The sequence below is a fragment of the Alishewanella sp. BS5-314 genome (assembly GCF_025377695.1).
Lineage (GTDB): Bacteria > Pseudomonadota > Gammaproteobacteria > Enterobacterales > Alteromonadaceae > Alishewanella > Alishewanella aestuarii.
This window is the reverse complement of the sequence record NZ_JACEHJ010000002.1, coordinates 654044-710602: the sequence shown is the minus strand read 5'-3', so window position 1 is coordinate 710602 and position 56559 is coordinate 654044. Positions and strand designations below refer to the sequence as shown.

Here is a 56559-nt window from a genome sequence, read left to right as displayed (position 1 = left end):
TAGCCGGGCTTTTTACCGTAATTAAGGTTTGTGATTTACGCAGTGCTATTGCGCGATACGGCGGTCGTTGCTGCACCTCTTTCGCGATCCAGGTGCCTCCTGCTTCCGGCTCCCGGCTGGAGCCGACAAAGACCGCGATATTCTGCCGCATCGCCGGTAGCAAGGTTGCCGGATGCAGCACCTTGGCGCCAAAGGTCGCCATTTCAGCCGCCTCATCAAAACTGATTTCCGGGATACAACGGGCTTCTGCAGTTAGGCGCGGATCCGTTGTAAAGATGCCAACCACATCGGTCCAGATCTGTACCGTGACTGCCTGCAAGGCTTCGGCCAGCAATGCAGCGCTATAATCAGAGCCGCCACGGCCCAGGGTCGTCGTTTGTTCAAACTCGTCGGCACCAATAAAGCCCTGAGTCACGATCCGCTGCTCCTGTAACAACGGAGCCAGATGCACCGCGGCTAAGTCAGCCAGAGCGTCGATTTGCGGCTCCGCCTTACCAAAGCGGCTATCGGTGCGCATCACCCGGCGCACGTCAAAACACAGCGCTGCCTCACCGCGTTCGGTGAGAACCTGAGCAAACAGTACCGAACTTAAGCGTTCACCAAAAGACTGGATTAAGTCTTTGTGGGCACTGCTATAAACTGCGCCACCGTTTTCAATCAGGGCTTTTAACTCACCCAATAGCAGCTCAATCTGAGCGGCAACGGCGTGCGGCTGCTGCAGGCGGTTTAATACTTTGAGCGTGATCTGTTCAATACCGGCGTAAGCATCATAGCGCTGCTGTACCTCGGTAGTCTTGGTTATATCCACCAGCAGGTTGGTCACGCCAGAGCTGGCACTGACTACCACGACACGGATATGCTCGTTGGCAAGAATAATATCAGCACAGCGCGACATCGCTTCGAAATCAGCTACGCTGGTACCACCAAATTTGGCAATAATGAGTTTGGACACGGGGGTCTCTCCTTAACAAAACAGATAAGCAGAGCATGGCATTTGCTAACAAGCAAAACGAGAAATGAAACAGACCGTTGCTGTAACTAACAAAGGCCAGAAGCTCTCCACCAAAACATCAGGTGACAGTCCTAAGGATTCAGCCTTAGCAACCGGGTGCACAACCACTATCTGTTGCTTACCCTCGGCGCTAAACCCCCTCTTCTATGCTACGAGTGATAGTGCTCTGACATAGAATACCTGGCTAGCGCGCCTCTTCTGGTCTATCGAATACGATTGACGGTGCGTACTTTAACGCGTTCTGCAACTAAAAGCAAACAGCCTTTTAGCCATCTAAACGTAAAGATGCCTTTTATTTTGAGCGCCGTCAAGTGTAGTCAGTAAATAATTTGTATCCTGACGCCAGCAGGGTTAACTACAGGCGATAAAACAAGCAAAAAAGGTTAGCACCCTTACCTTTGTCTTTAGCAAGGGCCTGGCTCAACCTAGGCATACTGCTTTTGGATCTGTTGCAAACGCGCTAAAAAGCGCTCCATTTGCTGCTCATCTGTCGCGTCGGCGTGCCATTTATTATGAAAACCCAGCGTCAGCTGCACTACGCCGTCCGAGAAATAGGCTTCATAGCCGTCAAAGCCCTGGCTGACACTGATGCCATCCAACACAAAGCCGGCACCATGCACCGTTTGCTGGGGCTGGCCATACTTTTCAATCTTGGCATAAAGGTTAAGTAAAAACTTTCCATCTATCTCATTTTGCATGGTCATGGTCCTGAGTCAGTCGTTGCGGTTTGAACCCAATACGCATCCGCGGTATAGTTTGGCCTGTATTATAAGGAGAATAACATGAAAAAAACCTTACTCGTGGTTGCCCTGACCACGACCTTTGGTGCACAGGCCCAGATCGTGCAACCAGCGCCGCTGGTGTCAATTCCCACCCATGATGCCTTTTTTGATAATTTAAAAGCGCTGTGTGGTAAAGCCTTTGCCGGCAAACTGGCCGTCGACAATCCGCCAGCGCCGGGTTTTGAAGGTGCACTGATTATGCATGTGCGCCGCTGTACCGACACTGAATTACAGATCCCTTTTCACGTTGGCGATAACCACTCCCGCACCTGGATTATCACCAAAACCGGTTCTGGCTTGTCATTAAAGCATGATCACCGTAATAAAGATGGTTCGCACGATGACCAAACCATGTATGGCGGCCATACCGTCGATGCCGGCTGGCCAACAGCACAATCCTTTCCGGCCGACCAGTACTCAAAAGAGTTATTCGCCGCCCGTGGCATCCCACAGTCCATTGGTAACACCTGGCAGATGTTTATCCACCCGCAGCAATTCAGTTACCGCTTAGTGCGCGAAGGCCGCGAATTTCGGGTAGACTTTGACCTGACCAAGCCGGTTGCACTGCCGCCAACGCCCTGGGGCTATGCCGACTAAGTTACCCGGCGCTGGTTAACGCCAGCGCTTTTTAACATCACACAACACCAAGGAAAAACCGATGTTGAACCTGAAACACCCTGCACTGCTGCTTGCTGTATCTGCAGCTGTTGCGCTGTCGGCCTGTGGCAAACCGGCAGAGCCGCCAACTAAGGCCGTGCAACCTACCGTCGCGGAGCTGGTCGATACCGACTTTAACCCCAAGCTGGCGGAATATATTAAAACCCTGTCTGATGATAAATTCCAGGGCCGGGCGCCCGCTACCAAGGGCGAAGAGCTCACCGTCGCTTATCTGGAAGAAAACTTTAAGCGGATCGGCTTAAAGGGTATCGATGCTGACAGCTACAAGCAGCCGGTATCCCTGGTACAGATCGATCCGAAACAGGTTTCTGCCATGACCTTAAGCGGTGGTGGTGAAGCTCTGCCTGCCAGCCTGGCCTACCGGGACGATATGTTTGCCTGGACCACCCGGGTAACGGAAAATATCAGTGTTACTGACAGTGAGATGGTATTTGTCGGTTACGGTATAGTGGCGCCGGAATATAACTGGAACGATTACGAAGGCCTGGATGTCGCCGGCAAAACCGTAGTGATGTTTGTCAACGATCCGGGCTTTGCCACCCAGAACCCTGAGCTGTTTAATGGCAACGCCATGACCTACTACGGCCGCTGGACCTATAAATTTGAAGAAGCGGCCCGTCAGGGTGCGGCGATGGCGTTAATTATCCATGAAACTGACGCCGCCAGCTATGGCTGGGGCGTCGTCGCCCACGGCTCACCAGTAAAATTTGATTTAATCAAAGAAAACAAAAATATGGACCGTGCCAAGATTGAGGGTTGGGTAACCACCGAAACGGCGCAAAAACTGTTTGCCAATATTGGCAGCGATATTGAGACCTTGCGTAAACAGGCGTTGTCTGGCGAATTTAAACCTGTGCCGTTAAACGTTAAGGCGTCAATCAGTGTTGAAAATAATCTGCGCGAGCTGCAGTCCAGCAACGTGATTGGCTATATCGAAGGCAGCAAATATCCGGATGAGTACATTCTGTATATGGCGCATTGGGATCACCTGGGCATGGACTTCTCCAACCCGACCAATAAGGTATTTAATGGCGCCCAGGATAATGCCAGTGGCACCGGTGCAGTCATTGCGCTGGCTGAGTACTTTGCCCAGCAACCGCAACCTGAGCGTTCCGTGGTCTTTATGTTGGTGACAGCAGAAGAGCGTGGTTTACTCGGCTCGGCCTGGTATGCCGAAAACCCGGTATTCCTACTGGAGAAAACTGTCGCCGCCATTAATATGGATGTGATGAATGTGTACGGCCCAATGAAAGATATGGTGGTGGTTGGTATGGGCAATACCGATCTAGAGGAAATCCTGGTTAAATATACCGAACAGCAAGGCCGCTATGCGGTAAAAGAGCCCAATCCGGAAGCCGGTATTGCTTACCGCTCTGATCACTTTAGCCTGTCGAAAAAAGGCGTGCCTATTCTGTATGCCAAAGGCGGTAATGATCATTACCAGCATGGCGCTGAGTGGGGCGCAAAACAGCGGGCCGAGTTTAACAGCTGTTGTTACCATAAAGTCACTGACGAATGGGACGACAACTGGGATCTGCGCGGTGCACAGCAGGACCTGTTCCTGTATTTCCGGGTCGGTCATGAACTGGCAAACAGCCGGCACTGGCCAAACTGGTATCAGGGCAATGAGTTCCGCGCCATCCGTGACGCCTCATCGGCTGCCCGGCAATAACACCTTTATCCAGCAGGCAAAGCAGCGCAAGCTGCTTTGCTATCAGTTCAGAGCAGATTCAGTTAGCATTACCTAAAGTCTAAAGACGCCTCTGTCAGGGAGTTACTATGCGTCGTCTGCTAAAATCCGTTTTGTTGTTGCTGTTAGGGTTACCGCTGCTGGCGGTACTGGCGTTCGCCTATCTGCAATGGCAACTGGATAAAGCCGGCGTCCGTGATCTGTCTTTCCAGCTCCAGAAGGTATCGCTGCATCAGCTGCATCTGTCTGAACTTAGCTTTCGACTGGACGCCCCCCAGGCCGCGACACTTCAGCTGAAGGATGTGCAGCTCAGCTGGTCCTGGCCAGCTTTTTTCCGGGTGCAGGCTGAAAGTGTCTATATCGCCGAAGCCCGCTTACAGCTGTTTGCCCCGGCTAGCCCCGCAACACCGCCTGAACACCCGTTTAGTCTGAATACAGATTGGCGGCTACCGGCTTGGTTACCAAAGCAGATCACGCTGCCAGATATCCAACTGCTGCTACCCTGCCCGGCGCTACAATGTGAAGTCAGTGCAGCCGCATCGCTCAGTAATACGGACAACGAACAGTATTTGCTGCAGGTACAGGCCAGCTCACCAGAGCTCGCTCAGGCGCTGCGGCTCGATGTGCAGTATCAACAGCAAGACAACCAGCAAGCACTGCAGGCTACACTGCTGTATCCCGAGGTACTGGCCCTTAGTCTGAAACAACAACTCGATAGCGCACGTCAGGCGAACACTGAACTGGCATTGGCCATCTCGCCACTGCCAACCGAGCTACAACACTGGCTGGCCAGCTGGCAACTGTTACCTCCGGCAGAATGGTTGGCCGAGTTTACCCAGCCACTGCAATTTTTTGTGAACGCAAACTGGCAGTTACCACAACAGCTGCAGCGCAATAGCGGAATACCGCTGCAAGATGCACAGGTCAACGCCCTGTTAAGAGCGCCAAGTGCCTTTGCCCTGCCATTTGGCACAGTCCAGGGTGAGGCCGGGCTTGCGCTGGCTATTACGCAGGGGGAAATCGAGAATTGGCAGCTCACTGGCGATCTCCAGATGAGTCACTATCTGCCACCGGCGCTGCAGGCTGCCCTGCCAGAAGCGGCTGCACCGCTGTATATCAGGCTAAACACCTCAGGCGACTCCGCCAGCCTGGCGTCACTTCCGCTGCAATTGACGCTAAGCTCTGCTGCACCGCTGGCACTTGATGCGCAGCTTACCGCAGAGCTTAGTTTAAGTCCTGAGCTTAAATTAAGTGTACCGGAGGCGGAGCTGGCTGTGGCACTGGCACAATTCACGCCCTCGGCTGAGCTAAAGTTAGCCGGCACAGCGCTTAAAGGACGCTTCAGTCTGCTATGGCAAACCGATAACTGGCAGCTTCGCAACCTGACACCTCTCAGTCTGCACAGTCAGCTGGATTACGCCGATATCCAAAGCCAGCTTGAGCTTAGTGCCAGTGAACTCAACCTGAGTCAGCATGGCAACAACACGCCGCTTAATCTGAACAGTCAGCTTAGCGTAAAGCTGGGACAACTCGTTCATCCCTTATTACAGCGACAGGACTGGCAGTGGGAAAGCACGCTCAGTGGTAACAGCAATAATCTGGCGCTTAACGGCAAGCTGGAAAATAGCGCCGGCTTAAGTGCTCAACTGCAAGCACAGGCTGCTTTTATTAGCGACGCGCCGCAACTGCAGCTGCACTGGCAGTTAACCGATATTTTTTTACTGGCCGGCAATCCATTAGCAGCGACGCTGAAAGATTGGCCTGAGCTATTAAGCCTGCAGCGCGGCCGGATCCTGGCGTCCGGCGAGCTGGCGGTCACAGCGCAACGACCGCGGTTGCAGCTGCAAGCAGAATTACGCGAGCTAGCCGGGCTTTACGATCGTACCCTGTTTAATGGTCTAACCGCCCGTTTAACCGCGCAAAGCGACGCGGACTCGCTACAGCTGCACTTACCGCAGCTGAGAATTGCGCAATTAAATCATGGTATTGAGCTCGGACCGCTGCTGGCCGCAGCCGACTATCAGGCAAGTTTGACGGCACCTGGCGCCGGCACGCTCAGCCTGCAACAGTTTGAAACCGATTTTTTACTCGGCAAAGTCCAAATCCGTCCGCAGCAGTTTCAGTTGGCGGCAGACGAGCAACAGGTGGTGCTGCAACTGAATCAGCTCGATCTGACGGAACTGCTGCGCCAACACCCAAGCACTGAAGTAAAAGCCCGCGGTAAAATCAGCGGTGAAATTCCGCTACGCTGGCAGCAACAGCAATTTGAAGTTGCCGCAGGCGTGTTGGCGGCCGAGCAACCCGGTGGCTGGCTGCAATACAAAAATCCAGCGGCAGCCGCCAGCAACAACCCCGGCATGAAGCTGGTTTTCGAAGCACTGGATGATTTTCATTTCAGTGAGTTACAATCTGAGGTCAGTTACAGTGGTAGCGGCCGGCTTCAGCTGGCGTTAAAACTTCAGGGCTATAATCCAGCAGTACAGCAAGGTCGCGCTATCAACCTGAATATCACCCTGGAAGAGGATTTACCAGCGATGCTGGCCAGCCTGCAGCTGGCAAGTAAACTTAATGATACCCTGACTAAAAGAGTGCAACAGTATATTCAACAACAACAGGCAGCCCGCAAGGCGGCAGGAGACAAACCATGAAGAGGCAAGCGCTGCCAGCGCTGATACTACTGGGACTGGCCACAGCCTGCACCCCAAGAGTTGAGGTTGCACTGGCCAATGAACCGATCAACATCAACCTGAATGTAAAAATTCAGCATGAGATTTTTATCAAGGTCGACAAGCAACTAGATGAGTTGTTTAGCGATGCCAGTGGCCTATTTTAAGGAAACCTGAAGATGCAAATGCATAAGTTAATAACGAGAGCGTTGCAACACAGCCGGTTACTCTTCCTCAGCCTGCTGCTGGCCTTTAGCTTGCCAGTACTGGCGATGAATTTGCAACAGGCGATGGCGGCACTGCCTAATGCTAAGGCGCAGGGCCTGGTTGGCGAGCAACCGAATGGCTATCTGGGCGTGGTACAGGCTGGCACTGATACAGAGCTGCTGGTCAAGCTGATTAACGATGCCCGCCGCGCTGAGTATAACCGGCTGGCCCGTGAAAATAATATTGCGGTCAGTGATGTCGAAGCGATGGCCGGTCAAAAAGCGATAGAGCGCACCGTGCGTGGTCACTTTATACTGCTGGATGGCAACTGGATCCAAAAACGCTGATTTTTGCGCCAGATCAAACTCCCGGCAGAAAAATGCTGCCGGGCATTCGACTTTAGTCGCATATTTGCCCTGCCGCTTATGCTGTACCATGCTTAGTTGGTCTTAAACCCACTAAGAGGTAGTAGCATGAATGCTATTTTCTTGATGTTAATGGGCCTGGGTGCCATGGCACTTGGCTATTTCGTCTATTCAAAATTTATCTGCGAAAAAATATTTAAAGTCGATCCGAATTTCCGTACGCCAGCGCATGAAATGCAGGATGGCGTGGACTATGTACCCACCAATAAATATATCCTGTGGGGTCACCATTTTACCTCTGTTGCCGGTGCAGCGCCTATTATCGGCCCGGCTATTGCCGTGATCTGGGGTTGGGTGCCTGCATTCCTGTGGGTGGTATTTGGTACTATCTTCTTCGCCGGTGTGCATGATGCCGGAGCTATCTGGGCCAGTAGCCGCAATAAAGCTAAGTCGATTGGCGCTTTAACCGGCGATATCGTTGGCAACCGTGCCCGCAGTATTTTTATGATTGTGATCTTCCTGGTGCTGCTGATGGTCAACGCGGTATTTGCCGTCGTAATCGCCAACCAGCTGATCAATTTCCCCAGCGCTACGGTGCCGGTTTGGGGTGCGATAGTGGTCGCGCTGATTATCGGCCAGCTGATTTACCGTAAATTAATTGGCCTGCTGATGGTGACAATCATCGGTGTCGTCGCACTCTATGCCATGATTTATGCCGGTCCGATGTTCCCGTTGGCCTTACCCACCGAAGTGATGTTTGGCCTGAATGACCGTCAAAGCTGGATTATCCTGTTATTTGTTTATGCCGCCATTGCCTCGCTGTTACCGGTTTGGGCCCTGCTGCAGCCGCGGGATTATATTAACGGTATTCAACTCTTTATCGGTCTTGGCCTACTGTATGCGGCGGTGATCTTTGCCAGCCCGGATATTGTCGCGCCGGCCTTTAACACCGAGGTACCGGAAGGTACGCCGTCCCTGATCCCACTGCTGTTTGTCACCATTGCCTGTGGTGCTATTTCCGGTTTCCATGGTCTGGTCTCCAGCGGCACCACGTCCAAGCAACTGGATAAAGAGCCGGATGTGCGCTTCGTCGGTTACTTCGGCGCTATTGGTGAGGGTTCATTAGCTCTGGCTGCCATTATTGCCGCGACTGCTGGTTTCGCGACCCTGGCGGATTGGCAGGCAATTTATCACAGCTTCGGTCAGGGTGGCGTTGGCGCCTTTATCCGTGGCGGCGCAAATATTCTACAGGACGGTATCGGTTTAGACATGGTGCTGGCGCAAACGCTGTTGACGGTAATGGTCGTGCTGTTTGCCGGTACCACTATGGATACCGGTCTGCGGCTACAGCGCTATATCTTCCAGGAATGGGGTAGCATTTACAATATCAGTTGGATGCAAAAAGCCGCCCCTGCCACCCTGTTGGCTGTGGGTAGCTGTTTACTGCTGGCCTTTGGTGCCGGTGGCGATGGTTCAGGTGGCATGCTGATTTGGCCTTTATTCGGTACAACTAACCAGTTACTGGCCGGTCTGACCCTGTTGGTGATTACTGTGATGCTGGTCAAGCTGGGACGTCCGATGTGGTACACGCTAGCGCCACTGATGTTTCTGCTTACCATGACCACCCTGGGCTTATTAATCCAGTTAAAAGCCTTCTATGATAAGGGCGACTGGTTCCTGTTTACATTGGATATTATTATCCTGGTGGCCGCGATATTGGTGATCCTGGAGTCAGGTTCAACCCTGACTAAACAGATCAAAGCCAACAAAGCCGCGAAAGCATGAAACTGGATTTAAAGCTGGACAACCTTAAGGCCTGGTTCCGCCAGGCCAACTTCTACGTCGAGGAGGTTTACAATGCCCCCTACCGCTCGGCGATCGCCCGGGTGCAGCGGGAGCAGGATGACCTCTTTATGCTGCTGATCTTCTCTGAAATGATGGGTGTGCCCAACCCAGCCAGTTATTACACGCTGGAGCTGCAACCTTTGTTATTGGAGCGCTTCCATGACTGGCATCTGCGGATGGGTATGGAACACTCGCCACTGGATAATTTTAAATGCTGTTAACCGATAAAAAAGTCCTGCTGGTCGGCGGTAAAGGTGGGGTTGGCAAAACCACGGTATCCTCTGCGCTGGCCGTATTGGCCAGTGAACGTGGCAAAAAGGTATTGTTGGTCTCGACCGATCCGGCGCATAGCCTGGCCGATGCCTTCGGCCGCGAGCCTTTTGGTGACCACATCACCCGCCTGGCTCCTAATTTGGATGGCCTGGAACTGGACCCGGATCGGGAAGTCGAGCAACATCTGGCGAAAGTGACTGCGCAGTTAAAGCGCTTTACCCGGCCAGAGATGTTTAGCGAGATTGAGCGACAGATGCGGCTTACCCGTCAATCGCCCGGCGCACAGGAAGCGGCAATGCTGGAGCGGATTGCGCATACTATTGAGCTTGGTCTGACCGACTATGATTTAGTGATCTTTGATACAGCCCCAACCGGCCACACACTCAGATTACTTAGCTTACCCGAAGCCATGGCAGCCTGGACTCAGGGTTTGCTGAATGCCAATCAGCGCTCCGCCAAGCTGGGCGAAGTGCTGGGGCATCTGACACCGAAAGGCGGGCGCGATATTACCAATCCACTGGCCGATCCGGCTGAACATGCCACGGCCGGCATGGATGAACGTAATAAAGCCATTACCGAAACCTTATTAAGCCGGCAACGTCTGTTACAACGCACCCGCGAATTGCTGCTGGATAAGCAACGTAGTGCATTACTCTTCGTATTAACGCCGGAAAAATTGCCTATTCTGGAGACTAGCCGCGCAGTAAAAACGCTGTTGGATGAAAAATTACCGCTGGCAGGTCTGGTGGTGAACCGCATCCTGCCAGCGCATGCTGATGGTGAGTTTCTGGCGCAGCGTCGTTTACAGGAACAGCAGCATCTGGCGCAAATCGAGCAACAATTTAGTCAGTTACGCCGTTATAAAGTGCCGTTACAAGCCACCGATATTCAGGGTATTGACGCCTTAAGCCGCATGGCCACCCTACTGGCAGCTGCTGGGCTTTGACTATAATTCAGGCCCATAACACACTTAATACCAGCAGGCTGATAAAACCAAGCAGCGCCATACTGTTATAGATGGTAATTGTCAGAACATATTTCAGCAGGGTTTTGGCCCAGCCCTGCTGATAGTAGATCTTTTGGAACAAAAACAAATACAGCGGGATCCAGCACAGTAACAACCAGATCAGCTTGTTACAGATTGTCGTTAACAAGGCCCAGCTGCTATAGTCAGCGGCCAGTTGTAACAAGACTATTGCCGCCAGCATATGCAAAATAAAGCTATGGCTGTGTAAGGCGACAATCAGGTGCTCCATATAAAAGCGACCGGAACGCCAGTAAAGCAGCTTTAGCATTAACGCAAACAACGGCAAGAACAACAGCATCATCTGCGGTGCTAATGAAAAAAACTTATTAATCGCCAGCTTAGGCTGATTGGCCAGTTGTTGCATCTTTTCGTTATAGGCTTGCTGTTGCGCTAACGTCAGAAACGGCAGACGGAATAGTTCCAAATCATGGTCTTCCTGCCAAACACCCTGCTCTACCAGCTGTTGTTTAACGTCAGTCATCACCTGTTGTTGCTGAGCCACACTCTGTGCATCTTGCGGCTGGTTTACCACCACACTGTTGGAAAATAACGATGAAAACAGCAGAAAGGTCAGCACTGATGTAAATAAATACAGCCGCAGCGGTGGCACATAGGGTACCCGGTGGCCATTTAAATAACGCTTACTCAGATAGCCGGGCCAGAACCACAGTGGCAATAAGGTTCGCCACAACCGGCTATCCCAGTTACTGAACTCACCAAAAAACTCAGTAAGTACCCCGCTCAAATTGCGGATATAACTCTTTTTTTCCTGGCCACAGTGGTGGCAAAACGCCCCCAGCAAAGGTTGCGCGCAGTTATCACAACGTCCTTGTTCCGGCATAATTTCAGCAACATTAATGAAAAATTGAACAGCAGCTTAGCGTAAATCACTTTTAGATCACAAGCTTCCGCGACTTTATCGCAATTAGCACACCGTTCAGCGTGTTTGGCGTTAAACTTTTCTTGCGTATAATTTCAGCATTCCTTAAAATGCGCCCCAACGAAAGGCACGGCATCCGAAAGGGTGTGCACGCAAAGCTGCGGATCTAAGGGGAAACCTACGATAGCCGGGCTGCCATGACCGAAACTGGTCTGATATGCTGCGACTCCAGATGTCGATTGTGTCTTTCGCTGGTATTAAAACTATACTTAAGCCTGATCGTAAGGTACAACCTAGGAGTTTGTTATGAAATGTAAACTGTTAACCCTTGCTGCTGCCATTGCTGCTACAGCTTTCGTCAGTTCTCCTGTTGCCGCAAACGATCAACTGGCACAGTCAATTTGTTCTTATGTTGCCGCTGATAACCGCAACGCCCTGCGTAAAACCCTGTCTGATAACCGTTTACGTCTGAGCAACGTTTACTCAGGTATTCAGTGCGACGGTTTAACCTTAGTTCGTTTCGCGATTAAAAGCGGTGCTAACGATACCGCCGACTTTATTATCAAGCAGTTACCTGGTAGTCAGGTTGCAGCCTCAGGCGATATCGAATGGGCGCAAAGTAATGGCTTTGGTAGCTCACCGGTAATCGAGTCTCTGCAAGCCCGTGCTGGCGGCTAAGTCTGGCATCTTGCTTAAATAACGGCACCTTGGGTGCCGTTTTTATTTCTGTCCCTCCAGACGATACTTTTGCCGCATCACCCACCCCGCTACCTTAACTTTATGATCGCTTTATGCCACTCTGCTATTCTCGTTAACAGAATAATAAGATTAAGGATCAGCCATGCTTTATTTTAAGCCCAGCCTGCTGGCACTCGCCCTGGCCAGTTTACCGTTACAGGCCGACACCCCGGCCACCGAGTGGCAGGTTAATGCGCCGCAGGGAGAATTTAGCCAGGTTGATATTCAGGTCCAGCAAGGTAGCTGGATGAATGTCAGTGTAAGCCCGGATGGTAAAACCATCGTTTTTGATTTGCTGGGTGACATCTATAGCATGCCGATCAGCGGCGGAGCCGCGACTGCCCTGACCAATGATATCGCCTGGAATATGCAGCCGGTATTTAGTCCGGATGGCAAATATATTGCCTTTACCTCTGATCGCGATGGCGGCGACAATATTTGGATTATGCGCCCCGATGGCAGCGAACCCAGAGCCGTCACCAAAGAAAGCTTTCGTCTGTTAAATAGTCCAGCCTGGAGTCCGGACGGTCAGTTTATTGTCGCCCGTAAGCACTTTACTGCCAGCCGCTCCCTGGGAGCCGGTGAAGTCTGGCAATACCATATCAGTGGTGGCAACGGTGTGATGCTGACAGAGCGGCCGAACGATCAGAAAGATCTTGGCGAACCGGCGTTTTCACCTGATGGCCAATATATCTATTTTTCGCAGGACGATACGCCGGGTAAAACCTTTCATTACAGTCAGGATTCAGAAAGCGGTATCTATGCTATTAAGCGCTTTGAGCGCGCAACCGGCAATATTGAGGTATTACTGGCCGGTGCTGGTGGTGCCATTCGTCCGACCCCATCTCCGGACGGTAAATATCTGGCCTATATCCGGCGGGTCGATTTCCAAAGTACCTTGTTTTTATATGATTTAACCAGTGGCGAGCATATTAAACTGTACGATGGTCTGGACCGTGATATGCAGGAAACCTGGGCTATTCACGGCGTTTACCCTACCCTAAGCTGGACACCCGATAATCAGCAGTTAGTGTTCTGGGCCGGTGGCGAGATTAAAACGCTGCGACTCAGCGATAAAAGCGTCAGCACTATTCCGTTTAGTGTCAATACCAGTAAACAGATCCAAACCGCGCTCAGAGTGAAACAGGATCTGGATCAGTCACAGTTTGATACTAAGATGTTGCGCTTTGTTCAGGTTTCACCGGATGGTAAACAAGCCGTCTTTACTGCTCTGGGCCATTTGTATATCACCGAACTTAACAATCCCAGACCGCGGCGTTTGACCCGGCAAACTACCGATTTTGAATTCTATCCGCAGTTCTCGCGCGATGGTCGTGAGCTGGTCTATGTCAGTTGGAATGATCAGACACAGGGTGCAGTCAATATTCTGAATTTACGCAATAACCGGGTGACCAAACTGACTACAGAGCCTGGTAAATTTATTGAACCTACCTTTAGTCCGGATGGGCGCACCGTGGTATACCGTAAAATTGGTGCCGGCAGCCTGCTGCCAAAACAATGGTCAATGAATACCGGTCTGTATAAAGTCAGTAGCCGTGGCGGCGAAGCTGAGCTGATTGCCCGCAATGGCCGCGCTCCGATGTTTGGCGCCGGTAATGACAAGGTCTATGCGATGGACTTTGGCAGCGCCCCCAGACTGATCAGTATTGATTTGACCAAACATACGCAACAAACCCTGTACAGTGTCAAGTTTGGTACCGAATTTAAGCTGTCGCCGGATGGTAAATATCTGGCTTTTGCCGATCGCTTTAAAGTCTTTGTCACCCCCTTTGTCGAACGCGGCCGGCCAATTGAAATTGCCGCCAACGATAAGCAATTTCCGGTTAAACAGCTGTCGGTGCGTGCCGGCGAGTACATTAGCTGGGCCGGTGATAGCAGCAGCCTGTACTGGAGCCTGGGGCCGGAGCTTTACCAGCAACAGGTCAGTGGCTTGTTCGATCTGTCTGCAGCGAAAAGCCCGGAGCCAAAAATCACCCAGTTAGGCTTTTCGGCGCCCGTTGACATCCCACGCGGTACCGTTGCCTTTGTCGGTGGTCAGGTTATCACCATGCAGGGTGACAAGGTATTACAGGATGCGGTGGTGCTGGTCAGCGATAACAAGATCAGCGCTGTCGGCAGCCGCGACGAGATCGCTATTCCCAAAGACGCCAGGGTGTTTGATATTAGCGGTAAAACCCTGATGCCCGGCCTGTTCGATGCCCACGCGCATGGCAGTCAGGGCGTGCAACAAATTACCCCGCAGCAAAACTGGCAAAACTATGCGGCTCTGACGTTCGGGGTGACCAGTATTCACGATCCGTCGAATGATACCCGCGAAATCTTTAGTGCCAGCGAGCTGCAGCGTAGTGGTCAGATTGTCGGACCACGGATTTTCTCCACCGGCACCATCCTCTACGGGGCCGAAGGTGCTGGCTATACTTCGCATATCGATAGTCTGGACGATGCCAGGTTTCACTTAACCCGGTTACATAAAGTGGGCGCCTTTAGCGTCAAGAGCTATAACCAGCCGCGGCGCAACCAACGGCAGCAGGTGATCCAGGCCGCGCGCGAGCTGAATATGATGGTCGTGCCGGAGGGCGGCTCTCTGATGCAGCATAACCTGACGATGATCGTGGATGGTCACACCACCATTGAACATGCGCTGCCGGCAGCCAGAGTGTATCAGGATATCAAGCAGCTGTGGCAGGCCAGCGGCACCGCCTATACCCCCACGCTGAACGTGGCCTATGGTGGCATCTGGGGTGAAAACTACTGGTATGACAAAACCGAGGTATGGAAACATCCCCGCCTGAGCCGCTATGTACCCATGGATCAATTAGCGCCCCGCAGTATGCGCCGGCCCACCGCTCCCGAGCATCACTACAATCACTTTAATGTGGTAAAAACAGCGAATGAGCTGAAGGAGGTTGGTGTTGTCGCGAATATCGGCGCCCATGGTCAGCGCGAAGGTCTGGGAGCGCACTGGGAGATTTGGATGTTTGCCCAGGGCGGCATGACCGCACTGGAAGCGCTGCGTACCGCCACCCTGAACCCGGCGATCACCTTTGGTATGGACCATCAGCTGGGCAGTATTGAAGTGGGTAAACTGGCTGATTTGATTGTGATTAATGGCGATCCGTTGCAGGATATCCGGGTCAGCGATCAGGTGATTTATACGATGGTCAATGGCCGGCTGTTCGACGCCGAAACTATGCATGAGATAGGCCTGCGTGAGCGGCAACGCCAACCGTTCTACTTTGAAGCGCGTTAATCAGGTTGACCGTGAGATAGCCGGTGGCAGCAATGCCGCCGGCGACCTTATTCTGGCCGCTGAGCCAGGCGCATCCCGAGATAACAACAGCAACAGCCGCCGATAACAGTCAGCAGCAGATAGCTGCCGGCTGCGCCGTAACTGGCGGCACTATATAGCTGCAACAGCTCGAAACTAAACAAGGAAAACGTGGTAAAACCACCACAAAAGCCGGTCAGCCAGAATTGTTGCTGCCAGGCTGGCATCGGATAACGACCACCGGGCTGACTGACGATCGCTAACCAGCCAATTAGCAAGGAGCCCAGCAAATTAACCATTAAGGTTGCAAAGGGCCATACTGTTACCCCGACCCAGGCGCCAAGACTAAGGCGACAGGCCGAACCCAAACCGGCTCCCAAGGCGACCGCCGCAGTATCTTTCAGCTTTACCATAACTGCCGCCCGCACCAGCTACCAAATAGCAACAGCAACAGGCCACCGCCGACGCTAATGCCAGGATAAAGCAGCGCCTGGCGCAAAGCACGGCTGCGCCATAAGATCACAGTTTGTAAACTTAACGAAGAGACAGTGGTAAAACTGCCCAGGGCCGCTAATGCCAGGATCTGCCATTGCGCCTGACTCAGCTGCTGCAGATCCTTACCGGCCCATAACAGGCCAAGCAGAAAGGCGCCACTCAGATTTACCACTAGGGTTGGCAGCGGGAACGGCTTGGTCCAATAAGCCGCAAGCAGATTGGATAATAAAAAGCGGCAAACGCCGCCTACAGCAGCGGCCAGCAGCATCGCCAGATACAGCACCGGCAACTCCTTTAAAAAAAACCTATCTTGACCAGCGCCAGCGCTAACGTCAAGTTTAGTCTGTGTTTTGTACCGGCGTTAATAGCAACACCAGTTGATTGCGCTGCCCTTCGGCGTCGAGACTATCATAAGGCAGCACCAAATCGGCTTTGCCATCAGCATTCAGATCAAACACTCTGACCCGACTGGCATCGCGCGGCAAGGTTAACTGCACCTTGTCGCTGTTGCGGCTAAACAGGCGGCTGCGGTCCGGCGCAAAAAAGCGCAGCTCGGTGCCGGCTTCCCCCATCACCAGATGTTTACGGCCATCACCAGTCAGATCCATCAGCTCGAATAGCGGCATATCAAAACGCAGGTTACTGATACTGACCTCAATTTTTGCCTGTTGCCGGAAGTTGGCTTTCGCAGGATAACGCCTGTCCGCAGATAACAGATAGAAATCCACATCCAGATTAGCGCTGCCACGCAATAACACCCGCACAATGGTGCCGACACCAATCTTGGTGGTTGGAATATAAAAATCTTTACGGCCATCGCCGTTAAAATCGGCAATTACCACTTCGGTCGGCACCGAATCAACCGCAATTTCGGTGTCCGGCGCCGCACTGAAACTGAGCCCCTGCTCGGTCGCGCTGGCAAAATACACCAAAAAACGCGCACTGCGCTCCAGTGCATCAGCAATTTGCTCGACCCGCAGCACCAGGTCCGGCAAGCCATCGCCGTCGAGATCTGTGATCTCCTCCAAACTGACAATCCGCTGCCCGCTATAGCTACGTCCGGCATCTGAGCGCTGGTCGGCTTGTTGCTCAGTTGATAACTCCAGCGGCCAACCCGGTTGCCAGGGCTCGGTACTAAAGCTACCGTCTGCCTGCTGCAAAAAAACCAGCACCTGCCCGCCCTGCACAAAAAGAAGATCCGTCATGCCGTCCAGGTTAACATCCAAGGTATAAAAGCGCCGGCCACTGTAGTCGGCGCGGTTATTATTCCAGGTTTGCACCCTGGCACTAACAGGTAACGCAAAGTGGCGGAAACTGCCGTCCGCTTGCTGCCGGTACAGGTGATAAAACTGAAAATCCGGCAGTAAAATATCACTCAGGCCAGAGCCAAGATCGACAGTAAACTGCCGTTCGCGTAACCGCACGGCATCAACCACCCGAAACATTGACTCGCTCTGTAACAGCTTGCGCCAGTTAAAGCGGCCGTCCTGCTGCTCCAGCTGCAAAATGCCATCGGTCGTCAGCAACAACAGTTGCTCATGCTGATAGCCAGCCAGTTTGCCGCGGCTAAAATACTGTGCCTGCGGCGGTACTTCGATACTACGGGTCTGATAAGAGTTTAAATCGACCTGAGTCAGCCAGCGCTCATATTGGCTAAAACCAGAAACCCACAGCTGATGCTGTCCCGGCAGATGCACCAGGCTGCCGTTAGCCGGATGCCCCAAAGGCACGGTAATTTTTTCCAGCGGAAAGGCCAACAAGGATGGCGCGACCAACAACAATGGCAGCACCAGATAGCGTGCCCAACGCAAACTCTGCTTCAACATACGGGATTCCCTGATTAACTCTATTCCAGTACGGCTTTCGTCAGAAAAAAGTTTGAAAAAGTTCAGTGCCTTAACAAAATAAAGCCCCGCATTGCGGGGCTTAGTTACGAAAAGCAGCGCTGATAAGGCGCCAGCGTTATTCGCCTAAACGCGCCTTGATAATATTAACCAGCGGGTTGTCAGCAAAGCCATTCGCGGTTGCCCAGGCCTCATAGTTGGCATCAGCCAACACCTTTGCCGGCATTTGTTTGACAATAAAGGTACCTGTATCCAGTGCATCGCGGCGGATCGCCAATTGTAACAAACTTTCGTTATTGCAACGCACACCACTGTAGATATTACGCAGGTTTAACTTATTATCTGACAATACCTTGCGTACCTGATTACGATTATCTTCGGCTACAAAGCCACAAAGTGAAGCGGAAATTGCATCATTGGCCAGAGCGCTGGTGCTGCACAGTAACGCTGCGGCGATAAGCATTTTTTTCATATTATGTCCTGTTGGGTTATGACACCAAGTTGAATATAACGCCATTATAGGTTATTGCCAGTATCGGCGGCATAATTATCCCTGACATTTGAGCTAAGTGATTGAATAATAGTCAAAGCTGTTTCAATAATCTGGCCGGATTACCGCCAACAACAGCTCGGGCCGGTACGTCTTTTACCACTACTGCACCGGCGGCAATCACCGCCCCCTCACCAATACTAACGCCGGGACAAAGGATGGCGCCACCACCAATCCAGACATCATTAGCAATCTGTACCGGCAGCGCCTGCTCCACACCACTGCGCCTGGTTGCAGCATCGAGCGGATGATTAACGGTATAGATCTGCACCGCAGGGCCAACAAACACATGATGGCCAAAGGTGACTGGCGCAACATCGAGGATAGTGCAGTTAAAATTCAGAAAAACATGATCGCCAAAAGAAATATGTTTGCCGTAATCGCAGTAAAATGGCGGCTCAATAAACACCTGCTCGCCGAGTGTCGCAAATAACGCCTGCTGTAAACAACGGCGAACATTATGTTGCTCGGGTTGGGTTTTATTAAACTGCTGCGTCAACTTACGCGCCTCTAGCCGCAGCTCGCGCAAGTTTTTATCAAGCGGATCATACCAGGCACCGCTTAGCATTTTTTGATATTCAGTCATCTTGGATTAGCTCAGATTCATCGGAGGCATCGGCTAATGGTACCTCAGAACAGCACTATGCTGCGGAAGTTTTAACTGTTAGCAAAGGCTACTACTACTATCAGGATAGCGCGAGGGTGAAAAAAAGCCCCGGCACAAGGACCGGGGCAAAGTTCAGCTTTGGTTGAAATATTCGCTTAGCGGGCGTTGGTACTTTCGAAGATCTTATCCGCCGATGCCGCCACAAAACCGGTATACAGCAAGCCATTCGCCAAGGGGTAACGACGGGCAAACTCATAGAAACAGCTTGGAATGGTCGCCTCGGTATCGCTGAACTTAACGGTAACTAAATCCGCCAGCGTCGACGACTGTTCCAGATACACCTGTGGCGTACCTTTGATCTCGCCACCTGACGTGTTCAGCAGGAAGCCGGCAGCTTTCAGCGCCTGATTCACCTGCTCAAGGCTATCGAAATTCTGCAGATCATTGACGCTTACCGTAAAGTGATTAGCGCGATAACCCCAGGCGGCAACCCAGGCGGCATATTCACTTTCTGCCAGCAATTGTTCATAGGTTGCCTGGCTGACTTGCCAGTGAGTACCTGAGTACAGGAAATTATCTGCCGTGACCGCTTGCTCAGGGATCTGCGCCACTAACTGCTCGATGGTGGCTTTTAGCTCAGCTGAGCATTTTTCCAGCAGCAATTCAGAGATAAATACCTTGGGTAAGGTGCGATCGGCGTGCTCAAAATGCTTGGCGTAGAGTTTCTTTGCTTCAAAGTGGTATTCACCACACTCTTCATAACCCAGTGCCAGAAAGTGGGCTGCCAGCTTGTCTAAAGAAACCTTAGGCAGGTTAAAGGTGCGCAGTGCGATATGATCGTTAATCACGTCGTCTTGCTGCGAAGAACCCAGTAGTTGGTGCACTTTTTTGGCCGACGGGGTAACGCTCAGGTAGTCTTGCCATAAGTTATCGAATAACGCTTTTACATCAGTATGCATAGCAACTCCGCTTCGGGTTCAGTAGTTCAATATAATCAGCTGTCGTAGTGTAATGTACTGGCCGCGTTTAACGCTGATCCAGATTAATAAAACGGGCGAAATCGCCGCTTTCCAACTGCAAGACCTCAGCCATAGCCGGGCTTAGCAGCAAGAGTTGTTGCTCCGGGCAGTAATGCGCATCTTTACCAAAGCTGGCCCGGAAATGCCGCACCGCGGTATTGGCAATTGCCAGAGTCGACTCACCCTGCACCTCTTGCACCTTAACCGTGACTTTGCGGCTTTGCGCCACAGAGCGGATATCGGTTAGCTGAGCTTCTACAGTGGGGCCGGCGTCGAATAAATCAACATAGCCGCGATGACGGAAGCCCTCGGCTTCCAGCATTTTTAACGCAGGCTTGGTATTTTCATGCACCAAACCGATCACCTGCTGTGCTTGTTGCGGTAATAGATCAACATAGATCGGGTGCCGTGGCATCAGCTCAGCAATAAAGGACTTTTTCCCCACGCCAATCAACTTATCAGCGGTGGGAAAATCGATGGTTAAAAACAACTTTTGTAACCAGTTCCAGAACGGCGGTATACCGTTTTCATCGGCCGCACCCCGCATTTCAGCAATCACCTTGCTGGCAAAACGTGTCGGATGCTCTGCCATAAACAGAAAACGTACTTTCGATAAAAAGCGACCGGCATGGTTACGACGATAGCTTTCGCGCAGGAACAAGGTACAAATTTCTGACGCGCCGGTGTAATCATTACATAGCGTTAAGGTTTTCAGCTGGTTAAGGACGTTTAGTTCAGCGCTATGATGAATAATGGTATTTTGCTGGAAGTGATAAAGCGGCGTATGTAAGCCAACTGCCGCTTCGATGCCGGTAGTACCTACGATATCACCGCTACTGGTGTCTTCCAGCACAAACAAATAGCCCTGATCGCCCGGCTGATTAACCTGTGCCGCAAAGCTATGTTCAGCATGGGCAATTTTTTGCCCCAGCCGCTCATCATGATCAGGTAATGAGGTAAAACCCGGGCCGGACTCAATGGCAATGCGTTTTAACGCGGGAAAATCGGCAGCGGTAATAGGCCTGATCACTAACATTTAAAGGCGCCCTGAGAATAGCAACGGTCAATGCCGTCCGGATGTCGGCTATTATAGTTGGCAAAAAAATCAGATTGCAGTGGCATTTTTTGCAATTTAATCGATAATAAATGCATTCTGATAAGATATTTTGACATTATGCTAAATAAAGAAGATGAAAAACTGCTAGCACTGTTACAGCGCGATGCCCGGGCCAGTATTTCGGATCTGGCGCGTGCGCTGCAGCTATCCCGCACCACAGTACAAAACCGGCTACAGAAGCTGCAGGATAACGGCATCATTAAAGGCTTTACCGTTGAATTGGGGGAAAGTTACCTCAGCAACCTGGTATCGGCGCACGTCAGCATTAAGGTCAAACAAAAACTCACCGCCCGTACTAATGTCGAGCTACGGCAAATGCCACAAATTGCCGCCCTTTATGCGATCAGCGGCGAGTATGACTTGATTGCCATAGTCCAGGCGCAAACAACGGAGCAGCTTAGTCACCTGCTGGATGATATTGGTAATCTGGAAGGTGTGGAACGCACCACCTCCTCGGTGATCCTGGAAACTAAGTTCCACCGCTAATCAGGCACTTATCCACAGCACTTTTCTATCCACAGCACTCCGGCACCGGTCTGACCAGCTGTTTTAGTGTTTTTGATCAAGACGTTGTAACCTAAGGTACGCTATGCTGCGGTTGTAGCAGCGCTTCAGCCAGTTATGACAAAGGATCCTGATGACGATAGACTTGACGATAACGCTGGTTTTACTGGCCGCCGCCATGCTGGGCTTTACTGTCAATAAACCGCGTAGTGATGTTATTGCTTTACTGCTGATGCTGTTGTTTCCGCTCACCGGAGTCCTGACCTTATCGCAAAGTCTGGCCGGTTTTAGCGAGCCGGCCGTGCTTTTGATCGCGCTATTGTTCGTCATTGGTGAGGCCCTGGTGCGAACCGGTGTGGTTTATCGCCTTGGAGATTACCTGGTAAAACACGCCGGCAACAGTGAAAACCGGTTGCTGGTGCTATTAATGTTAGCCGTTGCCACTCTGAGTGCAGTAATGAGTTCAACCGGTGTAGTGGCGATTTTTATTCCGGTGGTACTGAGTATTGCCGCTAAGCTCAAGCTATCCCCCGCACCGCTATTAATGCCATTAGCATTTTCAGCCCTGATAGGCGGCATGCTGACGCTGGTAGCAACCCCACCCAATATGGTTGTGAACGCTGAATTACAGCGCGCCGGTGAGGCCGGATTCAGCTTTTTTGCTTTCGCGCCAATAGGCCTGATCGTTTTAATTCTGGGCATTGGCTATATGCTGTTAGCCAAAAGATTTCTAAGTCCCGCAGTGGGTCAAAACACCGGACAAGATAGTATCTCATTGAGTGGTTTGGCCGAACAGTACCGGCTGACCAGCCGCGAGTTCCGGCTACAGGTGCAGCCTCATTCGCCGCTGGTTAATCAACCTCTGAATACCCTTGGCTTACGCTCCGAGTACGGGATCAATGTGGTCGCAGTCGAACGTCCGGCGCGGTTACGCAGTTTATTATTGGTCGCCAACTCACAAACAGTAATACAAGCCGGTGATGTGCTGCTGGTCGATCTGGCCGCTGCCAGTGCCAGCGTACTTGAAGCCTCGGCCATTCTGGGGCTCAGCCCACAGCCATTGCACCACTCCTACTATAGCTTGCATGCACACCAGTTAGGTCTGGTCGAAGTCGCCTTGCCACCGGATTCGGCATTGGCCGGTAAAAGCATTCAACAAATCGGTTTTCGCAGCCGCTACCGGCTGAATATTGTCGGTATTAAACGCAAAGGCGAAGCCCTGCTAAATGTGTTACCTGATGAGGTACTGCAACAACAAGATACGCTGTTACTAGCTGGCAGTTGGTCAGAGATCCGCCGTTTACAGCAGCATAGACGCGATCTGTTGCTGCTAAGCTTACCAGCAGAGAGTAATGAAGCAACACCCGCCGCGGACAGAGCGCCCTACGCCATCGGCTCGGTATTGCTGATGATCGCGCTGATGGTGTCCGGTATAGTGCCAACGGTGTTAGCGGCATTGATCACCGCGTTAGTACTTGGCGCCTGCCGCTGTATTGACCTGAATAATGCCTACAAGGCAGTGCATTGGCCAAGTTTATTACTGATTGTTGGGATGTTGCCATTTGCTCAGGCACTGCAGCAAACCGGCGGCATTGATCTCGCTGTAAGCGGGGTATTACAACTAGCCGGCAATCAGGCCCCTCTGTTAATGCTGGCCTGCGTATTTATCATTACCATGTTATTTAGCCTGGTGATATCCAATACGGCGACAGCCGTACTGATGGCGCCGGTCGCGCTGAGTCTGGCCAGTGCCCTCAATGCCTCACCCTATCCTTTTGCGATGATGGTGGCATTAGGCGCATCGACCGCCTTTATGACCCCCATTGCTTCACCAGTCAATCTGCTGGTGATGGGCCCCGGCCAGTACCGCTTTATCGACTTTTTGAAAATTGGCAGCCCCTTTACCTTATTGGTACTGATGGTCAGTCTGATACTGGTACCGCTGTTTTTTCCACTTTAAGCGCTATGCTGCTCTGGATCTGGTTATAGCCTGATGCTATGCCTTATAACAAATTAGCTTAATGAAATGCCTTGTCGCAAAAAATTGGCATATTAAACTGGCTGCAGTTTCTTATTTTGGAGAATTGCAGATGCGTAAGTTGATCATTGTTGCCGGCTTACTGGCGTCCAGCCTGTCGGTGGCGTCAGCCAAAGAATTATTAAATAGTAGTTACGATATTTCCCGCGAATTATTTGCCGAAATTAACCCGCTGTTTGTTGCACACTGGCAGGCAAAAACCGGCGAGACCCTGACCATCAACCAATCGCATGGCGGCTCTTCCCGGCAGGCGCAGGCCATTATTCAGGGCTTACGTGCTGATGTGGTGACCTTTAATCAAAGTTCGGATATTGATGTGCTGCATCAACGCGGCAACCTGCTACCTGCCAACTGGCGCGAGCGGTTACCCAATAATGCCTCCCCTTACTACTCCACCATGGCATTTTTAGTACGCAAAGGTAACCCGAAAAACATTCAGGACTGGGCCGATCTGACCCAGGGCGACGTGAGCCTGGTATTCCCTAACCCGAAAACCTCAGGTAACGCCCGTTATACGTATCTGGCAGCCTATGGTGCGGCTAAGCAGCGCCTTGGTGATGACGCAGCGCGTAACTGGATGGTCGATTTCCTGCGCCGTGTCGTCGTATTTGATACCGGCGGTCGTGGCGCTACCACCTCCTTTATCGAGCGCCAACTGGGTGATGTATTGATTACCTTTGAATCGGAAGTGAACAATATTATCGCCCAGTACCCGGACCTGGAGTTACAACGGGTGGTTCCGGCAACGAATGTGCTGGCCGAGTTTCCGGTTGCCTGGGTAGATCGCAACGTCACACGTAACGGCACCGCCGAACAAGCCAAAGCCTATCTGGAATTTCTGTACACCGCAGAAGCGCAGCAGCTGCTGGCTAACTTCTTCTACCGTGTCCATCATCCGGAGGTGATCGCTGCAAATGCTGATAAGTTTCCGCAGACCAACCTTTTTACCGTAGAGCAAGTATTTGGCGATTGGGATAAAGTGCATACTGACCACTTTGCCAACAACGCTGAGCTGGATAAGTTACTGGCAGAAGGACGCCGTAATCGATGAGTTTGCCGGCTTTTCAGGCCCTGCGTAGCAAAAGTGTACTGCCCGGCTTTACCATCAGCCTGGGCAGTAGCTTGTTTTTTATTGGCCTGGTGATTCTGCTGCCGCTTACCGGTCTGGTGATGCAGGTAGCAGAGCTCAGCCTGGCCGATTACTGGGCCATTATCAGTGATCCCCGGGTAGTGGCTTCTTACAAGGTCACACTGTCCGCCGCCCTGGTCGCCAGTATTTTTAACCTGTTCTTTGGCCTGCTGATGGCCTGGATCCTAACCCGCTATCGTTTTCCGGGCCGCTTGTTGCTAGACGGCCTGATGGACCTGCCGTTTGCCCTGCCTACCGCAGTTGCCGGCCTGACGCTGGCGGCACTCTATGCCACCCAGGGTTGGTTTGGTCAATATCTGGCACTGTGGGACATTAAAGTTTCCTATACCTGGCTTGGTATAGTAGTGGCGATGATTTTCACCAGTGTGCCCTTTGTGGTGCGCACCGTGCAGCCGGTACTGGAAGAATTTGGTCCGGAATACGAAGAGGCGTCGGCTACCCTGGGTGCCAACCCGTTACAAACCTTTTGGCGGGTGATCATGCCGGAGATCAAACCGGCGTTACTAATGGGGACTGCCCTGTCTTTTACCCGTAGCCTGGGGGAATTTGGCGCGGTGATTTTTATCGCCGGTAACCTGCCCTGGCAAACCGAGGTCACCTCACTGATGATCTTTATCCGGCTGCAGGAGTTTGATTATGCCGCCGCTGCCGCCATTGCCAGCGTGGTATTGCTGGCATCGCTGGTGCTGCTGTTTGTGATTAACGGCATCCAGCAGCGCTATCAGCATATCAGTGGAGCTTTGAAATGACGTCTAAGCTTGGTGCTTCACCATTATTACGCAGGGCGCTGATCGGTACAGGCGTAGGCTTCAGTGTGCTGTTATTGCTAACGCCACTGCTATTAATCTTTATTGCTGCCTTTTCGGCCGGCATAGGTGGCGTGATCAGCAATTTACGCGATGCGGATATGCTGCATGCCATTGGCCTGACGTTACTGGTTGCCGGTCTGACCGTGCCGATCAATCTGGTATTTGGTACCCTGATTGCCTGGTGCGTCACCCGCTTTACCTTCCCCGGACGTCGGCTGCTGCTGACGCTGATTGATATCCCGTTCGCCGTCTCGCCGGTGGTGGCGGGCTTGCTTTACCTGTTGTTATACGGCAGCAACGGACCTTTTGCGACCTGGCTGGATGCCGCTGATGTACAGTTAATGTTTGCCTGGCCGGGCCTGGTGATGGTTACGGTCTTTGTGTCCTGCCCCTTTGTGGTAAAAGAACTGGTACCACTGATGTCGACCCTCGGCACCGAGCAGGAAGAAGCGGCAGTGTTACTGGGCGCCAGCGGTTGGCAGGTATTCTGGCATATTACCTTTCCCAATATCCGCTGGGCCTTGCTGTATGGGGTGATTCTGACAAACGCCCGGGCGGTTGGCGAGTTTGGTGCGGTGTCGGTGGTATCCGGCACGATTCGCGGCCAAACTAATACCCTGCCATTGCATATCGAACTACTGCAGCAGGACTACAATGCCACCGGCGCCTTTATCGCTGCCGCTCTGCTCACCCTGATGGCGATTGCCACTTTAATCGTCAAAGCTATTCTGCAATGGCGGCTCCAGCGCGATCATTAATGCCCAAGCTGGTCAGACCGGTACCGGAGTGCTGTGGATAAATGCCAGACTGGTTAAATCTGTACCGGAGTACTGTGGAAATCTGTACCGGAGTGCTGTGGATAACTAGCGATACAGGGTTACGGTGGCGGGTCTGGTCCGCTGCCATAAGTCTGGTTGCGCCTGCAGGTGCATAATCACCGCCTGTGCTGCCGTTTTGCAATCCACTTCGGGTTCACCGCACGGCAACTGCGCCAACCCCTGATACACCGGGGTAAAGGCTGGCTGGCCACGGCTATCCAGGCTGGCCGTGACCCGCTCGACCACAAAAGCTTTCGGCTGACCGTTCAGCAAAATAATATCGCGTCTGTCTGTCTGCTTCGCCTGGGCTTGCTGTAATTGCTGCCAGCCATCATTGCCGTTGGCCAGATAATTGGTCGTTACCAGCCGGTACTCGCGCTGTGGATCCAATGCCTGCCAGCTTTGGTCCTGCCAAACCTCCACCGCTACGCTGGCGCTGTAATCATCCTCCTGCCGGGCCACATAGCGCAGGCCACTGCCATAGGGAAATTTACCGGCATGGGCGCCAGGCGGTAGCGTGGCACTGATGGTTTGCTGCAACAGCGCTAACAAATCCGCCCCGGAGACAGTTAGCACGCTCAGCGGTGTATCAAAGGGTAATACTTCAAGCCGGATATGCCCTTCATAAATAGTACCGGCCTCAAGATGACTACGGATATTGCCCGCGCCAATTAAACTAAGCTGCACCGGCCCGGCAACCAGAGCCTGCACCGCCGGGGTATTGACATAGTTCAGCATGGCATCGGCAATATGCCCGGCGAGCTCAGAGCCATGCTGGTCGCTGCCACCTGTGCCCGGTAAGCGCACATGGGCAATGCTGCGTTCAGTACGGCTGATAGCCGTGCCATAGGCTTGTTGTACCGCCGGTAAATAAACCGTATCCAATACTTCGCGCAGCAGCGGATCTTCATCGACTATAGCCGTATTGGCCAGCTGCTGTACCTGCTGTAAGGTGCGGCTTAACGCCGGTCCCGTGAGTTTTGCGTCAGCACGGCGCAAGGCGGAAGGGTAATAATCACGCCCGGCCAACAGGGTATTTTGTCCCTGACAAGCGGTAATCTGGCCCGCCAGGTTAAAACTTACGGTCAGAGCGCCAATCGCCTGTGCATACTGCCCAGCCTGCACCACACAGGTTACGCCCTGGCCATCCGGATTGGGCACCTGTTGGGCATAAGGTGGTTGCTGCCCCAGATACCAGTGCCGGAAATCCCCCAATAATGAATGCGAATGGCCACCGACAATCACATCAATTCCATTGACCCAGGTAGCCAGATTCAGATCGCGCTGATGCCCTAAATGCGTTAGCGCGATAATATGCGGCACCCCCAGCGCCGTCAGATGATCGACGGTTTGCTGTGCCGCGGTAATTTCGGCGCTAAATTCCAGGGCGCCGGTATCCGGTACCATGGTACGCATATCTTCCAGTGCCACACCAAAGATCGCCAGCAAGCGCGCCCCTTCAGCCTGCCCGACCGCAGCGATTGGCTGCCAGCGCTCGCCCTGCTGCCGGTAGAGCTGATACGGTTTAAGGTTAGTCACTCCGGCCAGTAAGGGTTCGGCCCGGGTATCGACATTCGCTGCCAACAGCGGAAAATTAATTTCACTGGCAAATTGCGCCAGCTTAGGCAGACCAATATCAAATTCATGATTGCCCAGTGCCATCGCATCCAGCTGCATCCGGTTTAAAATATCGATATTGATCTGATGCTCAAACAGCTCGAAATAGGCACTGCCTTTAAAGGCATCGCCACCGTGCAAAAATAATGAGGGGGTGCCCGCCGCCTGCGCTTGTTGCTGTAACTGCCTGGCTTTCGTCAGTAACCGCGGATGGCCGCCAATAAAGGTGTAAAGCGCCTCACCCGGCGCCAATTCGACCTTGGCCGGCGAGGGATCAAATTGCGAGTGGGTATCATTAATATGGATAATCGCCAGCTGCCAGTCAGCGTCAGTGCTACCTGCAACATTGATGGCTGCATCATGGACGGCAGTATCTGGGCCGGCAGGTCGGGTGCAGGCAGTTAGTCCAACAATTAATAATAAGCCAAACGTGAGGCGAGCAGTCAACATAGCACTACCTTTAGCAGAACAGCGGGAAGATAACCGCCCGGGCAACTGCCGGGCAGGTGTCATGCGGATTATTGTAACACAGCGGCTAACTGCTCACCGATAGCCTTGATTTGTGCCATATCACCCTGCTCGGCGCCATGCGCTTTTAGCGTACTGAGGTGTGCCGGGATTAAATGAAAATGCAGGTGTGGTACGGTTTGGCCGGCTTCAGAGCCATTAAGTTGCATCAGCACCACACCTTTGGCAGCTAACACCTGCTGTTGTGCCGCCATCACCTTCTGCACCGCCGCTAACAGTGGCTGAGCATATTCCAGCGGTAAGTCTGCCAGCGTTACCGCTGCGTACTTGGGTATCACCAGCGCATGACCGGTTGCCTGCGGCATAATATCCATAAAGGCCAGGCTGTGGTCATCTTCGTAGATCTTAAAACACGGCAAGTCGCCGCGCAGAATTTTGGCAAACACATTATCCGGGTTATAGCTCATCTCGGGCTCCATCAGCAGAAGGGATCTCGCGTAAACGGAAATTATGCCAGCAAGTCCGCTAAAGAGCAGCAATTAGTTATCTTCTGCTCTTTAGCACGTTATGCCGCTAATAACCCCAGATAACGGGCGTGAAAGCGCAAATGCTGTTCAATAAAGCTGGCAATAAAATAATAGCTGTGGTCATAGCCTGGCTGCAGCCGGATCTCAGCCTGCGCCCCGCTTTGCTTTGCTGCGGCAAGCAGGGTTTCCGTGCGTAGCTGCTCAGGATAAAACTGATCTGCCAGTCCCTGATCCACCAAAATAGGCAGATCACTGCCCTGCTGTGCCAGTAACAGAGCCGCATCATATTGCTGCCAACGGTTAGGATCCGCACCCAGATAGCCAGTCAGCGCCTTGATCCCCCAAGGGCAGGCGCTGGAATGACAGATCGGTGAAAAGGCAGAAATGCTGCGATAGCGACTGCTGTTGCGCAGGCCGATCACCAAGGCACCATGGCCGCCCATCGAATGACCACTGATTGCCCGCTGTGACGTCAGTGGCAGCTCCGCTTCCAGCAAAGCCGGCAATTCCTGCACAATATAGTCATACATCTGATAATGCTTAGCGTATGGCTCCTCGGTGGCGTTGACATAAAAGCCGGCACCCAGCCCAAAGTCATAGCTACCTTGTGGATCATCCGCTACCCCTTCTCCACGTGGGCTGGTATCCGGGATCACCAGCGCCAGACCAAGCTCGGCCGCGATACGCTGGGCTCCGGCCTTACTGGCAAAGTTTTCATCGGTGCAGGTTAACCCCGATAACCAGTACAGCGCCGGTACGCGCTGACTGGCCGCCTGCGGCGGCAGATACACTGAGAACTGCATCTCGCAATGCAGTACCGCCGACTGATGTTTAAAGCGCAGTTGACGACCGTCAAAACAACGCTGTTCACTGATCTGATTCAGACTCATCTTTGCCCCAATTGACTATCAGAAGTGAATAACAGTACGGATCGACTTACCTTCATGCATCAGATCGAAGGCTTTGTTAATGTCCTCAAGCGGCATGGTATGGGTAATAAAGGTATCCAATTCAAACTCACCATTCAGATAGCGGTCAACATAGCCCGGTAGCTCACTACGGCCTTTCACGCCACCAAAGGCCGTACCGCGCCAGACACGGCCGGTAACCAGCTGAAATGGCCGGGTTGAAATTTCCTGACCCGCACCGGCGACACCGATAATAATCGACTCGCCCCAGCCCTTATGACAACACTCCAGCGCCGAACGCATCACATTAACATTACCGATGCACTCAAAGGAGAAATCGACGCCGCCATCTGTCATCTCGACAATCACTTCCTGGATTGGCTTGTCATATTTCTTCGGGTTCACTACATCGGTGGCACCGAGTTTTTTCGCGATATCAAATTTATCTTCGTTAATATCGATGGCAATAATGCGGCCGGCTTTGGCCATCACCGAAGCAATCACCGCCGATAAGCCGATGCCGCCCAGCCCAAAGATCGCCACCGTATCACCCGGCTTGACCTTAGCAGTATTAAATACCGCGCCCATGCCGGTGGTAACACCACAGCCGAGTAAACAGACTTTCTCTAACGGGGCTTCTTTATTAATTTTTGCCAGCGAAATTTCCGGCAATACGGTGTACTCTGAGAAGGTCGAGGTGCCCATATAGTGATAAATCGGCTTGCCGTCTTTCGAGAAACGGCTGGTGCCATCCGGCATCAGGCCCTTGCCCTGCGTGGCACGGATCGCCTGGCAGAGGTTGGTTTTACCCGATAAACAGAACTTACATTTGCCACATTCCGGGGTATACAGCGGGATCACATGGTCGCCAACAGCAACCGAGGTCACGCCCTCGCCAACCGCCTCGACAATACCGCCGCCCTCATGGCCCAGGATCACCGGAAAAATACCTTCCGGATCCTCACCCGACAACGTAAAGGCATCGGTATGGCAGACACCACTGGCAACGATCCGCACCAGCACCTCGCCTTTTTGTGGCGGCATTAAATCCACTTCTTCAATCGACAAAGGTTGGCCTGGGCCCCAGGCCACAGCTGCGCGGGTTTTGATCATTTGCATCGTTAAGTCCTTGGTGTGTTTACGCGAAAGCAATACTGACACTATAGCGCAGTTAGGATTTTTTCCATATACGGCAGAATAACGCTAAAATACAAAGCAGTTTTGCATAAACGTAATAATCAAGATGAGTGAATGGCAAGGGATCAGTGAATTCGTGGCGGTGGCGGAACAGCAAAGCTTTACTAAGGCAGCACGCCAACTTGGCCTGTCGGTGGCCCAGGTTAGCCGCAATATAGCCGCGCTGGAGCAACAACTGGCGTTAAAACTGCTATACCGCTCTACCCGCAGCGTCAGCCTGACGGCAGAAGGCTTGCTGTATTTACAACATTGCCGGCATTTAGTCAGCAGTCTGGCCGAAGCCAACCGCGCCATGGCCAATCTTACGGCGTCGCCACGCGGCCTGCTAAAGGTAACGGCCCCCGTGTTCTACGGAGAAACCCGACTCTCCCCGCTACTCCATCGCTTTTTACAGCGTTACCCTGAACTTGAACTGGAACTGGTGCTCACCAACGATAAGCTTGATCTGGTGCAAGGCGGCTTTGATCTGGCGCTACGGCTCGGGCAGTTAACCGACTCCAGTCTGATTGCGCGGCGACTGGCCAGCCGGCGCCAGTATCTGGTTGCTGCGCCAGCCTATCTGGCCGCCCAGGGCACGCCAGAGTCGTTAGCAGAGCTGGATCAGCATCAGTGCCTGATAGGTACCGTCAATATCTGGCGCTTTGCCGAACAACAGAAAGCCGTATCGTATCGTCCGCGCGGCCGGCTGCAGTGTAATAGTGGTTTAGCATTAAAAGATGCCGCCCTCTGTGGCCTCGGGCTGGCGCAGCTACCGGATTACTATATCAGTGACGAGCTGGCAAATGGCAGCCTGGTTGAAGTGTTAGGGGCCTACCGCCAGCCGGATGACGGCATCTGGGCGCTGTATCCGCAAAACCGCCATCTGTCGGCCAAGGTACGGCAGTTGGTCGATTATCTGGCTGTTGCGCTAAGCACTTAAACTCCGGCAACTGGCAACGAGCAACTACTCAGAAAAAGTGTAAAAAATTATGTCGATCGCTGCTATTTGCCCTCCTGCAGCGTAAGATGGTCTGACACAGTAAATTAGGGATAATCCGATGTATATGACCAATATTGAAACCGTGCCTGGCAAAACCATTCTTGATTGTTATGGCGTAGTGTCTGGCAGTACGGTGCGTGCCAAGCATGTTGGCCGCGATATTATGGCTGGTATTAAAAATGTGTTTGGTGGCGAGCTGCGCGGCTATACTGAGCTTCTAAACGAGTCACGTGATGAAGCGATCAAGCGCATGCAGGCGCAAGCCGCAGAGCTGGGTGCCAATGCGATCATCAATGTGCGGTTTTCTACCTCCTCCATCGCCGCTGGCGCAGCTGAAATTTACGTTTACGGCACTGCAGTGCGGGTTGGCTGACGATGCTACCATTACTGACTTTTCTGACACTACTGCTGCTCGGCTATCTGTCCGGTCAGTGGCTGGAGCGGCGCCATTACCGCAGTATTATTGAGCGGGAACAGCAGCTACAAAACCTGCCACACAGCAACAGTCGTGACTTGCTGCTGCCGATGCAAGACATTACGCGGGTCGAATTGCTTGCCGGCAGTGTGGTGATTTCAATTGACTACTTTAAGCGCGTTGTTGCCATCCTGCGCAGCCTAGTTGGCGGCCCGGTGGCCAGCTATGAAACCCTGATTGATCGTGCCAGACGGGAAGCCATACTGCGTTTAAAACAACAATGTCCGGATGCCTGTCAACTGATTAATATCCGGATTGAAACCTCGGCTATCCATAATGCCGCTGGCAATGGTATAGGTTCGGTTGAGCTCCTGGCCTATGGCACTGCCATCTATGGTCGCGTCCAAACAGCCACTACCGCCGCCACCGCATCGGTATTAGCTGCGTCGCAGCAATCGATAACACATTAAGGCTGCCAGATGGCCTATCAGCCGCGCCTGCCCAAAACCAATGTTAACGTCAGCCGCCAGCGCCCGCTGGCTGATTTGCTGCTGATCGGCTCCGCCCTGACACTGTTGCTGCTATTACTCTACTGGTTACTGGGCCTGGCGGTAGATAAAGCCATTTCCCAGCTTGATCCCAAGCTGGAATATCAATGGTTTGGGCAATGGCAGCAACACAGTGCATCATCGCCCGTGCAGCAGCAATTACAGCAACTAAGCGATCAGCTACAGCAATGCACTGCCCTGGCCTATCCGGTACGCGTCAGTTATCTTGACCAGCCACTGATTAATGCCGGTGTTTTACCAGGTGGCAGCATGTTGGTATATCGGGGCTTACTGACGCAACTGCACACCGAGAATGCCCTGGCCTTTGTGCTGGCCCATGAGCTGGCACATCTGGAACAACGCGATCATTTACGGGGCCTGGGCCGCGGCCTGGTGCTGGCCGTGCTAAGCGCTACCCTTACCGGTAATGCGAATGCCGGCCAGATCTTTCTACCCGCCACTGAACTTGGCATGGCGCGCCACTCGCAGCAGCGGGAACTGGCCGCCGATGCCAGGGCGCTGGCGATTTTACATTGTCATTATGGTCATATCGGCGGCGCAGAGCGTTTTTTTCAAACACTGGCGGCCAGCGACAACAGCCAGCTACCGGACTGGTTTGCCAGCCACCCGGCGCTGCAGAAACGGCTCACCGCGTTACAGACCGAACAGCAGCGCCACGGCTACCCGGTACAAGCTGAACAGCCGCTGCCAGAGGTGTTACAACAACGCAGTGTAGTAGAGAATGCCGCAGAGAATTCAGCAGAGCCGGCACAACAAAAGGCAAAAAAGCCGCAATAAGATGCGAAAAACTGATCTGGCTTAATCACTGCACCCTGCCGTGCGGTTATGCTTGCAACACTGAGCAAAGCTATATCGCTTGCAGCCGCTGATATGCGCTGTGCTTTGCTGTTTTTTGTTAGTTGTGCAGTTTTATTTTGGATTTTATTTGGGCGTGTTGACGTTTGCTGCTTAGATTTTGTTCGCACTGGCGGCGCTTTGATCGCGAAACGAGGAGCGCAGTTTAGTTATTCTAAATAAGTGACGAGTGACAAAGAGCAAAGCGTCGCCAGCGCGAACCCTTCGGGCAGCGTTTGGCTGGCGTTTCTACTGCGTTATCGCTTGTTCATGTAGAATAACTACACATCACAAGCTCTGCCTTGTATAAACACCAGCCAAACGGCTGCAAAATCAAGCAGCAAACGTTAACACGCCCTAAGCCAATAAGGATAGAATATGCCACGCCTGACGCCCGTTAAGATTGCTATTGTCGTTAGCCTGCTGTTTCTGCTGTGGTTGGCGCTGGGGAATCACTACCGTAGTCAATCCGAAGCCCCGCCAATCACAACGGAGCAGCAGGCGACAGGCTTTAGCGTACAAACCCGGCTCTCGCAAGCTAAAGACTATCCGGCACAGCTGCAGCTACAAGGCCAGCTTGCCGCCTGGCATCAGCTGGAGGTCAAAGCCCAAATCAGCGGCAAGGTTGAGCGCATTCTGGTTGAGCAAGGCGCAGCAGTCAGCCGCGGCAGCACGCTATTACAACTGAGTGATGAGGGCCGGCACAGCCGGCTGCAGCAAGCTAAGGCGCTGTTGGCGCTACGCCAGAGCGAACTGCAAAGCGCGACAGCGTTAAAGCAACGACAATTTGTCTCTGAAACCGAACTTGCACGGTTAACCAACGAATTACGCCTGGCCGAAACCGCTCTCACCGATGCCCAACTGGCGGTACAACATCAAAGCCCGGTTGCACCCTTTGACGGCGTACTGGGACGACGTCTGATCGAGCCCGGCGCGCTGGTACAGCCTGGCCAAAGTCTGTTTCAGCTGTTAGATATCGTAAAATTGCGCGCCAGCGCCCAGGTACCGCAACAGCAAGTCAGCGAACTGGCTCTGGGACAAGCCGTCATTATCACCTTATTGGATGGCCGCCAGCTATCAGGCGAGCTCAGCTTTATCAGCCCGGCAGCTGATGTCGCCACCCGCAGCTATTATATCGAGGCCAGCATCGCTAATCCCGAACAGCTGCCTTTGGCCGGTGCCAGTGCCACCTTGCAGATCAGCCTCTCGGCGCGCCAGGCGCATGCACTGTCCCCGGCGCTGTTAAAACTGGATCCGCAAGGCCGGCTTGGCGTCTATACGGTAGAGCAAAGTCGTGTCGCCTTTTATCCGGTGCAGCTGCTAAGTGCCGACAATCAGTTGGCCTGGGTCAGTGGCCTGGCAACAGAGGTTGAGTTGATCACGCTGGGCGCCGGCTTTGTCGAGGTTGGGCAACAGGTCAGTGTGGTGCGCGAGGCCACGCCATGAGAAGCCTGATCGCTGCCGCTATTCAACGCAGCCGTGCCAGCCTGATGCTGCTACTGTTTTTATTTATTGCCGGTATCAGTGCCTATCTTGTGATCCCGAAAGAAGCCAACCCCGATGTCGCCATCCCAATGATGTATGTGTCGATGTCACTGGACGGCATCAGTCCGGAAGACGGTGAGCGGTTGCTGGTCCGGCCGATGGAGCACGAGTTGCGCTCACTGGAGGGCATTAAGAAAATGACCTCGGTCGCCAGTGAGGGCCATGCCTCGGTGATGCTGGAGTTTGATGCCGGCTTTAATGCCGATAAGGCGCTGGCCGATGTCCGGGTGAAAGTGGACGCTGCGCGCGCTAAACTGCCAGCCGAAGCAAAGGAACCCACCGTTAACGAGATTAACGTGGCGCTGTTTCCGGTATTATCCATAGGTCTGTCCGGCCCGGTTCCGGAGTCGGTGCTGGTAGGGATCGCCCGGCGCTTAAAGGAACAAATTGAAGCCATCCCGGAAATTCTGGAGGTAGATATTGGTGGCGATCGGGAAGATGTGCTGGAGATCATCGTCGATCCGCAAGTGTTGCAAAGCTATGGCCTGGATTATCAGCAGCTGTTTCGTTTGGTATCGAATAATAACCGTCTGGTTGCCGCCGGCAGTTTAGACACCGGTGCCGGCCGGATGGCCATTAAAGTGCCGGGTATTATCGAAGATCTGAATGATGTGCTGTCGATCCCGATCAAAGTCAGTGGCGATACTGTGCTCACCTTTGCCGATGTCGCTACCGTTAATGCAGGCTTTAAAGATCCGCTTAGTTTCGCCCGCATTAATGGTCAGCCGGCCCTGGTACTGGAAGTGAAAAAGCGCAGTGGCGCGAATATTATCTCAGCCATTGAGCAAACCAAGGCCTTGCTGGCACAGGCAGAGCGCCAGTTTCCGCCCGGAATGCAGATTGATTACATTATGGATCAGTCAAAAGACGTCAAAGAGATGTTATCTGACTTATTGAATAATGTGCTGACCGCGGTGGTGCTGGTGTTAATTTTGATCCTCGCCACCATGGGCATGCGCTCGGCGCTACTGGTTGGCATTACCATCCCGGGTGCATTTTTTGCCGGGATCCTGCTGATTTGGCTGCTCGGCTTTACGATGAATATTATCGTGCTGTTCTCGCTGATCCTGGTAGCCGGCATGCTGGTGGATGGCGCCATCGTAGTCAGTGAGCTGGCTGATCGCCATATTCAGGACGGCCAGACACCAAAAGACGCCTGGCTTAATGCCGCCGATCGGATGAGCTGGCCCATTATTGCGTCTACCTTTACCACGCTGGCCGTGTTTGTACCGCTGCTATTCTGGCCCGGTATTGTCGGCCAGTTTATGTTGTATTTACCCGCGACCGTGATCCTCTGTTTGCTGGCGTCACTGGCCATGGCATTGGTATTTTTACCGGTAATGGGCGCCGCCAGCCATAAAGCGCCCCAGCGCGCGCCCGCGCCAAACCGCGCCAGCCGCTATACCCTGCTCTATCGCCGCATCCTCGGCCGCTTGATCCAACGCCCGTTGTTAACACTCTGCGCAGCCTTAAGCGGCGTGGTGCTGATCTATCTGGCCTATGGCAAATTTAACCACGGCCTGGAGTTTTTCCCCTCCGTCGAGCCGGAGTCGGCACAGGTATGGGTGCGGGCCCGCGGCGATCTGTCAATTTATGAAAAAGATGTCATCCTGCGTCAGGTCGAACAACGCTTACTCGGCATGCCGGAAGTCAAAGCCCTCTATGCCCGCAGTCTGGCTGCTGCCAGTGGCGAGCTGACCGCGGATGTGATTGGTACTATCCAGTTTCAGTTTATCGACTGGCACCAGCGCCGCCGCGCTGCGGTGATCCTGGATGAGATGCGCGAGCGCACCGCTGACCTGCCCGGCCTGGTCCTGGCATTTCGCCAGCAACAGGAAGGCCCGGCCGGTGGCAAGCCGATAGAGCTGCAAGTTAGTGCCGAAGACAGCAGCCAGATTGACGCTGCTGTCAACCAGATCCTGGCCCGGATGCAGCAACTTGGTGGCTTTATCGATATTGAAGATGACCGCAGTTTACCTGGTATTGAATGGCGGCTAACCGTTGATCGTGCCGAAGCCGCCCGTTTTGGCGCCGATGTGCTGACAGTAGGTAATGCGATCCAACTGGTCAGCAACGGCCTGCTGCTGGCGAAGTTTCGCCCGGAGTATGCCAGTGATGAAGTGGATATTCGGGTGCGCTTTCCGGCAAACTGGCGCTCGTTAGCCCAGCTTGAGCGTTTAACCGTAGAAACACCGCGCGGTCAGGTACCACTCACCAACTTCGTTAGCTTAGAACCCGGCGAGAAAACCAGTGTGATCCGACGGATTGACAGTAACCGCGCCGTCACCATTAAAAGCGATCTGGCTGACGGCTATCAGGTGGCCGAGCGGCTATCGGCGCTGCGTGCCAGTGATTTATCTCTGCCTGAGGGGGTTATGATCAAAACTGCCGGTGAAGATGCCGATCAGCAGGAAGCGATGAACTTTTTAATCAGCGCCTTCTTTATTGCAATATTTTTAATGCTGATGATTTTACTGGTGCAATTTAATAGCTGGTATCAAACGCTGCTGATCCTGTCGGCTATCGTGCTCTCCACGGCGGGTGTCTTGCTGGGATTACTGATTAATGCCCAGCCCTTTGGTATCGTCATGGTGGGGATGGGGATTATCGGGCTGGCCGGTATCGTGGTAAATAATAATATCGTATTGATTGATACCTATAACCAACTGCGGCAACAAGGGCTAAACAGTATCGAGGCCGCGCTGGAAACAGGCACCTTGCGCTTACGCCCGGTATTACTAACCTCAGTTACCACTGTGCTGGGTTTAATGCCGATGGTGCTGGCGGTCAATGTTAATTTGCTGGAGCCAAGTTTGGGCTTTGGTGCGCCCTCCACCATGTGGTGGACGCAATTATCCAGTGCCATCGCCGGCGGTTTAACCTTTGCCACCTTACTGACGCTGTTTTTAACCCCTGCGTTACTGGTACTGGGCGATAAGGTTTTAAAACGGCAGTATTAAGTTTATTGGGGCTGAAAACCTTTGGGGCAGCGCCGAGGCCGCCCCTATAACAGCGTTAGCGGCGAACCAGTACCCGAAGGCCCACCACTGGCAGCAGATCGTCGCCGCGACACTGGGTGCGGGCATTGAGTTGCTCTGCAGCACAGCGCCCTTCGCCGTTTTCCAGGCAGAATTCAAAGCGGGTTTGTAATTTTACCGGCTCAGTCAATAAGCCGGCTGGCAATTGCTGCCATTGCCACTTTAGGATCGCCGCCTTGGCTTCACGGGCAAAAAAGCGACTACTAAAATCACGGCTGACAATATCGTGCAGCTGATAATCCGGTGTGACTACATATTCAATGGTGGCACAGCCTTCACCACCGGCTTTCGCCTCCTCTATCGGATATAACGGTTCGACGCGCGGTAAGGCACTAAAAGGGCCTGTAGCATGCGGTTGGCTGCTAACTGGCAGACTGGCAAAACGGCTATCCGGGCTGGGTGTGGTTTGGCAAGCGCTAAGCGTTATCGCTGCACAAAGCAGCAAGCAAAGTTGTTTCATCTTTATTCCTTTAAGGACGGGAGAGTTGTAGTAAAAAATCAAAACGAATTAAGACCTTATCTTAAAGCCTTAAAAGATTCAACCTGAAATTAACCTCACCGTTACCAACATAAAAAAGCCCCGCAATGCGGGGCCTGTTCTGCAGCCGTGATCAGGTCTGTTAACGCAGCGACAGTAACATACTGCTTGGCTGCTCCAGATATTGCTTCCACAGATTGGTAAAGCGGGCAATGGTGCCACCATCAATAATACGGTGATCACCAGACCAGCTCACCTGCATCAGCTGCCGCGCTACAACCTGGCCGTTGGCAGCAAAACGTGGTAAGGCTTGTACCTTACCCAGCGCCACGATCGCCACTTCCGGCTTATTGATAATGGGTGTTGCGACAGTACCACCAATAGCACCGATATTACTGATGGTAATGGTGCCGCCTTTCAGATCGGCCGGACTGACCCGTCCTTCGCGCGCGGCATCGGTTAAGCGGGTCAGCTCGGCAGCAATTTCCAGAATGGACTTTTGCTCACAGCCTTTGACATTAGGTACCAACAAGCCAATTTTCGAGTCCACCGCGACCCCAATATTATGGGCGCTAAAATAGGTCAGTTCAGTACAGTCGGCATTCGGCTGACTGTTCATCACCGGGAACTCGTTAATCGCCAGCGACAACGCCTTCATAAAGAACGGCATCATCGTCAGCTTCACCCCCTGTTTGGCATACTGATCTTTAAGTTGTAGCCGCAGCGCGATCAGATCGGTTAAGTCAATTTCTTCGCAGTACGTAAAGTGCGGAATGCTTGATACGGACTCGGCCATTTGCCGTGCCATCGCCGCTTTAATGCCACGAATAGGTTCAACCCGGTTCTCAGCACTGCTAACGACAGCTGTGCTCGCTGCGGCGACCGGTTTAGCGGCCGGCGTACTAACAGCGGCAACAGGAGTGCCTTGGGCAAAGGCGCGCACATCCTCTTTATAAACCCGGCCTTTATCGCCCGAGCCTGGCACCAGTTGTAAATCAACACCCAGCTCACGGGCCAGACGGCGCACGGCCGGGCTGGCTAAGGCTTTGCTGCCTTTCGCCGCTGCACTATGACTGACAGCAGGTCTTGCGGCAGTAGTGACGGTAGCGCTGTTTACTGAGCTAACTGCTGGCGCGGCTACCTGGGCTGCCGCAACAGTCGCCGTTGCTTCACCCTGGCGGCGAATCGCAAACAGCGGTGCATGCACCTTGGCAATATCGCCCTTGGCATAGTACAGCTTACTGACCACACCGGCATATTTGGCCGGGATTTGCACCAGCGCTTTGTCGGTCATCACATCACAGACCGGCTGATCTTCTGCGATGGTATCGCCTTCCGCAACCAGCCAGTCAACGATTTCACACTCTACAATACCTTCACCGATATCCGGCAGGATAAAGTCTTCAGTAATTTCGCTATTCGCACTGACTGCAGCGACCGGCGCAGCGACAGCTGTGGTGTTGCTGGTAGTAGCTTGCGGGGCTGCAGCGCCGCCAGCCACTTCCATCTCAAATAATGGCGCATGTACCTTAGCAATATCGCCTTTGGCGTAATACAGCTTGCTGACCACGCCATCATACACCGCCGGAATTTGCACCAGCGCTTTGTCGGTCATCACATCACAAACCGGCTGATCTTCTTTAATCACATCGCCTTCTTTGACCAACCACTCGACGATTTCGCACTCGACGATACCTTCACCGATATCCGGCAGAATAAAATCCTGTTTCATCGAAAACTCCTTAGAAATTAACCGAGCGCATAATGGCTTCGAAAGTTTTCAGATGATCGGCCACATATTCTTTTTCCAGTGCCAACGGGTACGGTGTATCTAAACCACAAACCCGCTCGATCGGGCTTTCCAGATGAAGGAAACACATTTTCTGAATCGTGGCGGCAATTTCACCGGCGAAGCCACCGGTTAACGGCGCTTCATGGTTAATCACCAGACGACCGGTTTTCTTCACTGATGCCGCAACGGTATCGGCATCCCAAGGCAGAATACTGCGCAGGTCAATCACTTCGCACGATACGCCCTGCTCAGCCGCCATTTCTACCGCCTTTTGCACGATTTCCATCTGTGCGCCCCAGGCTAGCACAGTCACATCCTTACCCTGTTGCAGCACTTCAGCCTTACCGATGGGCAGCTCGTAATACTCTTCCGGCACTTCGCCAACAGAGGCTCGGTACAGTTTCTTCGGTTCAAAGAAAATCACCGGATCCGGACAGGCAATAGACGCCAGCAGCAAACCTTTGGCCTGATAGGGGTCACGCGGTACTACGATTTTCAGGCCCGGCGTATGGGCAAAATAGGCTTCTGGGCTCTGGCTGTGGTAATGACCACCGGCAATACCGCCACCATAAGGGGTGCGGAATACTAAGCCACCGACATTAAATTCATTACCCGAGCGGTAACGGAACTTGGCTGTTTCGTTGACGATCTGGTCAAAAGCCGGGAAGATATAGTCAGCGAACTGGATCTCAGCCACCGGCTTCATCCCCTGCGCCGCCATACCATTGGCAAAGCCGGCAATGCCCTGCTCAGTCAGCGGCGTATTAAAGCAGCGGGCCTTGCCATATTTTTCCTGCAGCTTGCTGGTGGCACGAAACACGCCGCCGAAATGGCCGACGTCTTCACCAAAGCAGACTACGCCATCGTCTTTGGCCATCGCCAGATCCAGCGCATTATTAATGGCCTGTAACATATTCATTTTTGCCATTAGTCGAGTCTCCCGGCAGTAATAGGATAAGCATCCGGATATTTGCGGATATGTGCTTTTAGTTCATCCAGTTGTTGTTGCAAAGCCGGGATAGGCTCAGCGTAGACATCAGAGATCAGGTGTTCAATACCAGGCTTGGCGACTTTCTCTGCCACCTTTAACGCGTCCAGGATATCGGCTCGCAGCTGCTCAGTTTTGGCATTATCGGCAGCTTCATCCAGCCAGCCTTGCTTTAGCAACCAGGCTTTAAAGCGGGCGATCGGATCGTTTTTACGCCACAGCGCTTCTTCTTCTTTGGAGCGGTAACCGCTCGGGTCATCTGATGAGGAGTGTGCCCCTAAGCGGTAAGCCATCGACTCCAGTAATACCGGCTCGTTGTGCTTCAGCGCATAGTCACGGGCCATTTTAGTGGCCTGATACACCGCCAGAATATCAGCACCGTCCACGCGAATGGCTTTCATACCATAACCGACAGCGCGGCAGGCAATGCCGTCACCGACAAACTGCTCATTGGCCGGCGTCGAAATGGCATAGCCGTTATTGCGGCAGAAAAACAGCACCGGCGCCTTATGCACCGCGGCCATATTTAAACCGGCATGGAAGTCGCCCTCAGAGGCGGCGCCTTCACCGAAGTAGCACAGCGTCAGCGCATCCAGGCCGCGCAGCTTCTGGGCATAGGCATAACCCGAGGCCTGCGGAATTTGCGTGCCCAGTGGCGACGAAATGGTCATATAGTTAATGGCGTTTGAGCCATAGTGCACCGGCATTTGCCGGCCTTTACCCAGATCTTTCTCATTCGAGAACAACTGGTTCATAAATTGTTCCAGCGTAAAACCGCGATAGCGCAAGGCGCCCTGCTCCCGGTATTGCGCCATAATCATATCTTGATCGCTCAGTGCGGCAGCACTGCCGACCGTGGTCGCTTCTTCCCCTAAACACTGCATGTAGAAGCTGATCCGGCCCTGGCGCTGTGCGGCCAGCATCCGCTCATCCAACACCCGGATAAACACCATGGTGTCGTACATCTTTAATGCGGTGTCTTTATCTAACTCTGGCGCTGTTGCCCCGTCATACAGACTGCCATCGTCTTGCAGGATCCTTAAGGTAGGTATTTTTAACGCATCACTGGCAGTGAACTCCGCGCGGTGCACCGTGGTAATGGTGGCGTTATTTGGATTAGTCATAAGGAGTCTCTTGGTTGTTTTTTATAGATTATAGTCGCGTCCGACACGTCGTGGCGCAGGTATCACACCGCAGACATTCCGGTTTTAACTTAAATTTTTGCGCCGAACTTTACCTTTACGTAAACTGCATTGCAACCGCCGGCGGGCATAAAAAAACCTGAGCAGCAACCAAGCTGTCAGGTTATATTTACTCAGTGTCTGCTTTTCGCCACTAAATCAGCTGGCCGCTGACATCTTTGGGTACCACCATCAGCATCGCCCGTTGCCCGATCGCCACCTTAGCATTGGGGAAGATAATGGCCTCACCTTCACGTTCGACCCGGTATTCCAAATCGCCATCCGTTGCCAGCAAGGATCCCAGCGGATAACTGGTAAAGTTTTCCACATCATCGGCAAAATGCAGTTTAAAATCCTGGGTTTGCTTATTAATACTGCGATACACCTCGTACAGCTGAAAATCGGCTTGCCTGAACTCGCTAAACGGCGGCAAGGTCCCGCTAACCAGCGCCCGTAACGTCTGCTCGGCTTTGGCAAAGCGCCGCATATCATTTTCACCAAAGGGACGCACCTTACCCAGCTCAACGGTAAAGGCATCGGCACCATGGCTATTAGAGGCATAATAACTAAAGGTACTGGCCGGGGTTTGCATCAGCAATACCGTGCTGACTTCACAGGCTGCCAGTAACTGAAATTGAGCTTTTTTCCAGGGTTTACCGTGCAGGAATGGACAAACAGCAAATTTTTCAAAGCGCGAGCCGCGAATAGCGGTATGCAGATCATAGAGCGCGCGCTCGCGGCCCTCACCGCCCAGCTGATAAAAGCGGCTGACATAATTTTCTAATGCCTGCGCCCGGCGCCGCTCGGCATTAATCAGCCCTGCGCCCTTGCTATGATGGCCGGAGAACAAGCGGTTTAAGTTCTCTTCAATCTCCCGCGTGCCGTTATTGATCGCCGCCGGATTACCAAATAATACCAGTAACCGCTCGCTCAGCTGTAGCTTACCAAGCAACACATCCCGCACCAGTGCGGCGCAGATTTCAATCGGTGCCGTTTCATTACCATGAATGCCGCAACTGAGTACGATATCCTGCTGTCCACTTTGCTCAGGTTCAAAATAAATGACGCCGGTATCCCAGATTTCAACCTGAGTACCATTGTCGAGGCTAAAGTGCGCCGGCGATAACCCATCGGGGTTTGCCAGGGTTAGTGCTAAAAAATCACCATCTTGTTTAAGTTGTTGTGCTGGCATATGACTTCTCTGTTAACTGCTGTACGGCAAACTACGCAGCCGGATGTTACCCTGTAAGCCGCAGCACGCCAAGTCGCATCGTGCTGAATATTCGCTGTTGGCTAAGGCTGAGCGCTGGGTACCTGATATTCGGGTCGCGCTAACTGGCGCTGGTTAAACTGCTGATAAGCCTCAGACTGCTCACCCGCCCATAAGTTTAATACCTCGATAAATTCCGGATCCTGACGCACCTGCGGCATTACGCCGTTAATCATCTGAACCACCTGCTGCCCCCAGTCACTGCGGGCACAGCCGATCGCGCCGGGAATATGGTCTTGTTGTTGCTCCAGAATTGGCAAACTGCTCAAGGCGCCTTGCTGAGTGCGGTTAAAGTAATTGGCGACAATAGGATAATCGAGGGTGTAGTCCAGCCGGTCAGCCTGGATCATCTGCAAAATAGCAATCACGCCACCGGTGCCAGGCCGGGCCAGAAAAGGCGGGTACTGATCCAGCAAAGGTTGTAATTCGGCGTAGCGGCGACCCGCCGGGTAGCCCAGACGATACTGCCGTTGCTGCAACAAGCGCTCAAAGGCGACCGGGCTGCCGAAACGGCTGCTGAGTTCAAGTGCCATGCCAGGCTTGCTCAGTAAGCGATAAGGCTCGTAGATATGAGTGGGTAGCGTAAAATTGGCCAGTTGGTCGTGGGCACCGCGGAAAATCATACAGGGAAAACACAGATTGATCTGATCACCGAGTGCCTGTGCGATCCGCGGCTGTGGCATCACCCAAACGGAGGCCTCCACTCCCGGTAAAGCGCGATGCACCGCCGCAATCAACGCATCGCAAATGCCTTTATTCTGATAAGGACCCGCCACAATATGGAAAGGTGGCGCATCATTGATCGCCCACTGAATACGGCTGGGTGCCGCTGCCAGGCTCGCGCCAGCCAGCAACAACAGCATGCTGATCACAATACCACGCACCATATTGCAGCCCGGGAAAAAGGTTGAAAATCAGCATATAACATCTGCTGCAATAAAAAAAGGCAGCCAGAAACGCTGCCTTTTTACAAAGTCTGATTTGTAGCCGGTGGTCAGCTGTTCACGCCACCGGCTCAAACCTTTGCAGGAACTAGTTTTTAATCCGGCACGGCTTTAACTGCCACACCCGCTCCACATAGTCTTCAATGGAACGATCTGAGGTAAACTTACCGACTGAAGCGGTATTCAGAATGGCCTTTTCTGCCCACAGCGCCTTATCGCGGTACCAGGTATCCACTTTTTGCTGCGCCGCCAGGTAGGATTCAAAGTCGGCCAGCACCAGATAAGGGTCACCGCCTTCCAGTAAACTGCGTTTAATCGCCACCAGTTCGCCCGGTTTACCTGGCGTAAAATAATCGGTTTCCAGCCAGTCCAGAATGGCTTTCAGCTCCGGATTATTATGGTAATAATCGTAACTGTTATAGCCGCTCTCATATAAGGCTTTCACTTCATCAACTGTTAAACCGAAGATCGCGATATTATCCGCACCAACTTCTTCAGCGATTTCAATATTGGCGCCATCCAGGGTACCGACAGTAATAGCACCGTTTAACGCCAGCTTCATATTACCGGTACCTGAGGCCTCTTTACCGGCGGTGGAGATCTGCTCCGAGACATCCGCGGCTGGGATCATCTTCTCAGCTAAGCTCACCCGGTAGTTTGGCATAAACACCACTTTAATGCGGTTTTTCACCCGCTTATCGTGGTTGATCTTATCGGCGACCTTGTTAATCGCATAGATAATCTCTTTTGCCAGCTTATAGCCCGGTGCCGCCTTAGCACCAAACAGGAACACCCGTGGCACCATATCGTAATCCGGGTTTTGCAGAATACGCCGGTACAACGCCAGGATATGCAGCAGGTTCAGGTGCTGCCGTTTGTATTCATGCAGGCGTTTGATCTGCACATCAAACAGCGCCGCCGGATCCACTTCAATCCGGGTCAGCTTTTTAATTTCCCGCGCCAGATCGGCTTTGTTCTGCTGCTTAATCGCCATAAAGTTATCCTGCAATGCAGGATCTTTAGCAAAGTCAGCCAGCTTATGCAGCTTTTTCAGATCCGTTGGCCAATCGTCACCCACCTTGGCATCCAGCAAGGTAGCCAGCCTTGGGTTACAGGCTTTTAACCAGCGCCGCGGTGTTACACCGTTAGTAACGTTAGTAAATTTATCCGGCCACAGCGCCACCATTTCCGGGAACAGATCGGATTTCACCAGCTTGGAGTGAATTTCTGCAACCCCGTTCACCTTAAAGGAGCCCACCACCGACAAATGCCCCATCCGCACCATCTGCTCATGGCCTTCTTCGATAATCGACAGCTTGCGCTTCTTCGCATCGTCACCCGGCCAGCGCATTTCTACCTGCTCAAGCAGGAAGCGGCGGTTAATTTCATAAATAATTTCGATATGCCGCGGCAGCACTTTTTCAAATAAGCGCAGTGGCCATTTTTCCAGTGCTTCTGGCAATAAGGTATGGTTAGTGTAGGCAAATACCTGCTGACAAATCGCCCAGGCGTCATCCCATGCCATTTCAGCACGGTCAACCAGAATCCGCATCAGCTCCGGGATCGCTACCGCCGGGTGGGTATCGTTTAATTGAATGACCACCTGCTTGCCAAAGTGGCTCCAGTCATCGCCATGGCGACGCTTATAGCGGCGGATAATGTCTTTTAACGAGCAGGAGCAGAAGAAATACTGCTGAATAAGACGCAGCTCTTTACCGGCATCGGTCTCATCGTTCGGGTACAGTACCTTAGAGATATTTTCCGCTTCCACGTTTTCCCGCGCCGCATCAATATAACCGCCGGAGTTAAACACGTCCCAGTTAAAGAAATCAGAGGCGCGGCTTTCCCACAAGCGCAATACATTTACCGCACTGCCATCATAGCCGACAATAGGAATATCCCACGGCACACCCTTAATGATCCGGCCCGGGTGCCAGACTTTTTTCATCTGGCCCTGTAAGTCAAATACGGTTTCGACATAGCCATACACGGCAATTTCCTGCACCGATTCCGGGCGACAAATTTCCCACGGGTTACCGTACTCACGCCAGCTATCCGGACGCTCGATCTGCCGGCCATCCTGGAAGCTCTGCTGGAACAAGCCGTTTTCATAGTGAATGCCATAACCCACGGCCGGGTAATTTAACGTCGCCAGTGATTCGATAAAGCAGGCTGCCAGACGACCCAGGCCGCCGTTACCCAGCGCCATGTCCTCTTCCTGCTGCTCCAGATCGGCAATATCCAGCCCCAGTTCAGCCAGTGCCTGTTTGGCGTTCTGATAAATCCCGAGGTTATGCAGGTTATTGCTAAACATCCGGCCCATCAGGTACTCGAGGCTAAAATAGTGCAGCGCCCGGGTATCTTGCTCATAATGAGTGCGTTGGGTATTGCGCAGGCCATCGAAAACCTGCTCGTTTACCGCGGCGCAGGTAGCGCGCCACCAGGCCTGATGGCTGGCTTTATTAACGTCAGTGCCAAGCGTGGAGTGTAAGTGTTTGATAATACTTTCTTTAAGCTGCTCAGTGGCAGTGTTGGCAGCGTTCGCTGCCTTAGCTGTAGAGGTCTTTTTCATTGCCAGTCCCAAATGTGTTCCGCACAGACAGCGATGTTACACAGTTATAATTGTAGAAAAATTACAAAAACAATACCGCAAAATCGCACTTTTGGCAAAGACTACCCGCCATTTCGTAAGTTAATTACATAATTAAACATCAAAGCACTGTAGGCAACCAAGGGGATAGGCGTAGCTAACCCCTTGCTAACACTGATGTTTTAGCTTCAGCTATTGGCAAAAGCCGCCGCGACAAAGGCCTTGGCGTCCTGCTCTAACTGTTCCAGATGAGCCTGATCGACAAAGCTCTCCAGATAGATTTTATAGGCATTTTCTGTGCCAGACGGACGGGCGGCAAACCAACCGTTTTTGGTGACAACCTTAACACCGCCGATGCCGGCATTATTACCGGGCGCCTTGGTCAGTACTGCCGTAATGGCATCGCCGGCTAAGCTGGTGGCCTTAACACTGCCGACATCCAGATTTTTCAGCGCGGCTTTCTGGGCCGCAGACGCCGGTGCATCCAGACGCCGATACAGCGGTGAACCCAACTTACGAGTTAACGCCTGATACTGCAGATAAGGATCGACACCGGTTTTTGCCAGCATTTCGGCAGCCAGTAAACCCAGAATAAAGCCATCTTTATCAGTCGACCAAACAGTACCGTTATGGCGCAGGAAACTGGCGCCGGCACTTTCTTCGCCACCAAAGGCGATCTCGCCTTTATGTAAGCCATCGACAAACCACTTAAAGCCGACTGGTACTTCGCTCAGTACCCGGCCCTGCGCCGCAACCACGCGGTCAATCAGCGCACTGGAGACCAGGGTTTTACCAATAGCCAGCTCAGCGCCCCACTGTGGCCGGTTGGCGAGCAGATAGTTAATAGCAACGGCCAGATAATGATTCGGGTTCATCAGACCGCCACTGCGGGTCACAATGCCATGGCGGTCAAAATCCGGATCATTGCCAATGGCAATATCAAATTGATCTTTCAGTTGTATTAAACCGGCCATTGCGTGCGCTGACGAGCAATCCATGCGGATTTTGCCGTCTTTATCCAGCGACATAAAACTAAAAGACGGATCCACCTTATTATTGACCACGGTGATATTCAGACCATAGCGCTCAGCGATGCGCGGCCAGTACGCAATACCCGAACCGCCCATCGGATCGACGGCAATACGGATGCCGGCTTTAGCAATGGCCGCCATATCAATCACGTTTTCTAAGTCATCAACATAGTGCTGAATATAATCAATGTGCTGACAATAGCCGGACTGAATCGCCAGTGCATAAGGCATCATCCGCACGCCTTCCAGATCCTTGGCTAACAGCTCATTGGCGCGTTTTTCAATCCAATCGGTGACATCAGTATCAGCCGGACCACCATGCGGCGGGTTGTATTTAATACCACCGTCCTCCGGTGGATTATGCGAAGGCGTAATCACGATACCGTCGGCCAGTTGGCTGCTTTCACCGTCGTTGTGGGTCAGGATAGCGTGGGAAATGACGGGTGTCGGGGTATAGCCTAAGTCTTTCTGGATGCAGACCTGAATTTTATTGGCAATCAGCACTTCCAGTGCGCTGGCAAAGGCCGCTTCTGACAAGGCATGGGTATCTTTACCCAAAAATAATGGCCCGGTAATGCCCTGCTTTTTCCGATACTCGGCAATCGCCTGACAAACAGCCAGTACGTGTGGCTCATTAAAGGTGTGCTGCAAGGCGCTGCCGCGATGGCCGGAGGTGCCAAAACTGACTTTATGCTCCGGATGTTGATGCACATCGGGCTCCAGTACATAGTAAGCCGTCATCAACCGGCAGATATTCGGAATAAGTTCGTTTGGAACCGGCTGACCTGCCAGCGGATGTAATGACATGGGCACTTCCTTTTTTGCGTAATTCAGTTAATCAGAGTAAGTCGCGGATACGCTCAGCGTCTTCAGCACTATAGCCAAGTTTTATGGCAGTTTCAGTTAGCATCATTTTTTTCCGGGTCGTATTAGAGTTGGTGATCACCCAGAAGTTAGTATTAGGAATTTGCTTCGGGTTAGTGCTGCTGCCCGCTTCGTTTAACGCCTCGGCCGAGGTACCAAAATACAGGCGGTTGCGACCTTTAATCTCCAGCACCTTGGCAAAATCTTTTTTGTGCACCCGCGCCAAAACCGAGAGCAGGTATAAAAAGCGGCCAACGATATTCTGTTCGGTTTGTAAATCCTGTGGTGTCACCAGATCAAAAATATTACCGGCTTTGGCGCTGGTCACTGGCTCGGCCTGAGCTGCAGCTGCGGGCTCAGTGCTGACTGCAGCGGCAGACGCTGTCACACCGGCTTTCAACGGTGCGCCAGGCAATAAACGACGCAGGATATCTGAGGCACTTTCGCCGATACGCTGGGTCTGCCCCGCGATAAACTGATAGAGATCGTCGTCAATTTCAATGGTTTTCATAGTGTTAATCCGTTACCTCAAATTGGCCTGATTATATACCCAAAGCAGCAAAAGATGCGAGTTTCCGCCGGCGCCTGACGCAGGGCCGATGTTTTGCTAGAATAGCCCGCTAATGCAATCACTCTATCAGCCAAAAGAGTAGCGGTTATGATGCTAAATTATCAACTCAGCGGTCAGGGACCGCTGGTGGTGCTGATCCACGGCCTGTTCGGCAGCTTTGAAAATCTGGGTGTCATTGCCCGCGCCTTACAGGATGAGTTTCAGGTACTGAATATCGATGTGCGTAACCATGGCCGTTCGCCACAGAGTAGCGACATGAGTTATCCGTTACTGGCCGCTGATCTGGCAGAAACGCTGGACAGTCTGGCACTAACGCCCTTTGCACTGCTTGGCCATTCAATGGGTGGCAAAATTGCCATGCAATATGCGCTGCAAAACACGACTAAACCACAGCGCCTAATTCTGGCCGATATCGCCCCGGTCGGTTATCCGCCACGGCATAACAGTATCTTCGCCGGGCTGAACAGCCTTGATTTAAGTACGCTAAATAGTCGGGCCGAAGCCGATCAGCTGCTGGCAGCCTATATCAACGAAGCCGGCGTGCGACAGTTTCTATTAAAAAGTCTGGATAAAACCGAGACCGGCTTTCGCTGGCGTTTTAATCTTGCTGCCTTAAGTACGCATTATCAGGCGTTAATTGGTGCCCCACTGGCGGAGGGCGTGTTTGACGGCCCGACACTCTTTATTAAAGGCGGCAACTCAGATTACATCTTAGCTGAGCACAGACCCACTATTCTGGCACATTTTCCGGCGGCACAGGCTAAGGTGATCGAAGGCACCGGTCACTGGTTACATGCTGAGAAACCCGCTGCTTTTAATAAAATTGTACGCGATTTTTTATTGAGCTAGCGCAGAAAAAAGCGGGCCAGTTGTGCTATAGTGCGCGCACTTTTTTCGGGACGACCAATACGCATGAATGTAGAGCAGTTTGAAAGCATTGGCTTATGGCTGGGTCTGGGTGCCCTGTACATCTTTATCGTACTGGCGATCCGCGATGTACTGAAGAAAAGTCAGGCACCGAAAATGGGGCAATTTTTTGTCTGGCTGGTGCTATTTTTATCACCGCTGGTCTTTATCGTGAAAAGTGTAATGCAGTATTTTTTCGAATAAGAGGCGACGTCATGGCGAAAATAGCCACCGATCGCACCACCATTGATTTATTTGCGCTGGACAAGCGCCCCGGCAGACCGAAAACTAACCCCCTGCCGCGGGAAGAACAGTTAAAACTGAACAAGCGCAACCAAATCAAGCGCGATCGCGTAAAGGGGTTAAAGCGTATCGAATGCAAGGTGTCAGAGCAGCTGTGTGACAAACTCGATCAGGCAGCGGCTTTGGCCAAGATGACACGCAGTAATTTTATTGAACATCTGTTAGAACAGGCTTTGGCCAGGTAAGAAGGCGTTAACTATGGCAACAGTGGGTATTTTTTTTGGTAGCGATACCGGTAACACCGAACATATCGCCAAAATGATCCAGAAAGAGCTGGGTAAAAACTTAATCGACATTCGTGATATCGCGAAAAGCAGCAAAGAAGATATTGCAAGCTTCGATCTGTTGCTGCTCGGGATCCCAACCTGGTACTACGGCGAAGCCCAATGTGACTGGGATGATTTCTTCCCGGAATTGGAAAATATCGACTTTAATAACAAACTGGTCGCGATTTTTGGCTGTGGCGATCAGGAAGACTACGCTGAGTATTTCCTGGATGCGATGGGCACCTTGCGTGATATTATCGAGCCGAAGGGCGCCATTATTGTCGGCCATTGGCCAACTGCCGGCTATAACTTTGTTGCCTCAAAAGCACTGGTCGATGACAACCACTTTATTGGCCTGGGTATCGATGAAGATCGCCAGCCGGAGCTGACCGAGCAACGGGTTAAGCAATGGTGTAAGCAGATTTATGATGAAATGAGCCTGGCGGAATTTGCCAAGCTGTAAGCTGCCGTTTTAGCAGCCGCTTACAGCAGAAAAAGCCGGTTCGCCGGCTTTTTTTATGCCTTAGTTGCTGACTCGGTTGCGCGATACTTTGGCTTTTTCCGGATATAGACGGTGCGATTGACTTCGCATACCACCTGGTTATTAGTATCTTTAATATGCACCAGAAACTGCGGAAAAAACTTCTCGCCGCCGTCGGTCTCACGTTTAACCTGCTCCACCATCTCATCCGACAGCCAGAACTCAGCGGTTAAACGGCTATAACCCGGTTTGATATAGTTGATATCGGCCTGTTTGTCCCACACCAGATATTCTTTACCCAGGGCGCCCATTAGCAGCAACGGATAAATCGGATCGGTCATCGCAAACATCGAACCGCCGAACTGGCTACTATTAATATTGCGGGTCCAGGGCCGTGATTTCAGCTCGACCCGGCAATAGCGGTAGTCGCTGCTCAGCTCCGCTACCTTAATGCCACTGAAAAAAAACGGTGGCCAGAAATTCAGTAAATGGCGCATCACGCCCGGTTTAAATGCCCAACGCATAAATCACTCTCTGGTATGACCTGTGGAGTGCATTCTACCCGGCTTTTCGATTTCAGCAAGTTTGGTAACGCCTATCACGACAAATCAGCAGCAGTGACTCAACTAAACAGCTGTAAAACCAAGCAGTATGCGTCCAGATGTTCAACTAAAAATAGAAAAGGGATAAAGCAATTGAATATAAAACTAATCTCTTTATAATCCCTGTAAGTTCACGTTTAGATAAGAGTTGCTATGAACGATCATAATACCGAGTTACGTAAGGCTGGCTTAAAGGTCACACTGCCACGGGTGAAGATCCTGGAGATCCTGCAGGATCCGAAAAACCAGCATATCAGTGCCGAAGATGTATATAAGCTATTACTGGACATCGGTGAGGATATCGGTCTGGCGACCGTATACCGGGTACTAAACCAGTTTGATGATGCCGGCATTTTAACCCGCCACCATTTCGAAGGCGGTAAGTCAGTATTCGAGCTGGCCGGCGCCAACCACCACGACCATTTAGTCTGCCTGAAGTGCGGCAAGGTGGTTGAGTTTGAAGACGACACCATCGAGCAGCGCCAACTGGCGATTGCCAAACAGCATGGTATTAAACTGACTCACCACAGTTTATATATGTATGGTGAATGTGAAGACACCGTGCAGTGTAAGAAAAACAGCGAGCAGAACTAACTGCTAATGCTAAAGAAAAACCGCCCACCGGCGGTTTTTTATTGCCTTTAAGCCGTATTTCGCAGCCGCGACATCACCAGCGCACTGATATAGTTGCCGTATTGATAGGCATAATCGGCCAGTTCGGCTTCAACTTCAAAACCAAAGCGTTCATACAGTGCAATGGCTGACTCGTTACTGCTGTATACCAGCAGCTCCACCCGCCGCAGGGCCAACCAGTTATCGGCTAAATCCAGCGCGGCACGTAATAAGGCCGAACCAATACCCTGCCCCTGGAATGGCTCAGATACGCCCATACCAAATTCCGCCACATGCCGTCGCCGCGGGTTTTGCATCACCTGTAACCCGAGCTGCCCCACCACCTGGCCGTCGAGCTCTGCCACCAGATTATAAAAACCCGGCTGTGGCTCAAACAGACTCTGCCACTTAGCTTGCGGTTGAAACGGCAGCTGCAACGTATTGGCATAGACGCTGGCTTGGTCATAGATGGCTTTGACAGCGGCTAAATCGGCTGGCTCGGCATGGCGGATCACAGGTGGCATAAGGTTTCTCCCTGAAGTACATCGATATACTAAGTTTGTGGCATAAAAAAAGCCAGCGGCGAGGCTGGCTTAGTTGGGCATTAGGTTTTACCGGCCTAGAGCGCAGCTTCCAATTCCGGTAATACCGTAAAGAGATCGCCGACCAGACCATAATCGGCAACCTGGAAAATCGGCGCTTCCGGATCTTTGTTGATGGCAACGATCACTTTCGAGTCTTTCATACCAGCCAAATGCTGAATAGCGCCAGAAATACCGACGGCAATGTACAGGTCAGGCGCCACAATTTTACCGGTCTGACCGACCTGCATATCATTTGGCACAAAGCCGGCATCGACCGCAGCGCGCGAGGCACCGATGGCAGCGTTCAGCTTATCGGCAATCCCATTTAACAGCGCAAAGTTTTCGCCATTTTGCATGCCCCGACCACCGGAGATAATCACCCGGGCGGCGGTCAGCTCTGGCCGCTCTGATTTGGTCAGCTCTTCGGCAACAAAGCTGGATACGCCTAAATCTTTTACCACCGCAACGGCTTCAATAGGCGCGTTATTGCCGGTAGCGGCCGCAGCAAAGGCCGCACTACGAACCGTTAATACTTTAATGGCATCAGCCGATTGCACGGTAGCGATAGCATTACCGGCATAGATTGGCCGCACAAAGGTATCAGCACTTTCAATGGCGATAATGTCAGAAATTTGCGCCACATCTAACAGTGCCGCTACCCGTGGTAGCATATTCTTACCACCGGTGGTGGCTGCTGCCAGAATATGACTATAACCGGCACCTAACTCTGCCACTAAGGCAGCGACGTTTTCTGCCAGCTGATGTGCATAAGGCGCGGCATCGGCCAGCAATACCTTGCTAACACCGGCAATGCTCGCGGCTTCAGCTGCCGCAGCCTGACACGCCTGACCAGCAACCAGCACATGGATTTCACCACCAAGCTGACTGGCAGCCTGTACGGTTTTAAAGGTATCCGCCTTCAGCGCACTATTGTTATGTTCAGCTATTACCAGAATGCTCATCAGATCACCTTTGCTTCATCTTTTAACTTGGCTACCAATTCGGCGACGCTTTCTACTTTCACCCCGGCCTGACGGCTTGGTGGTGTCGTCACTTTCAGGGTATTAACCTTACTTTCCAGCGCCACGCCCAGGCTATCGGCAGCTTTGACATCCAGCGGCTTTTTCTTCGCTTTCATAATATTCGGTAAGGAGGCATAGCGCGGCTCATTTAAACGCAGATCAGTCGATACTACGGCCGGCAGTGTCAAGGCAACCGTTTGCAGACCACCGTCAATTTCACGGGTCACCTGCACCTTACCGTCTGCTACTACCACTTTCGAAGCGAACGTACCCTGCCCCATACCAGTTAAAGCAGCCAGCATCTGTGCCGTTTGGTTATTATCCGAATCGATGGCTTGCTTACCCATAATCACCAGCTGTGGCTGCTCTTCTGCGACCACCTTGGCCAGTAACTTGGCCACTTGCAGTGAATCCAGGTTCAGTTCAGTCTCCAGCTGCAGCGCACGATCGGCACCCAGCGCCAGCGCGGTACGCAGCTGTTCTTGTGCGGCTTTATTCCCGATAGTGACCACCACGACCTCGGTAGCGACACCGGCTTCTTTTAAACGCACGGCTTCTTCCACCGCAATTTCGCAGAATGGGTTTAACGCCATCTTCACGTTCGCCAGATCCACACCACTGTTATCCGGTTTAACCCGAACCTTAACGTTGTAATCGATAACCCGTTTTACCGGAACTAGTATCTTCATAATGGCCTCATCTGAATGCGACAACCCTCGCCCGGGCTGCTTTACGTGCAGGTAAACTACTAAATTTGAGCATGGCCGACAATCTACTTCCTGTTGACGTTAACGTCAACCTGCAATATCCTGCTATCCTCAATAAATTCCCATGTTTATAAAAAATTCTGTAAACAATAGCATCCACAAAACAGGCGGCTGTGGCAAAGCTCAGGCATACTCTACAACAAACACAGCCTAACCTGCCAACGCAAGAGAGGTAACCCGGTGGAAAGAGAAGCAATGGAATACGATGTGGTCATCGTTGGTGCAGGCCCGGCGGGTCTGTCGGCTGCTATTCGTTTAAAGCAACAGGCCGAAAGCGCAGGCCAGGAGATCAGTGTTTGTGTGGTAGAAAAAGGCTCTGAAGTCGGCGCCCATATTTTATCCGGTGCTGTCTTTGAACCACGCGCGCTGAACGAACTGTTCCCGGATTGGGCAGAGCGCGGCGCACCGCTTAATACCCCGGTCACCCATGATGATATCTATTTGTTTAGTGATGAGCAGAATGCGCGCAAGCTACCGGGCTTTGCCGTACCTAAGACCATGCATAACAGCGGTAACTATATTATCTCAGCCGCTAACCTGTGCCGCTGGCTGGCTGAGCAAGCCGAAGCGCTTGGCGTAGAGATTTTCCCGGGCTTTGCCGCCAGTGAGTTGGTACTGGAAGATAACAGGGTCAAAGGTATTCTGATTGGTGATATGGGCCTGGATCGCGAAGGCCAACCCAAAGACAGCTATACCCCCGGCATGGCATTACTGGCCAAATACACCCTGTTTGCCGAAGGCTGCCGTGGCCATCTGGGCAAGCAACTTATTCAACACTTTGCGCTGGATGACGGCAAGTCGCCACAG

The 56559-nt window shown here is 52.5% G+C and carries 54 protein-coding genes and 2 riboswitches (2 of these 56 only partly in view); of the genes, 27 read left to right on the top strand and 27 right to left on the bottom strand.

Translation table 11 applies throughout. The features are described from left to right. Both lysC and H1D31_RS07830 read right to left on the bottom strand, forming a co-directional pair. Positions 1-952: the 5' portion of a lysine-sensitive aspartokinase 3 gene (lysC, locus tag H1D31_RS07835; protein WP_261257508.1), read on the bottom strand. The gene continues 398 nt to the left of window position 1, outside the view; only the first 952 of its 1350 coding nucleotides appear in the window; the start codon lies at positions 950-952; its stop codon lies beyond the left edge, outside the window. Positions 953-1044: 92 nt separating this feature from the next. Continuing rightward, positions 1045-1218, bottom strand: a riboswitch (Lysine riboswitch). Between the two features lie 219 nt (positions 1219-1437). Continuing rightward, positions 1438-1710, bottom strand: coding sequence for a DUF3081 family protein (locus H1D31_RS07830; protein ID WP_008610440.1), 273 nt, complete (start codon positions 1708-1710; stop codon positions 1438-1440). A gap of 84 nt (positions 1711-1794) precedes the next feature. Between H1D31_RS07830 and H1D31_RS07825 the strand changes: the two genes are divergently transcribed. From H1D31_RS07825 to H1D31_RS07790, 8 genes are all read left to right on the top strand, one after another. Beyond that, complete coding sequence (locus tag H1D31_RS07825; protein WP_261257504.1) at positions 1795-2391, top strand: hypothetical protein; 597 nt, start codon at positions 1795-1797, stop codon at positions 2389-2391. Between the two features lie 61 nt (positions 2392-2452). Next, the gene (locus tag H1D31_RS07820) at positions 2453-4144 is read left to right on the top strand and encodes a M28 family metallopeptidase (RefSeq protein ID WP_261257502.1); all 1692 of its coding nucleotides are present in this window, start codon (positions 2453-2455) and stop codon (positions 4142-4144) included. Between the two features lie 107 nt (positions 4145-4251). Then, entirely contained in the window at positions 4252-6810 is a 2559-nt protein-coding gene (locus H1D31_RS07815) for a YdbH domain-containing protein (protein ID WP_261257499.1), read from the top strand. After that, the gene (locus tag H1D31_RS07810) at positions 6807-6995 is read left to right on the top strand and encodes a YnbE family lipoprotein (protein ID WP_008610433.1); all 189 of its coding nucleotides are present in this window, start codon (positions 6807-6809) and stop codon (positions 6993-6995) included. Before H1D31_RS07815 ends, H1D31_RS07810 begins: the two co-directional genes overlap by 4 nt. Positions 6996-7007: 12 nt before the next feature. Further along, positions 7008-7382: a YdbL family protein gene (locus H1D31_RS07805; protein ID WP_008610431.1), complete on the top strand. Its 375-nt coding sequence runs from the start codon at positions 7008-7010 to the stop codon at positions 7380-7382. Positions 7383-7508: 126 nt separating this feature from the next. Then, positions 7509-9185, top strand: a complete 1677-nt coding sequence (locus tag H1D31_RS07800; RefSeq protein ID WP_065955775.1) for a carbon starvation protein A — start codon at positions 7509-7511, stop codon at positions 9183-9185. Continuing rightward, positions 9182-9466: a cory-CC-star protein gene (locus tag H1D31_RS07795; RefSeq protein WP_261257498.1), complete on the top strand. Its 285-nt coding sequence runs from the start codon at positions 9182-9184 to the stop codon at positions 9464-9466. Before H1D31_RS07800 ends, H1D31_RS07795 begins: the two co-directional genes overlap by 4 nt. After that, a complete protein-coding gene (locus H1D31_RS07790) occupies positions 9457-10464 on the top strand; it encodes an ArsA family ATPase (RefSeq protein ID WP_261257497.1) in 1008 nt (335 codons plus the stop codon). Before H1D31_RS07795 ends, H1D31_RS07790 begins: the two co-directional genes overlap by 10 nt. Before the next feature lie 7 nt (positions 10465-10471). Here the strand turns inward: H1D31_RS07790 and H1D31_RS07785 are convergent, their stop codons facing one another. Beyond that, positions 10472-11386: a DUF3667 domain-containing protein gene (locus H1D31_RS07785; RefSeq protein WP_261257495.1), complete on the bottom strand. Its 915-nt coding sequence runs from the start codon at positions 11384-11386 to the stop codon at positions 10472-10474. A 155-nt stretch (positions 11387-11541) separates the two neighbouring features. Further along, positions 11542-11625, top strand: a riboswitch (cyclic di-GMP riboswitch). A gap of 106 nt (positions 11626-11731) precedes the next feature. On the opposite strand from H1D31_RS07785, the gene H1D31_RS07780 reads away from it, so the two are divergent. After that, positions 11732-12103, top strand: a complete 372-nt coding sequence (locus H1D31_RS07780) for a DUF3718 domain-containing protein (RefSeq protein ID WP_008610425.1) — start codon at positions 11732-11734, stop codon at positions 12101-12103. A gap of 163 nt (positions 12104-12266) precedes the next feature. Then, positions 12267-15434, top strand: a complete 3168-nt coding sequence (locus H1D31_RS07775; RefSeq protein ID WP_261257493.1) for an amidohydrolase family protein — start codon at positions 12267-12269, stop codon at positions 15432-15434. Between the two features lie 47 nt (positions 15435-15481). Here the strand turns inward: H1D31_RS07775 and H1D31_RS07770 are convergent, their stop codons facing one another. The 7 genes from H1D31_RS07770 to astA all read right to left on the bottom strand — a co-directional run bounded on the left by H1D31_RS07770 (position 15482) and on the right by astA (position 21003). Beyond that, entirely contained in the window at positions 15482-15865 is a 384-nt protein-coding gene (locus tag H1D31_RS07770; RefSeq protein ID WP_008951972.1) for a fluoride efflux transporter FluC, read from the bottom strand. Further along, the gene (locus H1D31_RS07765; RefSeq protein WP_261257490.1) at positions 15859-16230 is read right to left on the bottom strand and encodes a fluoride efflux transporter FluC; all 372 of its coding nucleotides are present in this window, start codon (positions 16228-16230) and stop codon (positions 15859-15861) included. The genes H1D31_RS07770 and H1D31_RS07765 overlap by 7 nt, the downstream gene beginning before the upstream one ends. A 55-nt stretch (positions 16231-16285) precedes the next feature. Beyond that, a complete protein-coding gene (locus tag H1D31_RS07760; RefSeq protein ID WP_261257489.1) occupies positions 16286-17773 on the bottom strand; it encodes an FG-GAP repeat domain-containing protein in 1488 nt (495 codons plus the stop codon). A 136-nt stretch (positions 17774-17909) separates the two neighbouring features. Next, positions 17910-18263 (bottom strand): DUF3718 domain-containing protein, encoded by a 354-nt coding sequence (locus H1D31_RS07755; protein ID WP_261257488.1) that lies wholly within the window; start codon positions 18261-18263, stop codon positions 17910-17912. 112 nt (positions 18264-18375) lie between these two features. Further along, a complete protein-coding gene (locus H1D31_RS07750; protein ID WP_261257485.1) occupies positions 18376-18927 on the bottom strand; it encodes a sugar O-acetyltransferase in 552 nt (183 codons plus the stop codon). Between the two features lie 176 nt (positions 18928-19103). Beyond that, complete coding sequence (locus H1D31_RS07745) at positions 19104-19907, bottom strand: DUF1338 domain-containing protein (RefSeq protein ID WP_261257483.1); 804 nt, start codon at positions 19905-19907, stop codon at positions 19104-19106. A gap of 67 nt (positions 19908-19974) precedes the next feature. Continuing rightward, a complete protein-coding gene (gene astA / locus H1D31_RS07740) occupies positions 19975-21003 on the bottom strand; it encodes an arginine N-succinyltransferase (protein WP_065955782.1) in 1029 nt (342 codons plus the stop codon). 138 nt (positions 21004-21141) lie between these two features. Here astA and H1D31_RS07735 point away from each other — a divergent pair, with 138 nt between their 5' ends. From H1D31_RS07735 to cysW, 5 genes are all read left to right on the top strand, one after another. After that, positions 21142-21570, top strand: a complete 429-nt coding sequence (locus tag H1D31_RS07735; protein WP_008610413.1) for an Lrp/AsnC family transcriptional regulator — start codon at positions 21142-21144, stop codon at positions 21568-21570. A gap of 151 nt (positions 21571-21721) precedes the next feature. Then, positions 21722-23548 (top strand): SLC13 family permease, encoded by a 1827-nt coding sequence (locus H1D31_RS07730; RefSeq protein WP_261257478.1) that lies wholly within the window; start codon positions 21722-21724, stop codon positions 23546-23548. A 130-nt stretch (positions 23549-23678) separates the two neighbouring features. Then, a complete protein-coding gene (gene cysP, locus H1D31_RS07725) occupies positions 23679-24677 on the top strand; it encodes a thiosulfate ABC transporter substrate-binding protein CysP (protein ID WP_261257476.1) in 999 nt (332 codons plus the stop codon). Further along, complete coding sequence (gene cysT / locus H1D31_RS07720) at positions 24674-25525, top strand: sulfate/thiosulfate ABC transporter permease CysT (protein ID WP_261257474.1); 852 nt, start codon at positions 24674-24676, stop codon at positions 25523-25525. The genes cysP and cysT overlap by 4 nt, the downstream gene beginning before the upstream one ends. Beyond that, entirely contained in the window at positions 25522-26343 is an 822-nt protein-coding gene (gene cysW, locus H1D31_RS07715) for a sulfate ABC transporter permease subunit CysW (protein ID WP_261257472.1), read from the top strand. The genes cysT and cysW overlap by 4 nt, the downstream gene beginning before the upstream one ends. 105 nt (positions 26344-26448) lie before the next feature. Here cysW and H1D31_RS07710 read toward each other — a convergent pair whose 3' ends face one another. From H1D31_RS07710 to H1D31_RS07695, 4 genes are all read right to left on the bottom strand, one after another. Then, positions 26449-28470 carry a bifunctional metallophosphatase/5'-nucleotidase gene (locus H1D31_RS07710; RefSeq protein ID WP_261257470.1) on the bottom strand — a complete coding sequence of 674 codons (2022 nt, stop codon included), beginning with the start codon at positions 28468-28470 and terminating at the stop codon, positions 26449-26451. Positions 28471-28538: 68 nt separating this feature from the next. Then, the gene (locus H1D31_RS07705; protein WP_261257469.1) at positions 28539-28955 is read right to left on the bottom strand and encodes an HIT family protein; all 417 of its coding nucleotides are present in this window, start codon (positions 28953-28955) and stop codon (positions 28539-28541) included. Positions 28956-29053: 98 nt separating this feature from the next. Further along, entirely contained in the window at positions 29054-29905 is an 852-nt protein-coding gene (gene fghA, locus H1D31_RS07700) for an S-formylglutathione hydrolase (RefSeq protein ID WP_314732994.1), read from the bottom strand. Between the two features lie 18 nt (positions 29906-29923). Further along, positions 29924-31042: an S-(hydroxymethyl)glutathione dehydrogenase/class III alcohol dehydrogenase gene (locus H1D31_RS07695; protein WP_008610400.1), complete on the bottom strand. Its 1119-nt coding sequence runs from the start codon at positions 31040-31042 to the stop codon at positions 29924-29926. Between the two features lie 124 nt (positions 31043-31166). Here H1D31_RS07695 and H1D31_RS07690 point away from each other — a divergent pair, with 124 nt between their 5' ends. The 6 genes from H1D31_RS07690 to H1D31_RS07665 all read left to right on the top strand — a co-directional run bounded on the left by H1D31_RS07690 (position 31167) and on the right by H1D31_RS07665 (position 38422). After that, on the top strand, positions 31167-32039 hold the full coding sequence (locus H1D31_RS07690; protein WP_261257467.1) for a LysR family transcriptional regulator: 873 nt from the start codon (positions 31167-31169) through the stop codon (positions 32037-32039). 118 nt (positions 32040-32157) lie between these two features. Further along, positions 32158-32472, top strand: a complete 315-nt coding sequence (locus tag H1D31_RS07685) for a YbjQ family protein (protein WP_065954720.1) — start codon at positions 32158-32160, stop codon at positions 32470-32472. 2 nt (positions 32473-32474) lie between these two features. Then, positions 32475-32984 (top strand): YbjQ family protein, encoded by a 510-nt coding sequence (locus H1D31_RS07680; RefSeq protein ID WP_261257466.1) that lies wholly within the window; start codon positions 32475-32477, stop codon positions 32982-32984. A gap of 9 nt (positions 32985-32993) precedes the next feature. Further along, positions 32994-33860: a M48 family metallopeptidase gene (locus tag H1D31_RS07675; protein ID WP_261257464.1), complete on the top strand. Its 867-nt coding sequence runs from the start codon at positions 32994-32996 to the stop codon at positions 33858-33860. Between the two features lie 435 nt (positions 33861-34295). Beyond that, positions 34296-35363, top strand: a complete 1068-nt coding sequence (locus H1D31_RS07670) for an efflux RND transporter periplasmic adaptor subunit (protein ID WP_261257462.1) — start codon at positions 34296-34298, stop codon at positions 35361-35363. Beyond that, a complete protein-coding gene (locus H1D31_RS07665) occupies positions 35360-38422 on the top strand; it encodes an efflux RND transporter permease subunit (protein WP_261257459.1) in 3063 nt (1020 codons plus the stop codon). The genes H1D31_RS07670 and H1D31_RS07665 overlap by 4 nt, the downstream gene beginning before the upstream one ends. 55 nt (positions 38423-38477) lie before the next feature. Here H1D31_RS07665 and H1D31_RS07660 read toward each other — a convergent pair whose 3' ends face one another. The 9 genes from H1D31_RS07660 to seqA form a co-directional block, all read right to left on the bottom strand. Then, positions 38478-38960: an energy transducer TonB gene (locus tag H1D31_RS07660; RefSeq protein WP_261257457.1), complete on the bottom strand. Its 483-nt coding sequence runs from the start codon at positions 38958-38960 to the stop codon at positions 38478-38480. 160 nt (positions 38961-39120) lie between these two features. Further along, positions 39121-40710: a dihydrolipoyllysine-residue acetyltransferase gene (locus H1D31_RS07655; RefSeq protein WP_261257456.1), complete on the bottom strand. Its 1590-nt coding sequence runs from the start codon at positions 40708-40710 to the stop codon at positions 39121-39123. A 10-nt stretch (positions 40711-40720) separates the two neighbouring features. Next, the gene (locus tag H1D31_RS07650; protein WP_008983370.1) at positions 40721-41698 is read right to left on the bottom strand and encodes an alpha-ketoacid dehydrogenase subunit beta; all 978 of its coding nucleotides are present in this window, start codon (positions 41696-41698) and stop codon (positions 40721-40723) included. Beyond that, entirely contained in the window at positions 41698-42882 is a 1185-nt protein-coding gene (locus H1D31_RS07645) for a thiamine pyrophosphate-dependent dehydrogenase E1 component subunit alpha (protein WP_008983369.1), read from the bottom strand. The genes H1D31_RS07650 and H1D31_RS07645 overlap by 1 nt, the downstream gene beginning before the upstream one ends. A 211-nt stretch (positions 42883-43093) precedes the next feature. Continuing rightward, complete coding sequence (gene astE / locus H1D31_RS07640; RefSeq protein ID WP_261257452.1) at positions 43094-44131, bottom strand: succinylglutamate desuccinylase; 1038 nt, start codon at positions 44129-44131, stop codon at positions 43094-43096. Between the two features lie 101 nt (positions 44132-44232). After that, positions 44233-45096: an ABC transporter substrate-binding protein gene (locus tag H1D31_RS07635; protein ID WP_261257451.1), complete on the bottom strand. Its 864-nt coding sequence runs from the start codon at positions 45094-45096 to the stop codon at positions 44233-44235. 145 nt (positions 45097-45241) lie between these two features. Then, entirely contained in the window at positions 45242-47725 is a 2484-nt protein-coding gene (locus tag H1D31_RS07630; protein ID WP_261257448.1) for a glycogen/starch/alpha-glucan phosphorylase, read from the bottom strand. 206 nt (positions 47726-47931) lie between these two features. After that, positions 47932-49581, bottom strand: a complete 1650-nt coding sequence (pgm, locus tag H1D31_RS07625; RefSeq protein ID WP_008951955.1) for a phosphoglucomutase (alpha-D-glucose-1,6-bisphosphate-dependent) — start codon at positions 49579-49581, stop codon at positions 47932-47934. Positions 49582-49612: 31 nt separating this feature from the next. Then, positions 49613-50149 carry a replication initiation negative regulator SeqA gene (gene seqA / locus H1D31_RS07620; RefSeq protein ID WP_008951954.1) on the bottom strand — a complete coding sequence of 179 codons (537 nt, stop codon included), beginning with the start codon at positions 50147-50149 and terminating at the stop codon, positions 49613-49615. A 147-nt stretch (positions 50150-50296) separates the two neighbouring features. Between seqA and H1D31_RS07615 the strand changes: the two genes are divergently transcribed. The 4 genes from H1D31_RS07615 to fldA all read left to right on the top strand — a co-directional run bounded on the left by H1D31_RS07615 (position 50297) and on the right by fldA (position 52147). After that, positions 50297-51058 (top strand): alpha/beta fold hydrolase, encoded by a 762-nt coding sequence (locus H1D31_RS07615; protein ID WP_261257443.1) that lies wholly within the window; start codon positions 50297-50299, stop codon positions 51056-51058. A 63-nt stretch (positions 51059-51121) separates the two neighbouring features. Next, positions 51122-51319: a DUF2788 domain-containing protein gene (locus H1D31_RS07610; RefSeq protein ID WP_008951952.1), complete on the top strand. Its 198-nt coding sequence runs from the start codon at positions 51122-51124 to the stop codon at positions 51317-51319. Positions 51320-51330: 11 nt separating this feature from the next. Further along, positions 51331-51603 carry a LexA regulated protein gene (ybfE, locus tag H1D31_RS07605; RefSeq protein ID WP_008610375.1) on the top strand — a complete coding sequence of 91 codons (273 nt, stop codon included), beginning with the start codon at positions 51331-51333 and terminating at the stop codon, positions 51601-51603. Positions 51604-51616: 13 nt separating this feature from the next. Next, positions 51617-52147: a flavodoxin FldA gene (fldA, locus tag H1D31_RS07600; protein WP_057788991.1), complete on the top strand. Its 531-nt coding sequence runs from the start codon at positions 51617-51619 to the stop codon at positions 52145-52147. A gap of 53 nt (positions 52148-52200) precedes the next feature. Here the strand turns inward: fldA and H1D31_RS07595 are convergent, their stop codons facing one another. After that, positions 52201-52689 (bottom strand): DUF4442 domain-containing protein, encoded by a 489-nt coding sequence (locus H1D31_RS07595; protein WP_065956296.1) that lies wholly within the window; start codon positions 52687-52689, stop codon positions 52201-52203. A gap of 231 nt (positions 52690-52920) precedes the next feature. Here H1D31_RS07595 and fur point away from each other — a divergent pair, with 231 nt between their 5' ends. Then, positions 52921-53361 carry a ferric iron uptake transcriptional regulator gene (gene fur, locus H1D31_RS07590; RefSeq protein WP_008610368.1) on the top strand — a complete coding sequence of 147 codons (441 nt, stop codon included), beginning with the start codon at positions 52921-52923 and terminating at the stop codon, positions 53359-53361. 47 nt (positions 53362-53408) lie between these two features. Here the strand turns inward: fur and H1D31_RS07585 are convergent, their stop codons facing one another. The 3 genes from H1D31_RS07585 to H1D31_RS07575 all read right to left on the bottom strand — a co-directional run bounded on the left by H1D31_RS07585 (position 53409) and on the right by H1D31_RS07575 (position 55674). Next, positions 53409-53903 (bottom strand): GNAT family N-acetyltransferase, encoded by a 495-nt coding sequence (locus H1D31_RS07585; protein WP_008951949.1) that lies wholly within the window; start codon positions 53901-53903, stop codon positions 53409-53411. 95 nt (positions 53904-53998) lie between these two features. Continuing rightward, positions 53999-54925 carry an electron transfer flavoprotein subunit alpha/FixB family protein gene (locus tag H1D31_RS07580; RefSeq protein ID WP_261257435.1) on the bottom strand — a complete coding sequence of 309 codons (927 nt, stop codon included), beginning with the start codon at positions 54923-54925 and terminating at the stop codon, positions 53999-54001. Next, on the bottom strand, positions 54925-55674 hold the full coding sequence (locus H1D31_RS07575; RefSeq protein ID WP_008951947.1) for an electron transfer flavoprotein subunit beta/FixA family protein: 750 nt from the start codon (positions 55672-55674) through the stop codon (positions 54925-54927). The genes H1D31_RS07580 and H1D31_RS07575 overlap by 1 nt, the downstream gene beginning before the upstream one ends. 258 nt (positions 55675-55932) lie before the next feature. On the opposite strand from H1D31_RS07575, the gene H1D31_RS07570 reads away from it, so the two are divergent. Further along, a protein-coding gene (locus H1D31_RS07570; protein WP_261257430.1) for an electron transfer flavoprotein-ubiquinone oxidoreductase crosses the window boundary here: on the top strand, positions 55933-56559 show its start. Its footprint extends 1020 nt past the window's final position; the window shows 627 of its 1647 coding nt (coding positions 1-627); its start codon is at positions 55933-55935; its stop codon lies beyond the right edge, outside the window.

Bases quoted from the DNA above. Each gene is read 5' to 3' on its own strand.
- H1D31_RS07830 (WP_008610440.1), bottom strand. From the start codon at position 1,710: ATGCAAAATGAGATAGATGGAAAGTTTTTACTTAACCTTTATGCCAAG.
- H1D31_RS07825 (WP_261257504.1), top strand. From the start codon at position 1,795: ATGAAAAAAACCTTACTCGTGGTTGCCCTGACCACGACCTTTGGTGCA.
- H1D31_RS07820 (WP_261257502.1), top strand. From the start codon at position 2,453: ATGTTGAACCTGAAACACCCTGCACTGCTGCTTGCTGTATCTGCAGCT.
- H1D31_RS07815 (WP_261257499.1), top strand. From the start codon at position 4,252: ATGCGTCGTCTGCTAAAATCCGTTTTGTTGTTGCTGTTAGGGTTACCG.
- H1D31_RS07810 (WP_008610433.1), top strand. From the start codon at position 6,807: ATGAAGAGGCAAGCGCTGCCAGCGCTGATACTACTGGGACTGGCCACA.
- H1D31_RS07805 (WP_008610431.1), top strand. From the start codon at position 7,008: ATGCAAATGCATAAGTTAATAACGAGAGCGTTGCAACACAGCCGGTTA.
- H1D31_RS07800 (WP_065955775.1), top strand. From the start codon at position 7,509: ATGAATGCTATTTTCTTGATGTTAATGGGCCTGGGTGCCATGGCACTT.
- H1D31_RS07795 (WP_261257498.1), top strand. From the start codon at position 9,182: ATGAAACTGGATTTAAAGCTGGACAACCTTAAGGCCTGGTTCCGCCAG.
- H1D31_RS07790 (WP_261257497.1), top strand. From the start codon at position 9,457: ATGCTGTTAACCGATAAAAAAGTCCTGCTGGTCGGCGGTAAAGGTGGG.
- H1D31_RS07785 (WP_261257495.1), bottom strand. From the start codon at position 11,386: ATGCCGGAACAAGGACGTTGTGATAACTGCGCGCAACCTTTGCTGGGG.
- H1D31_RS07780 (WP_008610425.1), top strand. From the start codon at position 11,732: ATGAAATGTAAACTGTTAACCCTTGCTGCTGCCATTGCTGCTACAGCT.
- H1D31_RS07775 (WP_261257493.1), top strand. From the start codon at position 12,267: ATGCTTTATTTTAAGCCCAGCCTGCTGGCACTCGCCCTGGCCAGTTTA.
- H1D31_RS07770 (WP_008951972.1), bottom strand. From the start codon at position 15,865: ATGGTAAAGCTGAAAGATACTGCGGCGGTCGCCTTGGGAGCCGGTTTG.
- H1D31_RS07760 (WP_261257489.1), bottom strand. From the start codon at position 17,773: ATGTTGAAGCAGAGTTTGCGTTGGGCACGCTATCTGGTGCTGCCATTG.
- H1D31_RS07755 (WP_261257488.1), bottom strand. From the start codon at position 18,263: ATGAAAAAAATGCTTATCGCCGCAGCGTTACTGTGCAGCACCAGCGCT.
- H1D31_RS07750 (WP_261257485.1), bottom strand. From the start codon at position 18,927: ATGACTGAATATCAAAAAATGCTAAGCGGTGCCTGGTATGATCCGCTT.
- H1D31_RS07745 (WP_261257483.1), bottom strand. From the start codon at position 19,907: ATGCATACTGATGTAAAAGCGTTATTCGATAACTTATGGCAAGACTAC.
- astA (WP_065955782.1), bottom strand. From the start codon at position 21,003: ATGTTAGTGATCAGGCCTATTACCGCTGCCGATTTTCCCGCGTTAAAA.
- H1D31_RS07735 (WP_008610413.1), top strand. From the start codon at position 21,142: ATGCTAAATAAAGAAGATGAAAAACTGCTAGCACTGTTACAGCGCGAT.
- H1D31_RS07730 (WP_261257478.1), top strand. From the start codon at position 21,722: ATGACGATAGACTTGACGATAACGCTGGTTTTACTGGCCGCCGCCATG.
- cysP (WP_261257476.1), top strand. From the start codon at position 23,679: ATGCGTAAGTTGATCATTGTTGCCGGCTTACTGGCGTCCAGCCTGTCG.
- cysT (WP_261257474.1), top strand. From the start codon at position 24,674: ATGAGTTTGCCGGCTTTTCAGGCCCTGCGTAGCAAAAGTGTACTGCCC.
- cysW (WP_261257472.1), top strand. From the start codon at position 25,522: ATGACGTCTAAGCTTGGTGCTTCACCATTATTACGCAGGGCGCTGATC.
- H1D31_RS07710 (WP_261257470.1), bottom strand. From the start codon at position 28,470: ATGTTGACTGCTCGCCTCACGTTTGGCTTATTATTAATTGTTGGACTA.
- H1D31_RS07705 (WP_261257469.1), bottom strand. From the start codon at position 28,955: ATGAGCTATAACCCGGATAATGTGTTTGCCAAAATTCTGCGCGGCGAC.
- fghA (WP_314732994.1), bottom strand. From the start codon at position 29,905: ATGAGTCTGAATCAGATCAGTGAACAGCGTTGTTTTGACGGTCGTCAA.
- H1D31_RS07695 (WP_008610400.1), bottom strand. From the start codon at position 31,042: ATGCAAATGATCAAAACCCGCGCAGCTGTGGCCTGGGGCCCAGGCCAA.
- H1D31_RS07690 (WP_261257467.1), top strand. From the start codon at position 31,167: ATGAGTGAATGGCAAGGGATCAGTGAATTCGTGGCGGTGGCGGAACAG.
- H1D31_RS07685 (WP_065954720.1), top strand. From the start codon at position 32,158: ATGTATATGACCAATATTGAAACCGTGCCTGGCAAAACCATTCTTGAT.
- H1D31_RS07680 (WP_261257466.1), top strand. From the start codon at position 32,475: ATGCTACCATTACTGACTTTTCTGACACTACTGCTGCTCGGCTATCTG.
- H1D31_RS07675 (WP_261257464.1), top strand. From the start codon at position 32,994: ATGGCCTATCAGCCGCGCCTGCCCAAAACCAATGTTAACGTCAGCCGC.
- H1D31_RS07670 (WP_261257462.1), top strand. From the start codon at position 34,296: ATGCCACGCCTGACGCCCGTTAAGATTGCTATTGTCGTTAGCCTGCTG.
- H1D31_RS07665 (WP_261257459.1), top strand. From the start codon at position 35,360: ATGAGAAGCCTGATCGCTGCCGCTATTCAACGCAGCCGTGCCAGCCTG.
- H1D31_RS07660 (WP_261257457.1), bottom strand. From the start codon at position 38,960: ATGAAACAACTTTGCTTGCTGCTTTGTGCAGCGATAACGCTTAGCGCT.
- H1D31_RS07655 (WP_261257456.1), bottom strand. From the start codon at position 40,710: ATGAAACAGGATTTTATTCTGCCGGATATCGGTGAAGGTATCGTCGAG.
- H1D31_RS07650 (WP_008983370.1), bottom strand. From the start codon at position 41,698: ATGGCAAAAATGAATATGTTACAGGCCATTAATAATGCGCTGGATCTG.
- H1D31_RS07645 (WP_008983369.1), bottom strand. From the start codon at position 42,882: ATGACTAATCCAAATAACGCCACCATTACCACGGTGCACCGCGCGGAG.
- astE (WP_261257452.1), bottom strand. From the start codon at position 44,131: ATGCCAGCACAACAACTTAAACAAGATGGTGATTTTTTAGCACTAACC.
- H1D31_RS07635 (WP_261257451.1), bottom strand. From the start codon at position 45,096: ATGGTGCGTGGTATTGTGATCAGCATGCTGTTGTTGCTGGCTGGCGCG.
- H1D31_RS07630 (WP_261257448.1), bottom strand. From the start codon at position 47,725: ATGAAAAAGACCTCTACAGCTAAGGCAGCGAACGCTGCCAACACTGCC.
- pgm (WP_008951955.1), bottom strand. From the start codon at position 49,581: ATGTCATTACATCCGCTGGCAGGTCAGCCGGTTCCAAACGAACTTATT.
- seqA (WP_008951954.1), bottom strand. From the start codon at position 50,149: ATGAAAACCATTGAAATTGACGACGATCTCTATCAGTTTATCGCGGGG.
- H1D31_RS07615 (WP_261257443.1), top strand. From the start codon at position 50,297: ATGATGCTAAATTATCAACTCAGCGGTCAGGGACCGCTGGTGGTGCTG.
- H1D31_RS07610 (WP_008951952.1), top strand. From the start codon at position 51,122: ATGAATGTAGAGCAGTTTGAAAGCATTGGCTTATGGCTGGGTCTGGGT.
- ybfE (WP_008610375.1), top strand. From the start codon at position 51,331: ATGGCGAAAATAGCCACCGATCGCACCACCATTGATTTATTTGCGCTG.
- fldA (WP_057788991.1), top strand. From the start codon at position 51,617: ATGGCAACAGTGGGTATTTTTTTTGGTAGCGATACCGGTAACACCGAA.
- H1D31_RS07595 (WP_065956296.1), bottom strand. From the start codon at position 52,689: ATGCGTTGGGCATTTAAACCGGGCGTGATGCGCCATTTACTGAATTTC.
- fur (WP_008610368.1), top strand. From the start codon at position 52,921: ATGAACGATCATAATACCGAGTTACGTAAGGCTGGCTTAAAGGTCACA.
- H1D31_RS07585 (WP_008951949.1), bottom strand. From the start codon at position 53,903: ATGCCACCTGTGATCCGCCATGCCGAGCCAGCCGATTTAGCCGCTGTC.
- H1D31_RS07580 (WP_261257435.1), bottom strand. From the start codon at position 54,925: ATGAGCATTCTGGTAATAGCTGAACATAACAATAGTGCGCTGAAGGCG.
- H1D31_RS07575 (WP_008951947.1), bottom strand. From the start codon at position 55,674: ATGAAGATACTAGTTCCGGTAAAACGGGTTATCGATTACAACGTTAAG.